The organism is Azonexus sp. (genome assembly GCF_049652925.1).
Taxonomy (GTDB): domain Bacteria; phylum Pseudomonadota; class Gammaproteobacteria; order Burkholderiales; family Rhodocyclaceae; genus Azonexus.
Genome location: NZ_JBASFI010000028.1, coordinates 1 through 56,642 on the forward strand (window position 1 = coordinate 1; position 56,642 = coordinate 56,642).

At 55.2% G+C, this 56,642-nt stretch carries 59 protein-coding genes and 1 tRNA gene (1 of these 60 running past the window's edge); 49 read left to right on the top strand and 11 right to left on the bottom strand.

Going from position 1 to position 56,642, the window contains the following annotated elements:
* On the top strand, positions 1–410 hold a 410-nt coding region (locus WBK19_RS15015; RefSeq protein WP_511291105.1), incomplete at its 5' end, for a YybH family protein.
* A gap of 93 nt (positions 411–503) precedes the next feature.
* Here the strand turns inward: WBK19_RS15015 and WBK19_RS15020 are convergent.
* The gene (locus tag WBK19_RS15020) at positions 504–1,133 is read right to left on the bottom strand and encodes a YbhB/YbcL family Raf kinase inhibitor-like protein (RefSeq protein WP_511291107.1); all 630 of its coding nucleotides are present in this window, start codon (positions 1,131–1,133) and stop codon (positions 504–506) included.
* Between the two features lie 15 nt (positions 1,134–1,148).
* Positions 1,149–2,696 carry a murein biosynthesis integral membrane protein MurJ gene (murJ, locus tag WBK19_RS15025; RefSeq protein ID WP_511291109.1) on the bottom strand — a complete coding sequence of 516 codons (1,548 nt, stop codon included), beginning with the start codon at positions 2,694–2,696 and terminating at the stop codon, positions 1,149–1,151.
* A 158-nt stretch (positions 2,697–2,854) separates the two neighbouring features.
* Here murJ and WBK19_RS15030 point away from each other — a divergent pair.
* Positions 2,855–2,930: transfer RNA gene (locus tag WBK19_RS15030), tRNA-Thr, on the top strand.
* A gap of 50 nt (positions 2,931–2,980) precedes the next feature.
* Here WBK19_RS15030 and WBK19_RS15035 read toward each other — a convergent pair.
* Positions 2,981–3,877: a GGDEF domain-containing protein gene (locus WBK19_RS15035; protein WP_511291306.1), complete on the bottom strand. Its 897-nt coding sequence runs from the start codon at positions 3,875–3,877 to the stop codon at positions 2,981–2,983.
* Here WBK19_RS15035 and WBK19_RS15040 point away from each other — a divergent pair.
* The 12 genes from WBK19_RS15040 (at position 3,834) to WBK19_RS15095 (ending at position 14,041) form a co-directional block, all read left to right on the top strand.
* Positions 3,834–3,962 (top strand): hypothetical protein, encoded by a 129-nt coding sequence (locus WBK19_RS15040; protein ID WP_511291316.1) that lies wholly within the window; start codon positions 3,834–3,836, stop codon positions 3,960–3,962. The genes WBK19_RS15035 and WBK19_RS15040 overlap by 44 nt on opposite strands.
* 153 nt (positions 3,963–4,115) lie before the next feature.
* Positions 4,116–4,883, top strand: coding sequence for a 3-hydroxyacyl-CoA dehydrogenase (locus WBK19_RS15045; RefSeq protein ID WP_511291111.1), 768 nt, complete (start codon positions 4,116–4,118; stop codon positions 4,881–4,883).
* Between the two features lie 55 nt (positions 4,884–4,938).
* Complete coding sequence (locus WBK19_RS15050; RefSeq protein WP_511291113.1) at positions 4,939–7,377, top strand: heavy metal translocating P-type ATPase; 2,439 nt, start codon at positions 4,939–4,941, stop codon at positions 7,375–7,377.
* On the top strand, positions 7,377–7,568 hold the full coding sequence (gene ccoS, locus WBK19_RS15055) for a cbb3-type cytochrome oxidase assembly protein CcoS (RefSeq protein WP_511291115.1): 192 nt from the start codon (positions 7,377–7,379) through the stop codon (positions 7,566–7,568). Before WBK19_RS15050 ends, ccoS begins: the two co-directional genes overlap by 1 nt.
* A 290-nt stretch (positions 7,569–7,858) precedes the next feature.
* Positions 7,859–9,283, top strand: coding sequence for a cytochrome-c oxidase, cbb3-type subunit I (ccoN, locus tag WBK19_RS15060; protein ID WP_511291117.1), 1,425 nt, complete (start codon positions 7,859–7,861; stop codon positions 9,281–9,283).
* Positions 9,284–9,293: 10 nt separating this feature from the next.
* Positions 9,294–9,935 carry a cytochrome-c oxidase, cbb3-type subunit II gene (gene ccoO, locus WBK19_RS15065; RefSeq protein ID WP_511291308.1) on the top strand — a complete coding sequence of 214 codons (642 nt, stop codon included), beginning with the start codon at positions 9,294–9,296 and terminating at the stop codon, positions 9,933–9,935.
* Positions 9,936–9,940: 5 nt separating this feature from the next.
* Entirely contained in the window at positions 9,941–10,117 is a 177-nt protein-coding gene (locus WBK19_RS15070) for a cbb3-type cytochrome oxidase subunit 3 (RefSeq protein ID WP_511291119.1), read from the top strand.
* Positions 10,118–10,132: 15 nt separating this feature from the next.
* Positions 10,133–11,032: a cytochrome-c oxidase, cbb3-type subunit III gene (gene ccoP / locus WBK19_RS15075; protein WP_511291121.1), complete on the top strand. Its 900-nt coding sequence runs from the start codon at positions 10,133–10,135 to the stop codon at positions 11,030–11,032.
* Positions 11,033–11,162: 130 nt separating this feature from the next.
* Positions 11,163–12,584 carry a cytochrome c oxidase accessory protein CcoG gene (ccoG, locus tag WBK19_RS15080; protein WP_511291310.1) on the top strand — a complete coding sequence of 474 codons (1,422 nt, stop codon included), beginning with the start codon at positions 11,163–11,165 and terminating at the stop codon, positions 12,582–12,584.
* Between the two features lie 13 nt (positions 12,585–12,597).
* Entirely contained in the window at positions 12,598–13,107 is a 510-nt protein-coding gene (locus WBK19_RS15085) for a FixH family protein (protein ID WP_494650160.1), read from the top strand.
* Positions 13,108–13,140: 33 nt separating this feature from the next.
* Complete coding sequence (locus WBK19_RS15090) at positions 13,141–13,281, top strand: DUF3149 domain-containing protein (RefSeq protein ID WP_494650159.1); 141 nt, start codon at positions 13,141–13,143, stop codon at positions 13,279–13,281.
* 106 nt (positions 13,282–13,387) lie between these two features.
* Positions 13,388–14,041 (top strand): energy transducer TonB, encoded by a 654-nt coding sequence (locus WBK19_RS15095; protein WP_511291123.1) that lies wholly within the window; start codon positions 13,388–13,390, stop codon positions 14,039–14,041.
* Positions 14,042–14,047: 6 nt separating this feature from the next.
* Here WBK19_RS15095 and WBK19_RS15100 read toward each other — a convergent pair whose 3' ends face one another.
* Positions 14,048–14,581 carry an NUDIX hydrolase gene (locus WBK19_RS15100; RefSeq protein ID WP_511291312.1) on the bottom strand — a complete coding sequence of 178 codons (534 nt, stop codon included), beginning with the start codon at positions 14,579–14,581 and terminating at the stop codon, positions 14,048–14,050.
* Positions 14,582–14,766: 185 nt separating this feature from the next.
* Here WBK19_RS15100 and motA point away from each other — a divergent pair, with 185 nt between their 5' ends.
* From motA to motD, 23 genes are all read left to right on the top strand, one after another.
* Complete coding sequence (gene motA / locus WBK19_RS15105; RefSeq protein WP_494650157.1) at positions 14,767–15,624, top strand: flagellar motor stator protein MotA; 858 nt, start codon at positions 14,767–14,769, stop codon at positions 15,622–15,624.
* Positions 15,625–15,651: 27 nt separating this feature from the next.
* Positions 15,652–16,599, top strand: coding sequence for a flagellar motor protein MotB (gene motB, locus WBK19_RS15110; protein WP_511291125.1), 948 nt, complete (start codon positions 15,652–15,654; stop codon positions 16,597–16,599).
* 338 nt (positions 16,600–16,937) lie between these two features.
* Positions 16,938–17,303 carry a response regulator gene (locus WBK19_RS15115; RefSeq protein ID WP_226497362.1) on the top strand — a complete coding sequence of 122 codons (366 nt, stop codon included), beginning with the start codon at positions 16,938–16,940 and terminating at the stop codon, positions 17,301–17,303.
* A gap of 87 nt (positions 17,304–17,390) precedes the next feature.
* On the top strand, positions 17,391–19,724 hold the full coding sequence (locus tag WBK19_RS15120) for a chemotaxis protein CheW (protein WP_511291127.1): 2,334 nt from the start codon (positions 17,391–17,393) through the stop codon (positions 19,722–19,724).
* Positions 19,725–19,746: 22 nt separating this feature from the next.
* Positions 19,747–20,247, top strand: coding sequence for a chemotaxis protein CheW (locus WBK19_RS15125; RefSeq protein ID WP_511291129.1), 501 nt, complete (start codon positions 19,747–19,749; stop codon positions 20,245–20,247).
* 28 nt (positions 20,248–20,275) lie between these two features.
* Positions 20,276–22,972, top strand: coding sequence for a methyl-accepting chemotaxis protein (locus WBK19_RS15130; RefSeq protein ID WP_511291131.1), 2,697 nt, complete (start codon positions 20,276–20,278; stop codon positions 22,970–22,972).
* 25 nt (positions 22,973–22,997) lie between these two features.
* On the top strand, positions 22,998–25,835 hold the full coding sequence (locus tag WBK19_RS15135; RefSeq protein WP_511291133.1) for a methyl-accepting chemotaxis protein: 2,838 nt from the start codon (positions 22,998–23,000) through the stop codon (positions 25,833–25,835).
* Positions 25,836–25,837: 2 nt separating this feature from the next.
* Positions 25,838–26,740, top strand: a complete 903-nt coding sequence (locus tag WBK19_RS15140) for a CheR family methyltransferase (protein ID WP_511291135.1) — start codon at positions 25,838–25,840, stop codon at positions 26,738–26,740.
* 12 nt (positions 26,741–26,752) lie between these two features.
* A complete protein-coding gene (gene cheD, locus WBK19_RS15145) occupies positions 26,753–27,358 on the top strand; it encodes a chemoreceptor glutamine deamidase CheD (RefSeq protein ID WP_494650150.1) in 606 nt (201 codons plus the stop codon).
* A gap of 47 nt (positions 27,359–27,405) precedes the next feature.
* The gene (locus tag WBK19_RS15150) at positions 27,406–28,452 is read left to right on the top strand and encodes a protein-glutamate methylesterase/protein-glutamine glutaminase (RefSeq protein ID WP_511291137.1); all 1,047 of its coding nucleotides are present in this window, start codon (positions 27,406–27,408) and stop codon (positions 28,450–28,452) included.
* Between the two features lie 76 nt (positions 28,453–28,528).
* Positions 28,529–28,834, top strand: a complete 306-nt coding sequence (locus WBK19_RS15155) for an STAS domain-containing protein (protein ID WP_511291139.1) — start codon at positions 28,529–28,531, stop codon at positions 28,832–28,834.
* Between the two features lie 157 nt (positions 28,835–28,991).
* Positions 28,992–29,960 carry a chemotaxis protein gene (locus WBK19_RS15160; protein WP_511291141.1) on the top strand — a complete coding sequence of 323 codons (969 nt, stop codon included), beginning with the start codon at positions 28,992–28,994 and terminating at the stop codon, positions 29,958–29,960.
* Between the two features lie 17 nt (positions 29,961–29,977).
* Positions 29,978–30,913, top strand: coding sequence for a chemotaxis protein (locus WBK19_RS15165; RefSeq protein WP_511291142.1), 936 nt, complete (start codon positions 29,978–29,980; stop codon positions 30,911–30,913).
* Positions 30,914–30,936: 23 nt separating this feature from the next.
* Positions 30,937–31,332, top strand: coding sequence for a chemotaxis response regulator CheY (cheY, locus tag WBK19_RS15170; RefSeq protein WP_494650145.1), 396 nt, complete (start codon positions 30,937–30,939; stop codon positions 31,330–31,332).
* Positions 31,333–31,341: 9 nt separating this feature from the next.
* Positions 31,342–32,175, top strand: coding sequence for a protein phosphatase CheZ (gene cheZ / locus WBK19_RS15175; protein WP_511291144.1), 834 nt, complete (start codon positions 31,342–31,344; stop codon positions 32,173–32,175).
* Positions 32,176–32,186: 11 nt separating this feature from the next.
* Entirely contained in the window at positions 32,187–34,079 is a 1,893-nt protein-coding gene (locus WBK19_RS15180; protein ID WP_511291146.1) for a chemotaxis protein CheA, read from the top strand.
* A 178-nt stretch (positions 34,080–34,257) separates the two neighbouring features.
* Positions 34,258–35,391: a flagellar biosynthesis protein FlhB gene (gene flhB / locus WBK19_RS15185; RefSeq protein WP_511291148.1), complete on the top strand. Its 1,134-nt coding sequence runs from the start codon at positions 34,258–34,260 to the stop codon at positions 35,389–35,391.
* A complete protein-coding gene (gene flhA, locus WBK19_RS15190; RefSeq protein WP_511291150.1) occupies positions 35,392–37,476 on the top strand; it encodes a flagellar biosynthesis protein FlhA in 2,085 nt (694 codons plus the stop codon).
* Entirely contained in the window at positions 37,473–38,924 is a 1,452-nt protein-coding gene (gene flhF, locus WBK19_RS15195; protein ID WP_511291152.1) for a flagellar biosynthesis GTPase FlhF, read from the top strand. The genes flhA and flhF overlap by 4 nt, the downstream gene beginning before the upstream one ends.
* The gene (locus WBK19_RS15200) at positions 38,917–39,807 is read left to right on the top strand and encodes a MinD/ParA family ATP-binding protein (RefSeq protein WP_511291154.1); all 891 of its coding nucleotides are present in this window, start codon (positions 38,917–38,919) and stop codon (positions 39,805–39,807) included. The genes flhF and WBK19_RS15200 overlap by 8 nt, the downstream gene beginning before the upstream one ends.
* On the top strand, positions 39,807–40,559 hold the full coding sequence (locus tag WBK19_RS15205) for an RNA polymerase sigma factor FliA (RefSeq protein ID WP_511291156.1): 753 nt from the start codon (positions 39,807–39,809) through the stop codon (positions 40,557–40,559). Before WBK19_RS15200 ends, WBK19_RS15205 begins: the two co-directional genes overlap by 1 nt.
* Complete coding sequence (locus WBK19_RS15210; RefSeq protein WP_511291158.1) at positions 40,552–41,292, top strand: flagellar motor protein; 741 nt, start codon at positions 40,552–40,554, stop codon at positions 41,290–41,292. Before WBK19_RS15205 ends, WBK19_RS15210 begins: the two co-directional genes overlap by 8 nt.
* Complete coding sequence (gene motD / locus WBK19_RS15215; RefSeq protein WP_511291160.1) at positions 41,292–42,095, top strand: flagellar motor protein MotD; 804 nt, start codon at positions 41,292–41,294, stop codon at positions 42,093–42,095. The genes WBK19_RS15210 and motD overlap by 1 nt, the downstream gene beginning before the upstream one ends.
* A gap of 18 nt (positions 42,096–42,113) precedes the next feature.
* On the opposite strand, the gene WBK19_RS15220 is transcribed toward motD, so the two are convergent.
* The 3 genes from WBK19_RS15220 to flgA all read right to left on the bottom strand — a co-directional run bounded on the left by WBK19_RS15220 (position 42,114) and on the right by flgA (position 43,586).
* Positions 42,114–42,572, bottom strand: coding sequence for a flagellar protein FlgN (locus WBK19_RS15220; RefSeq protein ID WP_511291162.1), 459 nt, complete (start codon positions 42,570–42,572; stop codon positions 42,114–42,116).
* The gene (gene flgM / locus WBK19_RS15225) at positions 42,572–42,850 is read right to left on the bottom strand and encodes a flagellar biosynthesis anti-sigma factor FlgM (protein WP_511291164.1); all 279 of its coding nucleotides are present in this window, start codon (positions 42,848–42,850) and stop codon (positions 42,572–42,574) included. The genes WBK19_RS15220 and flgM overlap by 1 nt, the downstream gene beginning before the upstream one ends.
* 64 nt (positions 42,851–42,914) lie before the next feature.
* Positions 42,915–43,586 carry a flagellar basal body P-ring formation chaperone FlgA gene (gene flgA, locus WBK19_RS15230; RefSeq protein ID WP_511291166.1) on the bottom strand — a complete coding sequence of 224 codons (672 nt, stop codon included), beginning with the start codon at positions 43,584–43,586 and terminating at the stop codon, positions 42,915–42,917.
* A gap of 100 nt (positions 43,587–43,686) precedes the next feature.
* On the opposite strand from flgA, the gene flgB reads away from it, so the two are divergent.
* From flgB to WBK19_RS15290, 12 genes are read left to right on the top strand one after another with little or no spacing between them, the layout of a single operon-like run.
* On the top strand, positions 43,687–44,097 hold the full coding sequence (gene flgB / locus WBK19_RS15235) for a flagellar basal body rod protein FlgB (protein ID WP_511291168.1): 411 nt from the start codon (positions 43,687–43,689) through the stop codon (positions 44,095–44,097).
* A gap of 11 nt (positions 44,098–44,108) precedes the next feature.
* Positions 44,109–44,519, top strand: a complete 411-nt coding sequence (flgC, locus tag WBK19_RS15240) for a flagellar basal body rod protein FlgC (RefSeq protein WP_511291170.1) — start codon at positions 44,109–44,111, stop codon at positions 44,517–44,519.
* 11 nt (positions 44,520–44,530) lie between these two features.
* Entirely contained in the window at positions 44,531–45,202 is a 672-nt protein-coding gene (locus tag WBK19_RS15245) for a flagellar hook assembly protein FlgD (protein WP_511291172.1), read from the top strand.
* Between the two features lie 21 nt (positions 45,203–45,223).
* On the top strand, positions 45,224–46,447 hold the full coding sequence (flgE, locus tag WBK19_RS15250) for a flagellar hook protein FlgE (RefSeq protein ID WP_511291174.1): 1,224 nt from the start codon (positions 45,224–45,226) through the stop codon (positions 46,445–46,447).
* Positions 46,448–46,478: 31 nt separating this feature from the next.
* A complete protein-coding gene (flgF, locus tag WBK19_RS15255) occupies positions 46,479–47,222 on the top strand; it encodes a flagellar basal-body rod protein FlgF (RefSeq protein ID WP_511291176.1) in 744 nt (247 codons plus the stop codon).
* Positions 47,223–47,234: 12 nt separating this feature from the next.
* Positions 47,235–48,017: a flagellar basal-body rod protein FlgG gene (gene flgG, locus WBK19_RS15260; protein ID WP_511291178.1), complete on the top strand. Its 783-nt coding sequence runs from the start codon at positions 47,235–47,237 to the stop codon at positions 48,015–48,017.
* Between the two features lie 9 nt (positions 48,018–48,026).
* On the top strand, positions 48,027–48,683 hold the full coding sequence (locus WBK19_RS15265; protein ID WP_511291180.1) for a flagellar basal body L-ring protein FlgH: 657 nt from the start codon (positions 48,027–48,029) through the stop codon (positions 48,681–48,683).
* Positions 48,684–48,707: 24 nt separating this feature from the next.
* The gene (locus WBK19_RS15270) at positions 48,708–49,802 is read left to right on the top strand and encodes a flagellar basal body P-ring protein FlgI (protein ID WP_511291182.1); all 1,095 of its coding nucleotides are present in this window, start codon (positions 48,708–48,710) and stop codon (positions 49,800–49,802) included.
* A 15-nt stretch (positions 49,803–49,817) separates the two neighbouring features.
* Positions 49,818–50,774: a flagellar assembly peptidoglycan hydrolase FlgJ gene (gene flgJ, locus WBK19_RS15275; protein WP_511291184.1), complete on the top strand. Its 957-nt coding sequence runs from the start codon at positions 49,818–49,820 to the stop codon at positions 50,772–50,774.
* A gap of 60 nt (positions 50,775–50,834) precedes the next feature.
* Positions 50,835–52,868 (top strand): flagellar hook-associated protein FlgK, encoded by a 2,034-nt coding sequence (flgK, locus tag WBK19_RS15280; protein ID WP_511291186.1) that lies wholly within the window; start codon positions 50,835–50,837, stop codon positions 52,866–52,868.
* Positions 52,869–52,879: 11 nt separating this feature from the next.
* On the top strand, positions 52,880–54,100 hold the full coding sequence (flgL, locus tag WBK19_RS15285; protein WP_511291188.1) for a flagellar hook-associated protein FlgL: 1,221 nt from the start codon (positions 52,880–52,882) through the stop codon (positions 54,098–54,100).
* The gene (locus WBK19_RS15290; protein WP_511291189.1) at positions 54,097–54,555 is read left to right on the top strand and encodes a hypothetical protein; all 459 of its coding nucleotides are present in this window, start codon (positions 54,097–54,099) and stop codon (positions 54,553–54,555) included. The genes flgL and WBK19_RS15290 overlap by 4 nt, the downstream gene beginning before the upstream one ends.
* Here WBK19_RS15290 and fliR read toward each other — a convergent pair.
* The 4 genes in view from fliR to fliO are tightly spaced (at most 2 nt apart) and all read right to left on the bottom strand, a layout consistent with a single transcriptional unit that may run on beyond the window.
* Positions 54,549–55,334: a flagellar biosynthetic protein FliR gene (gene fliR, locus WBK19_RS15295; protein WP_511291191.1), complete on the bottom strand. Its 786-nt coding sequence runs from the start codon at positions 55,332–55,334 to the stop codon at positions 54,549–54,551. The two genes, WBK19_RS15290 and fliR, sit on opposite strands and share 7 nt — an antisense overlap.
* A 2-nt stretch (positions 55,335–55,336) precedes the next feature.
* Positions 55,337–55,606, bottom strand: coding sequence for a flagellar biosynthesis protein FliQ (gene fliQ, locus WBK19_RS15300; protein WP_511291193.1), 270 nt, complete (start codon positions 55,604–55,606; stop codon positions 55,337–55,339).
* Positions 55,603–56,349 carry a flagellar type III secretion system pore protein FliP gene (gene fliP, locus WBK19_RS15305; RefSeq protein ID WP_511291195.1) on the bottom strand — a complete coding sequence of 249 codons (747 nt, stop codon included), beginning with the start codon at positions 56,347–56,349 and terminating at the stop codon, positions 55,603–55,605. Before fliP ends, fliQ begins: the two co-directional genes overlap by 4 nt.
* Positions 56,342–56,642, bottom strand: the 3' portion of a protein-coding gene (gene fliO / locus WBK19_RS15310) for a flagellar biosynthetic protein FliO (protein ID WP_511291197.1). 110 nt of this gene lie beyond the right edge of the window; the window shows 301 of its 411 coding nt (coding positions 111–411); its start codon lies beyond the right edge, outside the window; its stop codon occupies positions 56,342–56,344. The genes fliP and fliO overlap by 8 nt, the downstream gene beginning before the upstream one ends.

Consider the following 56,642-nt stretch of genomic DNA (forward strand, 5'->3'; position numbering starts at 1 on the left):
TTGCCGCCGCACCCGTCGCCCTCGGCCCCGAAGCCGGCATCCAGTCCCAGGTCAAATCCTGGGCAGCCGCCTGGTCAGCCAGAGACTACGCCGCCTACAGCGCCTTCTACGCCCCGACCTTCACCCCCGACGGCGGCCTGACCCGCGAAGACTGGGCGCAACTGCGCCGAGGCCGCATCTCGGCTCGCGGTGACATCAATGTTGATATCCAGGACATGAAAGTTCGGATGGACGGCAACGACCGCGCCTTCGCCGAATTCCGTCAGATCTACCAGTCGAAGGGCTACAACGACACGACGCAGAAGACCCTGGAGATGATCAAGGTGAACGGCAAGTGGCTGATCAACCGGGAGACGTCGATTCCGTGCAACGGCAACACCGTGGGCGGCTGCAAGGGACTGGTGAAGTAAGGCCTGCCTGGCCCGGCCGGCAGAAACCGGCCAGCCTGAAAGGCCAAAGGCCATGCGGATGCATGGCCTTTGGCTTTTGTGGGGGCGTTGAAATCAGGCCAGCAGGCTTGCGTTCAGCGTATACGTTCCGGTCAGGTTTGCTTCGGCCAGAATGTGGCCCTGCATGGCAGCACGGACTTCCGGCCCGCCGAACTTGCCATCGAGCGGCAGCTTTTCTACATCCAGCGCAAACACCGTGAAGATGTAGTGATGGATGATCTCGTCGTTCCACGGCGGGCAGGGGCCGTCGTAGCCGTAGTAATCACCGCTCATGTCGTGGTCGTTGGCGAACCAGTCGGTGTAGTTGTTGATGCCTTGCCGGCTGTCTTGCGCCGCCTGAATGCCAGGTTTGCCGCGCGGCGTGACTTCGCGGCTGAATTCGCCTTCGGCAATCGTGTTGACCGTAGCTGGCAGGTCAATCAGAACCCAGTGGAAGAAATCGACGCGGGGCAGGGCGGCGGGAACGGTTCGACCTTCCTGGTTGACGTCGTCGCCTTGGCTAGGTACATCCGGATCGTGACAAATGACGACGAAGGATTTGGTTTCCGTAGGGGCTTCGCTCCACGCCAGTTGGGGATTGACGTTTTTGCCGAGGCAGACATGATGGGCCGGGTCAGGGGTGCAAAAGGAAAACTCACCCGGAATCGTTTGCCCATCCGAAAAGCTGGTGCTGGTCAGTTTCATCGTTACCTCTTCTGATTACGCCGCCTGGCGTTTGAAGTCACTCAGGCGGAAGCCAAGAATCCATAGTGTGACGAAATAGGTGGCGACACCAAGTGGCACCAGCCAAGACAAATGGATTGTCCGGTCGACGAAGCTCCTTTGCAACCAGCTTGTTTCCTGCCCCATGCCAAACCACAGGGCGGCGCCCATGACGATCAATGCCAGCAGCAACTTGGTGCTGAAAATCAGCCACCCTGCCTGTGGCTGGTAGATTTCCAGGCGGCGCAGGCCGCGATAAAGCATCAGTGCATTCAGGCAGGCTGCCAGACCGATTGACAGGGCCAGGCCAGCATGCGCCAGCCAGCCGACAAAGGCCAGGTTCATGATTTGTGTGGCGGCCAGCGAGATCAGCGCTATGCGTACCGGCGTCCGGATGTTCTGGCGGGCGTAAAAGCCGGGGGCCAGCACCTTGACGAGAATCATGCCGGTTAGCCCGACGGTGTAGGCAACCAGGGCTTCGCGGGTACGGAAGACGTCGTCAGCCGAAAAGGCGCCGTGATAGAACAGGGCCGAGATCAGCGGGACGGCCAGGATGGCCAGCGCCAGGGCAGCCGGGGCGGCAAGCAATAAGGTCAGGCGCAAGCCCCAGTCGAGCAGTCGCGAATACTCAACGGGGTTGTTGCTGGCATGGTAGCGGGACAAAGAGGGGAGCAGGATCGTTCCCAGCGTGGCGCCGAGCATGCCGGAAGGAAATTCCATGAGGCGGTCGGCGTAATAAAGCCAGGACACGCTGCCGGATTGCAGGAACGAGGCAAATATGGTGTTGATGAGCAGACTGATCTGCGACACCGAAACGCCGATCATGGCCGGTGCCATCAGTTTCGTGATCCGGCGAACCCCAGGATCGGCCCATGCAGCCCGCCAGTTCAGGGATGGGCGGGGCAGCATGGCGATTTTTTTCAGGGCGGGAATCTGGATCGCTAATTGCAGCAATCCGCCAAGAAAAACCGCCCAGCCCAGCACCAGCACCGGCGGATCGAAATAGGGCGCGGCAAACAGCGCCATGCCGATAAAGGCAAGGTTGAGCAGAACGGGCGTGAAGGCCGGCAGCGCGAAACGGCTCCAGCTATTGAGAATGCCGCCCGACAGCGCGACGAGCGACATGAAGAAAATGTACGGGAAGGTGATGCGCGTCAGCGTCACTGTCAGCTCGAACTTGCCGGCATCGGCGGAAAAACCGGGCGCCGATACCCAGACCAGTATCGGGGCCGTTGCAATGCCGATGGCTGTGACCGCAAACAGCGCCATCGACAGCAGGCTGGCGACATGGTCGACCAGCGTACGGGTGTCTTCTTCGCTGCCTTTGTTCTTGTATTCACCAAGGATGGGCACGAAGGCCTGGGAGAAGGCACCTTCGGCAAACATCCGGCGGAGCAGATTGGGCAGCTTGAAGGCGACAAAAAAAGCGTCGGTGGCCATCCCTGCGCCGAAAGTGCGGGCAATGACGAAGTCACGCGCGAAGCCGAGAATTCTTGAGAGCAGGGTCATGCCACTGACCGTGGCCAGCGCGCGTAGCAGATTCATTTGATGTGGGTGTCGCTGAAAAGCGTGATTCTACGCTGTGCTGCCATGAAGGCCGTAATAGGCATCCAAGATGGATTTCCAGATGCCAAAGTGGGGGATTCCGAATGCGCCTTGTTGCCCGTATGGATCAGCTACTGTAGAATTCGCGGCCTTGGTTTGCCGCTTTAGCTCAGTTGGTAGAGCAGTTCATTCGTAATGAAAAGGTCGCCAGTTCGATTCCGGCAAGCGGCACCATCTTGATTTAGCCCACCTCGTGTGGGCTTTTTCATTTCCGGTGATGCTATTTACTCGAGACTGAGCGTTACCCGATTGCGGCCGGCATTCTTGGCGGCGTACAGACAGGAATCGGCCGTTTTGACCAATTGATGCGGCGCTTTGTCCGCACTTGGGTGCGTGCTGGCGACGCCGAAGCTGCACGAGACACGGCCATCGATGCCGCGTTCGTGCGGGATGCATAGGTCGCGGGCTGATTGACGCATGCGTTCGGCTACTGCATAGGCACCGGTGGCGTCTGTCCCGGGCAGAATGGCAACGAACTCTTCGCCGCCGTAGCGGGCGACGGTGTCTTCGACACGAAACAGCGATTCGCTGAGCGAACTGGCCACCGCTTTCAGGCAGAAGTCGCCGGCCTGGTGGCCATAGATGTCATTGAACTGCTTGAAGAAGTCGACATCGCTGAGGACGATGCTGAGCGGGGTGTCATTGCGGATGCAGCGCTTCCACTCAACCGCCAGGGTGTCATCGAAGTGGCGTCTATTGGGTATGCCGGTCAGGCCGTCGAGAATGGCAATTTCCTTGAGCTGCCGATGTACCTCGCAGATTTCCTTTTGGCGGGTTGAAATCCGCAACATGGCGCGTACTTTGGCCAGCAGCACGACTTCCGAGACTGGCTTGGACAGGAAATCGTCGCCGCCGGCCAGGATTCCCCGGGCGAGCGTGTCTTCATCGGCGACCGAGGAGAGGAAGACGATCGGCGTCCATGGTGAAATTCCCGTCTCAATTCTGCTTAGTTCCCAGGCGCGGATTTTTCGTGTCAACTCGATGCCGTTGGTGTCTTGCTGGGTGGTGTCGAGCAGCACCAGGCTGGGCCAGGCTTCGCGGAATATCTGCAGCGCTGTTTCGCCGTCACCGGTGGCCATGGTTCGGACCTCCGGCAATTGGCGAAGGCACTCGCAGATCAATGCCCTGTTGCTGGCCGAGGGGTCGATGACGAGTACGGTCGGCCTGTTTCTGTCGGGTGCGATCTGCTCGGACATGATCGGTTAGCCTTGATAGGTCTGGATACTTATTGATCATAGCACTGCGCAATGCCGAGATCGAAAGTGAAGGCATTTTCGATCGTCACATCGAGGAGTAATATGTGCCTTCTTTCCATACGGTACCGTCTGGAAAATGACAAATATTCAGGAGATGGTTGCGATGCAAATTCAGGACAAAGTATTTCTGGTAACCGGCGCGGGTTCCGGGCTGGGCGTGGCGACGGCGTGTGCTTTGGTGGAAGCCGGGGCGAAAGTGGTGTTGGTTGACCTGAATCGTCAGGCGGGCGAAAAGATGGCGGCTGAACTGGGCGCAAACACCTGTTTTGTCGAAACTGATGTGGCCAACGAGACTTCCGCGGTCAACGCGATAAATACGGCGATTTCCAAATTTGGCGCACTGCATGGCCTGGTGAACTGCGCCGGTGTCGCGCCGGCCGAGAAGGTGCTCGGCAAAGAAGGGCCGCATCGGCTGGAGAGTTTTGCCAAGGTCATCAATATCAATCTGGTTGGTACCTTCAACATGATCCGCTTGGCAGCTGATGCAATGATGAAACACGAGCCGGATGGTGGTGGCGAACGCGGCGTGATCATCAATACCGCCTCCGTTGCCGCCTATGAAGGTCAGCTTGGGCAGGCGGCCTACGCGGCCTCGAAGGGTGGCATCGTGGCGCTGACCCTGCCGGTCGCTCGTGAGTTGGCACGCAGCGGCATCCGTTGCATGACCATCGCCCCTGGCATCATGGAAACGCCGATGCTGCTCGGCATGCCGCCCGAGGTGCAGGACTCGCTGAATAAAATGGTGCCGTTCCCGACACGCATGGGCAAACCGGCCGAGTACGCGGCGCTGGTTCGGCACATCGCCGAGAATGCGTACCTGAATGGTGAAGTCATCCGGCTGGATGGCGCCATCCGGATGGGCGTCAAATAAACTATACTTCGGCTCCGTCCTTGACCCAAAAGGCACTTCGGTGCCTTTTTATTTGATGCCCCCCGCTTCCTGCTATCACTGTGGCCTGCCGATTCCCGACGATATTGATCTGTCGGTGAAAATAGACAGCCAGCCGCGGGCCATGTGCTGTTTCGGCTGCCAGGCCGTGGCGCAATCGATTGTCGATAATGGGCTGGCCGACTATTACCGAAGCCGCGATGCGATGCCCGAGTCGCCACGCGAAGCCATGCCGGCGATTCTCGAACAACTGGTCATGTACGATCACGCCGAATTCCAGAAAAGCTTCGTCAAGGAGCTTGGCCAAAACGAGCGCGAGGCGTCGCTGCTGCTTGAGGGCATCACCTGTTCCGCCTGCATCTGGCTGAACGAGCAGCATGTTGGCCGATTGCCAGGCGTGACGGCGGTCAATATCAACTACACGACCCGCCGGGCTCGCGTCCGCTGGGATGAAACCCGTATCAAGCTCTCGGATATCCTCAGCGCCATCGCTGCCATCGGTTATCGCGCCTACCCGTACGATGCGGCCAAAAACGAGGAAATTTCCCGCAAGGAACGGCGTGAAGCCATGTGGCGCCTGTGGGTTGCCGGCTTCGGCATGATGCAGGTAATGATGTATGCCTACCCGGTTTATATTGCCGACGGCGATATGGCGCCGGACATCGAAAGCCTGATGCGCTGGGCCAGCATGCTGCTGACCATGCCGGTCATCTTTTATTCCTCGGCGCCGTTCTTTCGCAACGCCTGGCGCGATATCAAGCTGCGTCGTGTCGGCATGGATGTGCCGGTGGCGCTCGGTGTCGGCGCGGCTTTCATTGCCAGTTGCTGGGCAACATTTACGCAGGTCGGCGAGGTCTACTTCGATTCGGTCACGATGTTCATCTTCTTCCTGCTTGGTGGTCGCTATCTGGAAATGACGGCGCGCCAGAAGGCTGTCAGCGTCACTGAGGCGCTGGCCCGCCTGCTGCCGGCCTTTGCTCAAAAAATGCCGAAATTTCCGGTCGACCGTAACACTGAGCAATGTGTTGTCGCCGATTTGCGCCCGGGCGACTACCTCATGGTTCGGGCCGGAGAAATTGTGCCGGCGGACGGCCGGGTAATCGAAGGCATCAGTTGCGCCAACGAGGCGTTGCTGACAGGTGAAAGCAAACCGGTGCCGAAGTCGCCCGGCGAGGCGGTGACCGGTGGGTCGATCAATGCCGAAAGTCCCCTGGTCGTGCAGGTTGAGCAGGTAGGCGACGGAACGCGCCTGTCAGCAATCATCCAGTTGATGGAGCGGGCGGCAGCGGAAAAACCGAAAATCGTCGTGCTGGCCGACCGCATCGCCAGCTATTTCGTCGCGGTGCTCCTTGCTGTGGCGATTCTGGTCGCCGTCGGCTGGTATATCGTCGATCCATCGAAAGCGTTGTGGATTACCGTTTCGGTGCTCGTCGTCACATGCCCGTGCGCCCTTTCGCTGGCGACACCGATCGCGCTGACGGTGTCGGCCGGGGCACTGGCCAAGGACGGCTTGCTGGTCACGCGTGGGCACGCCATTGAAACGCTGGCTCGGGCAACCCATTTCGTCTTCGATAAAACGGGTACGTTAACGACAGGACGGATGCATCTGGTAGATGTTTTTCCAACCGCCGGCGAGAGCCGGGAAGCGTGTCTTGCCATGGCGGCGGCCCTTGAGCACGCCTCTGAACACCCGGTGGCCACTGCGCTCCGTCTGGCTGCAGGGGATGAGTTGCCTGAAACGTCGGCAGTGTTCAGCGAGCCCGGGCAGGGTATCGAAGCCCTCGTTGCCGGCCGCCGTTGCCGTATCGGCCGCCCTGGTTACGCGCTGGCCCTGAGCGATGGCAAACTGCCGGACGCTGCAGCCGGCTGGCTGGAAAGCGGTGATACGGTTGTCGCTCTCGCTGATCAAACCGGCTGCCTTGCGCTGTTTCGGATCGGTGACGAATTGCGCCTGGAGTCGGCTGCGTTGATTTCCGAACTTCGTGGTGCCGGGAAAAAAGTCATTCTTTTGACGGGGGATGCACCTGCCGTGGCGCATCTGGTTGCCGGCAAGCTAGGTATCACAGACGTTCGTGCCGGTGTTACCCCGCAGGGGAAGCACGATTGTGTCACCGGGCTCCAGGCTGAAGGCGCCATCGTCGCCATGCTTGGCGATGGCGTCAATGACGCGCCGGTGCTGGCTCAGGCGCAGGTGTCGGTCGCCATGGGAGGGGGGGCGCAACTGGCAAGGACTCAGTCTGATTTCATCCTGCTCTCCGAAAATCTGGATCATTTGCGTCACGGCCTGCGGCGTGCCCGGAAAACCCTGCAAGTAATTCACCAGAATCTTTGGTGGTCCTTCGCGTACAATTTTGTTGCCTTGCCATTGGCTATTACCGGGTATGTAACCCCGTGGATCGCCGGCATCGGTATGTCGGCCAGCTCGTTGCTGGTCGTCCTCAATTCACTGCGCATTCAGCGCGTGGAGACAGATTGATGGAAAGTGTGTATCTGCTTATTCCGGTGTCGGTCATCCTTGTCTTCGGGATTGCCATTGCGTTTTGGTGGTCGGTGCGGAGCGGGCAATTCGATGACCTCGAGGGGCCTGGTTTTCGTGTTTTGATGGATGAGGATCAGCCAAAGCCACTCGACGATGCCAAGGAACCCACCAAACGAGACAATGTTTGACCTGTGTCAACGCTAGAGGTGCTAACACTTGGCAAAATATCTGCATTGTGAAGTGGAAGCTTCACTGCGGTTCTCTGTTGGGGTTGGGGTGCGTTACGACGCACCCTTTTTTTGTCCACGCCCGGGGATCCGCTACTGCGCCTAGATATTTCGGACTATCTGCCTTAGATAATAGGTAGGTTGATCTAGGTCAAAACACCGCCCCTGAACTAGAATAACATCGCTTTCCATGTGCCCCCTTGGGTTAAGGGAGGTGGGCATTCCGTTTTTTCTTTACGAGAGGTGGGTTCATGTCTGGAACGAAAACCACATATAACGATAAAGTCGTACGGCAATTCGCTGTCATGACTGTTATTTGGGGCATTGTTGGCATGCTGGTTGGTGTCATCATTGCTGCGCAGTTGGTCTGGCCGGAGCTGAATATTGGCTTCCTGCACTTTGGTCGTTTGCGCCCGTTGCATACCAACGCAGTAATTTTTGCGTTTGGTGGTTGCGCCCTGTTTGCAACGTCTTACTGGTGTGTTCAACGCACGTCACACGCCCGCTTGTGGGGCGGTCCGCTGGTTCCATTTACTTTCTGGGGCTGGCAACTTGTCATTCTGCTCGCTGCTATTTCTTTGCCCTTGGGTTTCACCCAAGGTAAGGAGTATGCCGAGTTGGAGTGGCCGATCGATATCCTGATCACGCTGGTCTGGGTTTCATATGCAATTGTTTTCTTCGGTACCATCGGCAAGCGCACCGTTTCCCATATTTATGTGGCGAACTGGTTCTTCGGTGCGTTCATCATCGCTGTTGCGCTATTGCATCTGGTTAACAGTGCTGCTGTGCCGGTTACGCTGACCAAGTCCTATTCCGCCTATGCTGGTGTTCAGGATGCCATGATCCAGTGGTGGTATGGTCACAATGCTGTGGGCTTCTTCCTGACAGCAGGCTTCCTTGGCATGATGTACTACTTCGTGCCGAAACAAGCTGGTCGCCCGGTTTACTCCTATCGTTTGTCCGTGGTCCACTTCTGGGCGCTGATCTTTACGTACATGTGGGCGGGCCCGCACCATCTGCATTACACCGCGCTGCCTGACTGGACGCAGTCCGTTGGTATGGTCTTCTCGCTCATTCTGCTGGCTCCGTCTTGGGGTGGCATGATCAACGGCATCATGACCCTGTCGGGTGCCTGGCATAAGCTGCGCGACGATCCTATCCTGAAGTTCCTGATCACGTCGCTGTCGTTCTACGGTATGTCCACGTTCGAAGGCCCGATGATGTCGATCAAGACGGTCAATGCGCTGTCGCACTACACGGACTGGACTGTCGGTCACGTCCACTCGGGCGCTCTCGGCTGGGTGGCCATGGTTTCCATCGGTTCAATTTACTACCTGCTGCCGAAGCTTTTTGGCAAGTCCGAGATGTATAGCACCAAGCTGATGACGACCCACTTCTGGATCGCCACCATTGGTACCGTGCTTTACATTGCTTCAACCTGGATCTCAGGTGTGATGCAAGGTTTGATGTGGCGCGCTGTCAATGCCGACGGTACGCTGGCTTACAGCTTCGTTGAGTCCGTCAAGGGGTCCTATCCGTTCTGGGCGATCCGTTGGTTGGGCGGTGTCCTGTTCCTGTCAGGTATGCTGATCATGGCTTACAACATGTTCAAGACCATGGCTGGTGGCAAGACACAGGACATGCCGGTGATCGCTCCGGCCGGTCATCACGCCTGATTAGGGAGAGATAACAATGCTAAAGCATGAGCAAATTGAAAAAAGCGTAGTCCTGCTGATTGTGCTGACGTTGCTTACCGTGATTTGGGGTGGTCTGCTCGAAATCGTTCCGCTGTTCTTCCAGAAGTCGACCACGACTCCGGTTGAGGGTGTCAAGCCTTACGACGCTGTTCGTCTGGCTGGCCGTGACGTTTATCTTCGCGAGGGTTGTTTTCTTTGTCACTCGCAGATGATTCGTCCGTTCCGTGCCGAAACTGAGCGTTATGGTCACTATTCTGTTGCCGGCGAGTACGTTTATGATCACCCGTTCCAGTGGGGCTCCAAACGTACAGGCCCGGATATTCACCGTGTTGGCGGTCGCTACTCTGACGAGTGGCAGCGTGCTCACCTGATGAATCCTCGTGATGTGGTGCCTGAATCCAACATGCCGGCCTTTGCCTTCCTGGCGAACACCAAGGCCAAGGATTCGGTTGGTGCTGACATCGAGAAGAAGATGCAGGTTATGCGTGGATTCGCCAATGTGCGCGGTATCCCCACCTATACGGATGAAGAGATCAAGGGTGCCAAGGCTGCCATCGGTGACAAGACCGAACTTGATGTCCTGATTGCCTACCTGCAGGGCATGGGTACGGCACTGAAGAACGTAAAGTAATAGCCATGGACATCAACGATCTGCGTTCCATAACCACAGTTGTCGGGTTGCTTTGCTTCCTCGGTATTGTGGGGTGGGCCTACGGCAGGGGTAGCAAAAAGGGGTTTGAGGAAGCTGCCAACTTGCCGTTCGCGGAGCATGATGATCAGGGTGCGGCGTCAACGCCGTCGCACCCCCGCTGAAAAAAAGGAAAGCAAATGAGCGATTTCGTTAGCGAATTTTGGAACATGTACGTGATTGTGATTGTGGTGGGTAGTATTCTCGCCTGCGCAATTCTTCTCTACATGCAGGGCAAAGCGACCTTCACGCCAGGCAAGACGATGGGGCACGTTTGGGATGAAACATTGGAGGAGTACAACAATCCGATGCCCAAGTGGTGGAGCTGGATGTTCATCATCACGGTGGTCTTCGCCTTTGTCTATCTTGCGCTGTATCCGGGCCTGGGTAACAACAAGGGTATGCTGGGCTGGACGTCCGGTGGCCAGCATAAGGCCGAAGTAGACAAGATGGATGCGACGGTCAAGCCTTTGTTTGACAAGTTCATGGCCATGGATGTCAAGGCTGTGGCTGGCGACAAGCAAGCCATGGAAATGGGCAAGCGTCTGTACCTGACCTACTGTATGCAGTGTCACGGTGCTGATGCGCGTGGTGCCAAGGGCTTCCCGAATCTGACCGACGCCGACTGGCAATATGGTGGAGAGCCGGAACAGATCAAGGAAACCATTTCCAATGGTCGTATGGGCGTCATGCCTCCGCATGAGCAGTTGGGTGCAGATAGCATCAAGGATCTGGCCAACTACGTCCGTTCGTTGTCTGGTCTGCCGAATGACTCCGTCCGTGCAGCCAAGGGCAAGGAAGCCTTTACCTCCGCCGGTTGCGTTGGTTGTCACGGTATGGAAGCCACAGGTATGGCTGCTGTTGGTGCCCCCAACTTGACCGACAAGATCTGGTTGTATGGTTCTTCTGAAGCGACCATCACCGAAACGATCACCAAGGGTCGTCAGAATCAGATGCCGGCCTGGAAGGAATTCCTGGGCGACGCCAAGGTGCATCTGCTGTCAGCTTACGTGATTAGCCTTAGCCAAGGCGCCAAGTAATTGGCATAAACGGGGCGGCTTGGCCGCCCCGTTTTTATTTCTGCATTTGAAAACCCTGATTTGTATCTAAATTGCGTTGAAAGAGCGCCGAACAATGCGTGTTCAGCGCAATTTAGATACGGATAAGACCATGACGGAACCTTCTAGCAATAGTCCCCACGCCAAATCTGCCGATCCTAAGGTGGAAGTGTCTTTTTACGAGAAGCACAAAAAGGTCTATATCCGTGACGTCAAGGGGTGGTGGAACAACTGGCGCTGGATTCTGGTCGGGGTCACCCAGATACTTTTCTATTGTGTGCCGTGGCTTGAGTGGAATGGTCGTCAGGCCGTGCTGCTCCATTTGGTTGAACGAAAATTCTATTTGTTTGGCTTGGTTTTGTGGCCTCAGGATGTCTTCTACCTTGCGCTGCTACTAATTGTTTCGGCCTATGCCTTGTTCTTGTTTACAGCGATTGCAGGGCGGCTATTCTGTGGATATGCCTGTCCCCAGACCGTGTATACCGAAATATTCATGTGGATCGAAAACAGGATCGAAGGGGATCGTTCGGCCCGCATGAAGTTGGACAAAGGGCCGATGACGGCCAGAAAGTTCCGTCTAAAGGCGGTGAAGCACGCAATTTGGTTGCTGATCTCGCTGTGGACTGGATTTACGCTGGTGGCGTATTTCACCCCTGTGAGTGAACTGCTGGCGGCGCTTCCGTTTGATTTTTCCGGGTGGGAACTTTTCTGGACTTTCTTCTATGGCGGCTTCTGCTATATGCAGGCGGGCTTTCTCCGTGAACAAGTCTGCAAGTACATGTGCCCCTATGCGCGTTTTCAGGGGGTTATGTTTGATCCCGACACGTTGATCATTACGTACGATCCGGAGCGGGGGGAGCCGCGCGGTGCTCGCAAGAAGGCTGTGGATGCCAGCGAGTCAGGCCTTGGCGATTGTGTGGATTGCGGATTGTGCGTGGTGGTTTGCCCGACGGGTATTGATATTCGCAAGGGGCAGCAATACGAATGTATTGGTTGTGGTGCTTGCATCGATGCCTGTGACCCGGTAATGGACAAGCTGGGTTTGCCCCGAGGGCTTATCCGCTATACTACAGAAAATGCACTGGCGAAGCATTTCACCCCCAAGGAGGTGATCGCGCATTTGGTTCGCCCGCGGATCATTCTTTATACGGTGATTTTGACGGCTATCACCATTGCGGCTATTTGGTCCTTGGCTGTTCGTGTGCCGCTGAAGGTTGATGTTATTCGTGACCGCTCTCTATTGGCCAGAGAGGCAGATGATGGACGTATCGAAAACGTCTATAACCTGAAAATCATGAACACCACTGAGGAACCCAAGCGCTACGCGTTGTCCGTCGAGGGTCTGGAAGGGGTGGAAATTGTTGGTGATCGTATTGTTGAGGTTGCCAGTGCAGAGAACCATGAAGTGACCATCGTCGTTCGTGTCCCTCCGGAGTCCGGAAAAAAAGGCGCGAACACCATTTATTTTGATATCCAGGCCCAGAACCACGACAAGATTGCGGTTCACGAAAAAGCCTCATTCCTGATGCCCTGACATGAGTAATTCAATGACATTGAGCAATGACAATCCTCCTTGGTACAAGCAGCGCTGGCCTTGGTTCTTAATGGCTGGGCCGGGTATCGTCATTGTTGCCGGCTTTATTACGCTATGGCTGGCTGTTGTGAGCAACGATGGTCTGGTAACTGATGACTACTACAAGCAAGGGCTTGCAGTGAACCAGAGTCTGCAACGTGACCATCAGGCGGGCAGCCTTGGGTTGCAGGGCGATGTAATGCGTTCAGGGGCTAATTTGCGACTCCTGCTACGCGCCGATAGCGATGCCGGGTTGCCGTCTGAAATTGTTCTGAAACTGGCACATCCAACCCGTGCCGGGCAGGATCAGTTGATTAAGATGACTATGGAAGGACCGGGCTTTTACAGTGGCATGCTTGTCGCGGATATTTCAGGTCGTTGGCTAGTATCGATTGAGGATCCTGCTGCTAAATGGCGCCTTCAGGGCGAGTGGCAGGCTGATTCGTTGGAACCGTTGCGCCTGACGGCGCGAGCGGGAAAGTAGTTGGTTTTTTTAATTGTTACTGGGAGGTGACATATGGCGTGGGAACTTTTGTTTAGCAGCGATTTTGGTCTGATGAGCTTTGCGGTCATCGTCGGCGTTCTGGTCATCGGTGTGGTGATGGGCAAGATGTACGCCAACAAGATGGAAGAAGATACCCGCAAGGCCGGCAAGTAATATTGCTACTGATCCCATCGCTCATTGAGCGGTGAGGCTCCTGAACCCCCGATCGGCTGGCCGATCGGGGGTTTGTTTTTTGCGTGGAGAGCGGTGAAACTGAGGCATGCTGATTCGCGCCTTGCTCATTTCGGTTTTTTTGCATCTTGTGTCCTTGCTTTCGGCAGGTCGCCTCGACGTATTTGCCCTGCCAGCCGCTTCAGGGCGCGCTGTGAGCGCCTTGGAAATGCGTATTGGTTCACGCGATATGCATGAATTGGCTTCTCCCAAAATGTCGATACAGGGAGTTCCCAAGGTGAAGCCTGAAATGACCGTTAGGAAATCCGGGGTAGCGTCCGAAGTTAAAACGGCGGATTTGAATATTGGCCGTTTTTTCCGGTCGACCGTGGAAGGAGCAAATTCGGGAAACGCTGAATTTGATCGCGCACATGGCATCGAATCCTCAAAGCCGCAGTCGACCACAGTTGAGGAACTCGGGCAATATCGCTTGAATGTTGCCCGTAGCGCTCGCCAATTCAAGGTTTATCCATCGCTGGCCCGGGACAATGGATGGGAGGGCGTCGTCCATGTCTCTGTTGTCATGGCGATTGGCATGGGGAATCCGACTGTCTCGTTAGATCGCTCATCGGGCCATGGAGTTCTGGATCAGCAGGCGCTTGAAATGGTTGAGCAGGCGGTGAGTCTGGCAGTCATGCCGGAAGGCATGCGTGGCAGGAATCTGAGTATTTCCCTGCCGGTGGAGTATCGACTTGCCGATTGAAGACGCTTAAGCTGCGGGAAGCTCCGTCTCATGAAAGCCGTAGGTCCCCGTCGCGCGGTCGGCGAGGTAGTGCTCAAGACATAAGCTGACGCTACGAAAGGCCAACTCACTCCAGGGTATCTGTTCTGGATGGCACAGGCAGACCTCAAGGCTCTCCTCGCCAGCGGCAAAATGCGGGTCGGTCATGCGGCCGCGATAGAACAAATGGACCTGATTGATATGTGCGATGCTGATCATGGCGAACGGTGCATCGATCAATATTCTTGCACCTGCCTCCTCATGGGTTTCACGAACTGCTGCCTGCGAGGTGGTTTCGCCATTTTCCATAAAGCCGGCCGGAAGCGTCCAAAATCCGTGTCGCGGCTCGATGGCTCGGCGACACAGAAGGATTCGATCCTCCCATTCAGCGACGCAACCGACCACCAGGCGGGGATTTTCATAGTGGATGTGGCCGCACGCATTGCAGACGTGTCGCGGTAGCGAGTCTCCCGGCGGAACGGTAAAAGTCACATTCGCGCCACAATGGTTACAGTATTGGATCATGGGGCGTGGGTCAGCTTGGCAATGTGCCTGAGTTTACCACTGGGTCTTCTCGTAAAGCCGAAGATCGACTTGGGTCGGCCCTCTCTTTCTTTGCACTCGGGCAATTCAAGTGGCTACAATAGCGAAAACCAATTACTGGGCGGATCTGCGCTGGTTCTAGCTGGCGCGACAGGGGGCTTTGCATGTTTCTGATTGTTGGTTACGTCATCATTCTGGCTTCGGCGCTGGGAACGTATGCACTGCATGGGAGTCTCCTCGCCCTTTGGGTGCCGACTGAATATGTGGCGATTATCGGCTTGACGATCGGGTATTTCGTCGCAGCAAACGATATCAAGATCATCAAGGCGACGGTCGGCGCCGTCCCTGGCATTCTCAAGGGATCAAAATACAACAAGGCGTTTTATGTCGATGCCTTGGCCATGCTTTTTGAGATTCTAGGCAAAGTGCGCAAGGAGGGCTTGATGTCCATCGAAGGTGACATCGAAAATCCCGAAGCCAGCCCGATCTTCAGCAAATATCCGAATCTGGTGCACGACCATCACGTGATGGAGTTTACCTGCGACTACCTACGGATGATGGTTGGCGGTAACCTGAATACCGTCGAAATCGAGAGCTTGATGGACGTCGAGCTGGAAACGCATCACCACGAGGCTGCTGAGCCGGGTCATGTCGTGTCAAGCATCGCCGGTGCCGTGCCTGCCTTCGGTATCGTAGTGGCCGTGATGGGCGTCGTGAATGTGATGGGCTCGGTCGGTAGCCCCCCGGCTGTTCTCGGCAAGATGATCGGTGGAGCGCTGGTCGGAACCTTCCTTGGTATCCTTATTTCCTACGGTTTCGTTGAGCCGGTAGCCAAGCTTCTGGAACAAAAAGCCAATGAAGGAGCCACTATCTACAAGACCATCAAAATGGTTCTTTTGGCTTCCATGTCCGGTTATGCACCACAGGTAGCCATCGAGTTCGGGCGGAAGACATTGGGGTCGCACGAGCGTCCCAGTTTCACGGAGCTTGAGGAAGAACTGAAGGCTCGCAAAGGTAAATAGCCTGTCGCCAGGCATTAATTAAATACGATGAGCGACGATTCCACACGCCCCATAATCATCAAGCGCAAGAAGGTTGTTGCGGGGGGCGCGCACGGCGGTGCCTGGAAGATCGCCTATGCCGACTTCGTAACGGCGATGATGGCCTTCTTCCTTTTGATGTGGTTGCTTGGTTCCACTGCCAAGGGAGATCTACAGGGCATTGCCGATTTTTTTCAGAACCCGCTGAAGGTCTCCAGCCAGGGGGGCAGTGGTTCGGGCGATGCCACCAGTGTGCTTCAGGGGGGCGGCAAGGATTTGACGCGTCAATCCGGGCAGGTCAAGCGCGGTGATGTCGAGGCCAAAAAATCAACCTCCTTTTCCAAAGAGGCTCAGGCGGAGTTTCGTCGAAAGGAGCAGGAGCGCCTGGAGAGCTTAAAGGCTGACATCGAAAAAATGATTGAGCAAAGCCCGCAGTTGGCGCAATTCAAGAAACAGATGCTCCTTGATATAACGTCAGAGGGTTTGCGCATCCAGATTGTAGATGAGCAAAACCGCCCGATGTTTGATTCCAGTAGCGCCGACCTCAAACCCTATACCCGGGATATTCTGCGCCAGATTGGCAAGGCACTGAATGGTGTTACGAACCGGATCAGTCTGGCTGGGCATACTGATGCATCTCAATTTTCAGGTGGTGAAAAGGGTTTCTCAAACTGGGAACTGTCTGCAAACCGGGCGAATGCATCGCGGCGCGAGTTGGTTATCGGCGGTATGGACGATAGCAAGGTCTTGCGTGTCGTTGGACTCTCTTCGACTGTCCTTTTCGACAAGAATGATCCTCTGAACTCGGTTAACCGGAGAATCAGCATCGTTGTCCTGAACCGCAAAACGGAAATGGCTATTTTGCAGGAAGAAGGGCCTGAGTCTGAGGCGGGGGGGGAGGAGCTGCTTCCAGAAGGATTAAAGCTGCCAATGGGCGGGAAAGGTACCTCTGGATGACATGCAACTCCGTCGTGCCAAGTGGTTGGCATGAATGTGCTGTCGCGGAAAGCTCCGTTTGAGCTGGCTGGAGTGGTCGTCTCCAGTATGAGCGATGTGGTCAAGAAGCGAACAGAGCGACAGGCGAAGGTGTGGACAACAAGAAACAGATGATTTTTTGCAAAACAGCGCGATCTCAGGGAAAGCATTGGTGCTTCTTTTTGGGATTATTGGTTGGTGTTTTGGGCATATTTCGCAAAAAATCAGTGCTGCTTCGCAAAAAGTGGGCAATAATCAGCTAGTCAAACAGGCTCCGTCAGTAAGGAGCTTGAGTTGTTCAGACTTATATCGAGGAAAAAATGGCAAAAACCATTCTTGCAGTTGACGATTCCGCATCCATCCGTCAGATGGTGTCCTTTACCCTGAAGAGTGCTGGTTACGACGTGGTCGAAGCTGTCGATGGGCAGGATGGCCTCGACAAAGCCAAGACCAAGAGCATCAATCTGGTGCTGACTGACCAGAATATGCCGCGCATGGATGGGCTGACGTTGATCAAGAGTCTTCGGGGAATGCCCCAGTATGCGTCGACCCCCATTTTGATGCTGACAACCGAGTCGTCGGATGCGATGAAATCGCAAGGCCGCGCAGCCGGCGCTACCGGTTGGCTGGTCAAGCCTTTCGACCCCCAAAAACTGATCGAAGTCGTACGCAAGGTGATCGGCTAAGTGAAGCCGGCGGACCTGTAACAGGGCGGGTCTTTTGCAGTCAATTTTCGGTCTCCGGCATACGGGGTGCCGAGATCAGGGGGTGGCATGACTATCGACATGAGTCAGTTCTACCAGGTTTTTTTTGAGGAATCGGCAGAGCATTTGGCAGCGATGGAAGGGCTGTTGCTTGAACTGGATATTGAAAATCCGGATTCAGAGCAACTTAATGCGATTTTTCGCGCCGCACACTCCATCAAGGGGAGCGCAGGCACCTTCGGTTTCACCGATCTTGCCGAAACCACACATATCCTGGAGAACCTGCTGGACCGTATTCGCAAGCATGAGCTGGGATTGCGAGCTGATATGGTCGATGCCTTTCTGGAATCTGGTGACCTCCTGCGCGAAATGCTTGAAGTCCATCAGGGGCGAGGTGAGGTCGATCCAACCTCGGTTGCATCGATATGCGCTCGTCTGCGCCAGTTGTCTGCTGACACGCCTGCTGCCGCGCCGCAGTCGGCAACGGGGCGCGCTGGTGCGGCCATAACGCAAGAAAAACCTGTTGGTACGCGTGCTTTCGATATCCAGTTTGTGCCGACGGAAGTCTCGGCCAAGGGTGATGGTGTCGCCAATTTACTCGAAGCGCTACGCTCCCTGGGGACTTTGGAAATACTGAGTCAGCCAGCCTCGGATATGAACAATGTCGGATATTGGCAACTTCGGTTTCTAACTGAAGCGGGGCAGGATGACTTTTCGGATCAGATTGACTTTATTGCGGAAAATGGTGCGTGGCGGGTAGTAGAGGAGTCTGTCGTTGATGATCACGATGGGGCTTTCGGTTTTTTCGGCAATTCTCCGGGGGCGCCAGATGAGGACCAGAGCTATGGTTTTTTTGAGCCGCTCGATAGTGCACCATCCGTCGCATCAGGCAGGCCTGTTGTTGAGGACGAGGATGACTCATATGGGTTTTTCGATCCGCTTCCCTCGGCTGGAGAGAGTCTGTCTGTTGTCGAAACCGGAGTAAGTGACGATGGCGATGGCTACGGGTTTTTCACCCCGCTACCGAATCAAGTGGCGGTACAGCCGGTAGCTGAGGTGGGCGACGGGTTTGGCTTCTTCGAACCCCTTACTCCCGTTCTTGCCTCCCCTTCACCGGTATCGTCCTCCACGGTACCAAACCCTGTTGCGCAGAAACCGGCAGAGAAGAAGGCTGACGAATTGCATGGCCGGACTGCCAAGCTGGCCCCCGCTGCTACTGCTAGTGACTCTTCCATTCGTGTCAGCATCGAAAAAGTGGATCAGTTGATCAATCTGGTTGGCGAACTGGTTATCACGCAGGCAATGTTGCTGCAGACGACGGCACAGATGCAGGAAAGTGCCCCAGAGCGCCTGGTAAATGGATTGGCGCAACTGGAGCGAAATACCCGTGATTTACAGGAATCAGTGATGTCCATCCGGATGATGCAGATATCCTTCGTTTTTTCACGGTTTCCTCGTGTTGTCCGTGACCTTTCCGCCAAGCTGGGCAAGCAGGTCGAGTTGAAGACGTCCGGTGAAACAACTGAGCTCGACAAGGGGCTGATTGAGCGAATTGCCGATCCTTTGACTCATCTCATTCGAAATAGCCTAGATCACGGCATCGAATTACCCGATACGCGGATTGCTGCTGGTAAGAGTCCGGTTGGGACAATCACCTTGAAGGCATATCACCAGGGGGGCAACATCGTCATTGAGGTGGGTGACGATGGCGCTGGGTTGCCTCGCAACAAGATATTGGCCAAGGCCCGTGAGCGCGGATTGCCTGTTTCCGATCAGATGACGGATCAGGAGGTTTTCCTTCTGATTTTCGAGGCTGGTTTTTCGACGGCCGATCAGGTCACCGATGTGTCCGGGCGAGGGGTGGGTATGGATGTCGTCCGCCGCAATATTCAGTCGATGGGCGGGCGTGTCGAGATCGAATCCATGTTGGGAGTGGGGACGCGGATGACGGTTCGTTTGCCGCTGACGCTGGCCATTCTTGATGGAATGTCGATTGCCGTCGGAGACCAGACCTACATTTTGCCGCTTTCCTATGTGGTGGAGTCGTTCCAGCCACAAGCCGGCGATATCAAGACGTTATCCAATCAGGCTCGGGTGATTCAGGTTCGCGGTGAGTATTTGCCCGTGGTAGTACTGCACGAGTTATTCAATATCAAGTCGTGCTCGAATAACTTCACGCAAGGCATCATGGTCGTTGTTGATGCGGATGGAATCAAGGCGGCATTGTTTGTCGATGCCTTGGTGGGCCAGCATCAGGTTGTCATCAAGAGTCTGGAGGCGAACTATCGCCGCGTGCAGGGGATTTCCGGTGCGACCATCATGGGCGATGGCCATGTGGCGCTCATTCTTGATGTGTCGGCCATCGCCGGAATGGCGAAGACAAGCCTGCAAAAAGTCGGCTGACGGTTGAATTGAGGAGCAAGAGATGGAAGCGATGACCCATGGCGGTGGCACGGCAAGCGATGAGGATCTGGTGCCAAGTGAATACCTGACCTTCACTTTGGGCAGTGAAGAGTATGCAATCGATATCCTCAAGGTGCAGGAGATTCGCGGCTACGAGCCACCAACGCTGATTGCCAATGCCCCTCCATTTATAAAGGGAGTGATCAACCTGCGGGGCATCATCGTTCCAATCGTTGATCTGCGTATCAAATTCAATCTTGGCAAAATCGAATACACGCCCTTTACCGTGGTGATCATTCTCAATATCGCGGGGCGTGTGATCGGTGCTGTGGTCGACAGCGTTTCTGATGTGTTTTCGCTGACGCGTTCGCAGATTCGCCAGGCACCGGATTTTTCCGGGACTTTCGACACCAAATACATTCTAGGCCTGGCAACGATCGATAACCGCATGATGATCGTCACGGATATCGAGCGCCTGATGACCAGCGCGGATATGGCGCTCATCGATTCGGCCAGCGAATAGCGTACAGCCCTCAACCAGGAGCCGTAGTATGTTGAATTTACGAAATTACAAGATCGGCACTCGCTTGATCTTGACGACTGTTGGTGCACTGGCGCTGATGATCGCGTTTGTTGCGATTGCTTGGTTTAGCCTGAATTCGATTAGCGACAAGGTTGATCACATCGCTAATAACAACATCAAGAAGACTGAGTTGGCGGTCGACATGCGTACGCGGAACCTGTTGATCAGCAGGCACGTGCTTACCGCCATGATCTACGAGGAGACAGAGAAGCAGCTAGGTGAGGAGAAGAAGGTCAATGCCAATCTCCAGGCTTACGTGGTGTCAGAAAACCAGATTGGTGAAACGCTGGGCTCGGCGCGCGGGAAGGAAATACACGAGCGTATCGTGTTGGCCAGAAAAGCTGCAGAGATATCTATTTCCCGGATGTTCGCGCTAATAAAGGCAGGGAACCGACCGGAGCTTGAAGATCATTTTTTCAATGGTTTTCGCCCAAAAATGCAGGCCTGGTTCGATGCGGTTGATGAAATCCTGCTGCTCCAAAAGGAGAATAATCTTCGCGATTTGGCTGAAATTGACACAGTCAAGTCGGGCGTCCAGACCACTATGTTATTCATGATTGGATTGGCTCTGATCATCATGGTGCCGGCCGGCCTGTGGGTGACGCGCCAGATCACCGGCCGGCTGGGCGAGGCTGTTGGCGTCGCTGATGCGGTCGCTACGGGCAAACTTGATAACAGCATTGATGTTAGCGGTAACGACGAACCTGCGCAGTTAATGAATGCGCTCAGTCGCATGCAGACTGATCTCAAGGCGCGTACCGAGGCAGAGCGCAAGGTGGCCAATGAGGCGCTTCGCATCAAGGTGGCTCTGGATGTGACATCAAACAGCGTGATGGTTGCCGATCCGGACGGCGTGATTGTCTATTGCAATGCTGCCGTGCTGGAAATGATGCGGGTGGCCGAGGCAGATATTCGCAAAGACCTGCCATCGTTCACGGCTAATTCGATCCAAGGTTCGAATTTTGATATTTACCACAAGAACACGGCGCATCAGCGCAATCTTCTGTCTGAGCTGAAAGGCATGCATCGCACCCAAATCATGGTGGGCGGTCGTACCTTCAGATTGGTTGCCAGCCCGATTGTCAATGAACGGAATGAGCGCCTCGGAACGGTTGTCGAATGGACGGATCGAACCGCTGAAGTGGCAGTTGAGGAGGAGGTCGGCAGCATTATTGCCGCCGCCGCTTCAGGCGATTTCTCGCGCCGTATTGATGCCAGTGAGATGAGTGGTTTCTTCCGGCAGATTTCTACCGGCATCAATGATCTTCTCGAAGTGAATAGCCAGGCGCTGGGTGATGTTGGGGCCATGCTGACGCGACTTTCACAAGGGGATCTGACGCGCAAGATTGATACTGAATATCAAGGTGTGCTTGGCCGGTTGAAGGATGACGCTAATGTTACGGTCGACAACCTTCAGGAGATTATTTTCTCGATCAAGAGCGCGACCGACGCCATCAATACGGCTGCGCAGGAAATCGCCAGCGGTAACCAGGATTTGTCAGGGCGTACCGAGCAGCAGGCATCAAGCCTGGAGGAAACCGCGTCAAGCATGGAACAGCTGACCAGCACGGTCAAACAGAATGCCGACAACGCTCGCCAAGCCAACGAACTGGCGGGTAGTGCGCAGCGAGTTGCTGAAAAAGGTGGCTTGGTGGTTGGGCAGGTAGTGGAAACCATGGGGGCGATTCACCAAGCTTCGAACAGAATATCGGACATCATCAGTGTTATCGACGGTATCGCCTTCCAGACAAATATCCTGGCCCTCAATGCGGCGGTCGAAGCGGCGCGTGCAGGTGAGCAGGGTCGTGGTTTTGCCGTGGTGGCAACTGAAGTCCGAAATCTCGCCCAACGCAGCGCCGCTGCAGCCAAGGAAATAAAGACACTGATTTCCGATTCTGTCGATAAGGTGCAAACCGGTGGGCGTTTGGTCGATCAGGCAGGGCAAACGATGGGCGAGGTGGTGGCAAGCATTCAGCGTGTTGCCAAGATCATGTCCGATATTTCTTACGCCAGCCGCGAACAGACTGCTGGTATTGAGCAGGTTGGTCTGGCGGTAAGCCAGATGGACGAAATGACGCAGCAGAATGCCGCGTTGGTTGAACAGGCTGCAGCGGCAGCCGAAAGTCTGGAAGAGCAGGCGCGCAATTTGGCAGAGTCGGTAGCGGTATTCCGTCTTTCGGGCGGTTTGATCGTTCAAGGGCAGTCTGAACTTGCGGGCCTAGACTTTGATGGTGCGATAGCTGCGCACGGAAAATGGAAGCAACGCCTGCTCGATTACGTTGCTGGTGGGGGCGAAAAACTTGACCCCGCTATCGTGGGGCGTGACGACCAGTGTGCTCTCGGCTGCTGGATCCATGGCGACGGCCGTGCGTTGCGTGGCAATTCCAAATATACCGAGCTCAAGGGTGAGCATGCGGGATTCCATCGCTGTGCGGCGGATGTCATACGAACCCACTTGGCTGGCAACACGGATGGCGCGCGGGCGCAAATATCGGGCGAATTTACCAATCGATCCGGACGCGTTATCGGATTGCTGGAAAACATGCGCGGTGGCGGAAACAATACGCCTCCCAAGCAGTTGACCGCAGCGGTTCCCCGGACTATTTCCTCAGTCAAGATGCCGGCGCTCGTTGAGCCGGATGATGACGAGTGGGAAGAGTTCTAAGAAGACAGGTTCATAGAGAAAAAAGATGCGAAATAATCAGCCTGTGACCAATGTGGAAGTCGAACTGGATGAGCATACGCTTATCGCGTCCAAGACCGATGTCAAGGGCCTGATTACCTATGTAAACAAAGAGTTCATTGATGTCAGCGGGTACTCTGAATCCGAATTGATCGGCCAGCCGCACAACATTGTGCGTCATCCGGATATGCCAGCAGAGGCCTTCGACGATATGTGGCGGGATCTCAAGGATGTCCGCCCATGGACTGGCTTGGTGAAAAATCGCTGCAAGAACGGGAACTATTATTGGGTGCTTGCTACAGCGACTCCAGTGTACGACGGTGGGCAGTTGGCTGGCTACATGTCAGTTCGCCGCAAGCCGACGCGGCAGCAGATCGATGCAGCGGAAAGCGCATATCGGCTGTTTCGAGAAAAAAAAGCGGGTGGTTTGCAGATTCGTCACGGCGAAGTGGTCAAAGGGGGCGAAGGCTTTCTCGTCGGATGGTCGTTGAAGAACAGGCTGGTGGCTGGTTTCGGGATGCTTTTAGCGGCCATGGTAGTCGTCGCAGGGCTGGGCATCTGGGGTATGGCGAATACCAATAGCGCGGTTGGCGGTCTTTACAATAATCGCTTGCAGCCGACCCAGGCACTGGCCACCATCGGCAAGCTAATGGCCGATAATCGGTCGCAGATTCTGTTGTCCTTGCAACATGACCCGGTTGGTCAGCATGCCAAGCTGCATGATCATCCACTGGATTTTCACATCAAGCAGATCGATTCCAATGTTGCCGAGATTGGAGGGCAGTGGGAAGGCTACAAGAAGACGCTGGACTCTGATGAGCACCGCCAGCTGGCAGATGCTTTCGAGCAAGCTGGCAAGCGTTACGTTGCCGAAGGACTCTTGCCAGCCAAGGAGGCCCTGCTTGCTGGGCGTTTCGAGGAGGCAAACCTGATCCTGCTCACGCAGATCAATCCGAACTACACTGCTGCAGCAAAAAAGGCTTCTGAACTATTCAAGTTTCAGGTTGAGCAAGGGCAGGCTCAATTGACTGAAAGCGAGCAAGCGTTCGCCAGCGAACGACTCTGGATTATTTTGCTTGTTCTTTCGGCGCTTGCTGTTGGTGCGGCGATTGCGGTGGCGATGATTCGCTCGATAACCCGTCCGATCGACTCGATTCTCGATACCTTCCGGGCCTTGGCGAATGGTGACTTTACGCGCAATGTCAATCTGTCGCGCAATGATGAACTGGGCAAGGTTCTTCAGGGCCTGCAGTCCATGCAGATTCAACAGGGGTTCAATGTTGCCGAGACGCAGCGGATTGCCAACGATAATCTCCGTATCCGCATTGCGCTCGATTGCGTTTCGGCCAACCTGCGGATTGCCGATGACGATGGGACGGTGATCTATGCCAACAAGGGGCTCTTGAGCACTTTGCGCCAGATCGAGCCAGGCCTCCGAGAGCAGCAGCCAAATTTCACTGTTGACGGGTTTGTTGGCAGCAGTATCGGGGCGTTTTATCAGGATCCCGCTGCGGCGCTCAAAGGCCTGCGCGAGTTGCAGGGTACTCGCCAGACTGAGCTCGATATCGGTCGCCGGATTTATAGCATCATTACCAATCCGATCATCAACGAGCGCGGCCAGCGGCTTGGCACGGTGGGCGAATGGGTCGATCGTACGGCCGAGTTGAACGCGCAGCGATCAGTAGCTGATCTCGTGTCGCGTGCTTCTGCCGGAGATCTTGAGGCACGCCTCGATCCTTCTTCGCTGGAAGGCTTTTACAAGGAGCTTGGCACTGGCATCAATAGCCTGGTTGAAACCAGCGGTGCGGCGATCGGCGAGATTGCCGACCTGTTGTCCAGAGTGGCCGATGGCGACCTGACTCAGACGCTGACCAGCACCTATCAGGGGACCTTTGGTCGCCTGCGCGATGATGCCAACCAGACTGTCACGAAGTTGCGCAATCTGGTTGGTGAGATTCAAGTGTCTGCGCAGACGATCAATACGGCGGCCAAGGAAATTGCATCGGGCAACCAGGATCTGTCGGGGCGGACGGAAGAGCAGGCGAGCAGTCTTGAAGAGACGGCTTCGAGCATGGAGCAGCTGACCAGCACGGTGAAACAGAATGCCGATAATGCGCGCCAAGCGAACGAGCTGGCTGGCGCGGCACAGCGGGTTGCCGACAAGGGGGGCGAAGTGGTTGGCCAAGTGGTCAACACTATGAGCGCGATCCATCAGTCGAGCAGCAAGATTGCCGACATCATCGGGGTGATCGATGGCATCGCCTTCCAGACCAACATTCTCGCGCTCAACGCGGCAGTCGAGGCTGCGCGGGCGGGAGAGCAAGGCCGCGGCTTTGCCGTGGTAGCTACCGAAGTGCGCAATTTGGCCCAGCGCAGTGCTGCTGCGGCGAGGGAAATCAAGGGGCTGATCTCTGACTCGGTCGAAAAGGTCGAAACTGGCAACAAATTGGTTGATCAGGCGGGACGGACGATGGAGGAGGTCGTCTCGAGCATCAAGCGCGTGGCCAAGATCATGGGTGATATTTCCGACGCGAGTGCAGAGCAAAGCGCCGGTATTGAGCAAGTTGGTTTGGCGGTAAGCCAAATGGATGAGGTGACGCAGCAGAATGCAGCACTCGTCGAGCAGGCTGCGGCGGCTGCCGAGAGCCTGGAAGAGCAGGCGCATCAACTGGCGCAGACCGTTTCGGTATTCCGGATCGGCGACAGCAAAGTCACTTCACGTCTCGCTTCGCCGCCGCCTCGAATCGAGCGTAAGGCTGAGTCTGCAATGAAAAATGAGCCACCTAGGGCCTCAAAGGCACAGGTGCAACATGTCAGTCTTGATGATGAGTGGGAAGAGTTCTAACCATGGTCGATATTCGAAATCCTGCTCCGCCTGTTTCTGCGATCCGGTCATCGCTGTCAGCCACTCTGCCTGCTCGCGATGGCAACGTACGAGAGTTTACGTTTTCGACGACCGATTTTGAGCGCGTTCGCAAATTGATCTATCAGCACGCGGGCATTTCATTGTCGCCAGTTAAACAGGACATGGTGTATTCGCGTCTGGCGAGACGTCTGCGCGCCACGGGCATGCGGTCTTTCGCGGAGTATCTTGACGGGTTGGAGCGAAATGGCGGCGATGAGTGGGAGCGCTTCGTCAATTCGCTGACGACAAATCTGACCTCATTTTTTCGCGAGCCTCATCACTTTCCGATATTTGCTGATCATATTCGCAAGATCGGCGCGAAACGTCCCATCCGGGTATGGTGCTCGGCCGCGTCGACGGGTGAGGAGCCCTACTCGATCGCGATAACCGTGGCCGAAACCTTTGGTGCCAATGTTTCGCACATCTCGATCATCGCCTCGGATCTCGATACAAATGTGTTGGCGACTGCAGCCAAAGGAGTGTATCCAGTCGAACGGGTTGAAAAGTTGTCGCCGGAGCGCTTGCGTAAATTCTTTCTGCGCGGCACTGGCAGTCAGGAAGGATTTGTCTCGGTTCGTCCGGAACTGAAGCAGATGGTCAGCTTTCAGCGGATCAACCTGCTGGACGCGAGCTATGCAGTCAAGGGTCCGCTCGATGTGATTTTTTGCCGAAATGTCATGATCTATTTCGACAAGCCGACGCAGTACAAGATTCTGTCGCGCTTTGCTCCAATCATGCAGCCTGACGGGTTAATGTTCGCCGGCCACTCGGAGAGTTTTTTGCATGCGGCCGATCTTTTCAAGTCCCAGGGCAAGACAGTCTATGCCCCGGTACAGGCTCGATAGGGAAGGGGCCGGGTGCAACATTCCTACGACGAGCAGCTAGCGACCAATCGATACTTCGACCGAAAATTCGGTCTTGAAGCTGCCAAGATATTGCCGGGCGAATATTTTGTTTCCAGCAAGGAAGCATTGCTGGTGACGGTGCTCGGCTCCTGTGTCGCGGCTTGTATTCGTGACGCCGACTCCGGAATCGGCGGGATGAATCATTTCATGTTGCCCGACGACGGTGGGCGGAGCCCGCTTGCGATGTCGACCCGCTATGGTACGTACGCCATGGAGGTGCTGATCAATCATCTGTTGAAACTTGGCGCCCGGCGCAACCGACTTGAAGCCAAGGTTTTTGGTGGCGGGGCTGTCATGGCGAGTCTGGCGAGCAGTAACGTCGGCGCCAAAAACGCGGAATTCGTTCTGGATTTCCTGAAGACGGAAAAGGTCCCCGTTATCGCCAAGGACCTGCTGGATTCATATCCCCGGAAAGTCTATTATTTTCCGCATACAGGGCGTGTTTTGGTCAAGAAGCTGCACCGGGTTCATAACGAAACGTTGTTCAGCCGCGAAAACGATTACAAGGTGCGCCTGACCGGTTCCACCATTGAAGGCGATGTTGAATTGTTCGTTTAACACGGTCAACCGGAAAAAAACGCCATTTTTGAAATCCTTCCCAATAGATGCCCATGAAAATTCGAGTCCTGATCGTTGATGATTCGGCATTAATGCGTGGTCTGTTGAGCAAGTTGATCAGCATGGCGCCCGATATGGAGGTGGTGGGGGCTGCTCCTGATGCCCAAACTGCGCGTGAAATGATCAAGGCGCTGAATCCGGACGTCATGACCCTGGATGTCCATATGCCAAAAATGGGAGGCCTTGAGTTTCTCGAGCGCTTGATGCGCTTGCGGCCTATGCCCGTGGTCATGGTCTCGTCTTTCACCGAATCGGGCTCTGAGACCACGCTGAAAGCCCTTGAACTGGGTGCAATTGATTTTATTGGCAAGCCACGGGCCGATAGTGGCAGGAGCATGGAGAACTATGCAGAGGAACTGGTCGAAAAAATCCGTGCAGCCAAAGGTGCGCGTCTGCGTGGGGCAATGAGTTTGCCAGCCGCTTCGCCTCCGTTAGCGACGCCAACCAGACCCGGCTTGGCCGCGAGCGGAAAAATCATCTTTGTTGGCGCCTCAACCGGAGGAACTGAGGCAATCAAGGAATTTCTCCTTGGGATTCCCGCTGATTGCCCGCCCATTCTCATCGTTCAGCATATGCCGGAATCGTTTACGGCCTCATTCGCCCGGCGCCTCGACTCTCTCTGTGCGCCGCGCGTCATCGAGGCGCAGGGAAATGAAAAGATCGAGCCGGGTACCGTCTATATCGCGCCGGGACATTCTCATTTGCTTATTCGGCGGGGCAATTCAGGTTTCCTAACCGAGTTGGCTCCGACTCCCCCGGTTAATCGCCATCGCCCATCGGTCGATGTGCTATTTGATTCGGCTGCCGCCTTGGTTGGGCGCAAGGCAGTTGGCGTTATCCTTACCGGAATGGGCAAGGACGGTGCTCAGGGACTGTTGCGTCTGCGCCAATCAGGGGCGAGAACCTTTGGTCAGGATGAGGCGAGCTGTGTCGTGTACGGAATGCCGCGCGAAGCCTTTCTGATTGGTGCGGTGGAAGAACAGTGTTCGCTGGAAGATATTGCGCGGCGGGTAATTGCCGCGATTTGCGTCTAACCCGCCAATCGGGGTTGTTGCCGATGGCCAAAGGATTAAACTAGGATTCAGTTCGTTTTTGTGGATAGGAAAACAAATGCAGGCAAGTATTCTCAATGAATCCGGCAAGGTCACCATCAAACTTGCTGGTCGTTTTGATTTTAATACCCACCGTGAGTTTCGTGCTGCCTATGAACCCTTGGTTGCCGATTCCGCCGTTCGGTCAGTAGCAGTGGATTTCGCTGGAGTCGATTATCTTGATAGCTCGGCCTTAGGTATGTTGTTGATGTTGCGCGATAAATTGGGTGGGGCAAACAAAGAGGTGGCACTGACCGGCGTTCGGGGTAACGTAAAACAGGTGCTAGATATTGCTAATTTTGGTAAATTGTTTCAAATTTCCTAAATGTTCGGTGCTGTAGACCGTTAAAGGAAAATGGGGTTGGCACCCAAATGGTGCTGGTAGCAGGTTCGTCGCTGGGTGACGACGGGGTTGGAAGAGACAATTCTTGGGCTTCTAGCTTCCGAAAGCGGCCAGATACGCAACATGCGAGAGGATGACAATGTCTGAATTATTAAAGAATATCGACGCGCGAACAAAATTGGCGGGCACCAACAAGCTCGAGATTCTTTTGTTCTTTCTCGGCGTGGATCAACGTACCGGGCGTCGCGAAACCTATGGCATCAATGTCTTCAAGGTGCGTGAAGTGATGCGCACGCCGGTGATCACTGCTGCCCCCGATATGCCTGCCTCCGTTGAGGGCATGGTCAGTCTGCGCGGGGCATTGGTGCCGGTGATTGACCTCGCCAAATATTCGGGCATATCTCCTGAAACGCCACGCGAAATAATGATCGTTACCGAGTATAACGGCCACACACAGGGATTTCTGGTCGAAGGGGTCGACACCATCCTTCGTCTCGACTGGAGCAAGATGCGTGTTCCGCCGGAGATGCTCACTTCGCAGACTGGCGGGTTGGTGACGGCGGTAACTGAGTTGGAGGACAACCGTCTGGTGATGATGATGGATGTCGAAAAGGTGCTTTCAGAAACCACGAGTATCGACAACGAAATCATGTACCGCGGGGTCGTTGTGATCGACAAGCCGGATAGCACGGTTTTTTATTGTGATGACTCAAGTGTGGCCCGCAAACAGATCGAACGTACTCTTTCAGCCATGGGCGTTAGGGGCATCTCGGCAGTTAATGGCCGCCAGATGTGGGAAGAAATGGAGAAGGTGGCCACCTATGCACAGTCGGTTGGCAAACCCGCATCGTCAATGATCAGTCTGGTGCTGACTGACATTGAAATGCCTGAAATGGATGGCTATATCCTGACCAAGAAAATCAAGTCAGATCCACGATTCAACGGGATTCCCGTGATCATGCATTCGTCATTGTCTGGAATGTCCAACCAGAAGCTGGGAGCATCGGTCGGGGTTGACGAATATGTGCCAAAGTTCGAGCCCTTGCGTCTGTCTGAAACACTGGCGCGGCGACTCGGTGTGGATACTATGCCGGTTCGTGCGGCCTGAGATAGCGGGAGTTGGCGATGGAACTCGTTGAGAACAAAAACCTGCTTGATAGCGTCGATGCGCGGACGCGACTGGCGGGATCCAACAAAATGGAAATTCTGCTGTTCTCGCTCGGAACGCGCGAGATTTTCGGCATCAATGTATTCAAGGTCCGCGAAGTTGGCAGAACGCCGCACATTACCAAAACCCCCAATATGCCACGTGGTGTCGAGGGGTTGATTTCCTTGCGGGGAAATGTCATTCCGGTCCTTTCCTTGGCGCCATTCATGCATCTGGACGCGCCAGCGGGACTCGGCAAGACAATGATGGTGGCTGAGTATTCAAAGCGCACGCTTGGCTTTCTGGTTCACGACGTTGACCGCATCATCCGGGTCGATTGGGAGCGAGTGAAGGCACCGGAAAGTGTGCTGGCGACGAATCAGGGATTGATCACAGCCGTCATCGAACTGGAAAGCGGCGGGTTGGTTTCGATTCTCGATGTCGAGCAGATTCTCGCCAATGCTTTCGGTGAGGCAATGATTGTCGATATCACCCCGGCACGGGTAGATCCGGACACAAGCGTGTTTTTCGTCGATGACTCGATCGTTGCTCGGCGGAAAATTGCAGAGGTGCTTGACAAGCTTGGCGTACGTCACAAATATGCCACCAATGGCATGGAGGCTTGGACGCGCCTCCAGGGGATTGCTGCTCATGCCACGCAAATGGGGCAAAGTATCCGTCAAGATGTTCGCCTGATTCTGGTCGACGCTGAAATGCCCGAAATGGACGGTTATGTCCTGACCAAGAACATTAAATCGGATCCGCGTTTTGAAGGCGTGCCGGTGGTCATGCACTCTTCGCTCTCGTCCGAGGCCAATCGGGCCATGGGGAAATCGGTTGGTGTTGATGCCTATGTCGCAAAATTCGATGCCGAAGCGCTGGCCGATACCTTGCGCCCGCTGATTGAACGATAAAAACTTAGTTTCTGGAGTACTGCATGGCAGCTGATCCCAAAATGAGATTTCTGGTGGTGGACGATTTTTCCACCATGCGTCGAATTGTCCGAAACCTTTTGAAAGAACTTGGCTTCACGAATGTCGATGAGGCCGAGGACGGCGCTATCGCATTGCAAAAGCTTCAGGGGGGCGGTTTTGAGTTTGTGGTTACTGACTGGAATATGCCGAATATGGATGGGCTTACCCTGTTGCAATCCATTCGGGCGACGCCGAATCTGAAGCATCTGCCTGTCCTGATGATTACGGCTGAGGCCAAGAAGGAAAATATTATCGCTGCCGCGCAGTCAGGTGCCAGTGGCTACATCGTCAAACCATTTACTGCGGGAACGCTTTCGGAAAAGCTGAACAAGATTTTCGAAAAAATGGGTCAGGCATAGGGGGAAATCATGTCTGCCAATAACGATTCCGACGATCTTGAAGCGCTCTTTGACTCAATTGCAGCGAGCAGCGTGGTGGTGCCAGAGCCCCCCAAGACAGCAGCGCCTGCATCATCTGATGCTGATAGCGATGATTTGCAGGCCCTGTTCGATAGCGTTGCCGCAAAGGCCGAAGTTGCGCAGGTCAGCCAGGATTCTACGGAGCACGAGGGTGGCTCAGGAGAGGGCTGGTCTCAACAGGAGGCGGTCTTCAATCGAATTGGACACATGGCGCGTGCGCTTCATGACACTCTGGGGCTGCTTGGCTACGACAAGTTGCTCGAGAAGACGGTCTCTGCGCTCCCTGACGCAAAGGATCGCCTGGCATACGTTGCCAATCTGACAGAGCAGGCCGCGTGTCGCGTTCTTAATGCAACCGATATAGCCAATCCGCTGGTCGATGAAATGGAAAGTGGCGCCAAGGCGCTGGGTGAACGGTGGGACCTGGTTTTTGCTAACAAAATGGGGCCTGCCGAGTTCAAGCAGTTGGCAACAGAAACGCGCCTTTTTCTGAATGAGCAGCTACCCGCTAAAACTCGCGGGACGCATGCCCAGTTGACGGAAATCATGATGGCCCAGGATTTCCAGGACCTGACGGGACAGGTCATCAAGAAAATCGTCGCCCTTGCCCACGAGTTGGAGTCGGGCTTGATGAGTGTCCTTATTGAGGTGTTGCCGGAAACCAAGCGCACCGAGGAAGTGGCTAGTCTGATGAATGGTCCGGTAATCAATGCCGAAGGGCGTACCGATGTTGTAGTTAACCAGGAGCAGGTTGATGACCTGCTGGACAGCCTCGGTTTCTGAGGAAGATAAATATGAGCGACTTTGGCGGAATGGAAGATCTGCTGCAGGATTTCCTGCAGGAGGCCAATGACCTGTTGTCCGATGTCGACAACAAGCTGGTTGATCTGGAAAAAATGCCCGATGACCGTGCATTGCTCAACGACATTTTTCGAGGGTTCCACACAGTCAAGGGTGGGGCGGGGTTTCTCAATGCCACCGAGCTGGTGACGCTTTGTCATCTCACGGAAAATCTCTTCGATCGATTGCGCAATGGTGAAATTGAGCTGACTGCCGAATTGATGGATGTCATCATGGATGCCACCAAGGGTGTCCGCGAAATGTTCGGCGAACTGGGGCAGATGGTTCAGCCTCAGCCTGCCGATCCTGCGGTAATCGCTGCATTAAAGGGCGTCTTGAGCGTGGGGCATGTGGCGGAGGCTCCTCCTCCGGCGGCAGAGATTCCCCCATTGCCTGTTTCTGAGTCTGATGAGCCTGACTGGAACCAGTTGCATGCTGCGGTGACTGGTGAGTCAGGATCTGCGCCTCCTCAGAGCGAAGTAATTACCAAGGCCGAAACAGCAGTGGCTGAATCAGTCGTAACGCCAACAGCGGTGGTGGCTCAGTCAACAGCAGCTGCCTCACCATTTGGGCGGCGAGCGACAGATAAACCGGGCGGGCAACCTGCTTCTGCTCGGCGGGCCGAAGAGCGTGGTCGTGAAAATACAATTCGCGTCGATACTTCTCGCCTTGATCAGGTCTTGAATCTATCCGGCGAAATAGGATTGACCAAAAACCGGTTGACTAGTTTGCGGGCGGACATTCTGGCAGGAAAGAATGATTCCGAGACCCTGCATGCACTGGACCAGGCAGTAAGCCAACTCGATCTGCTCGTGTCGGATTTGCAGAATTCGGTCATGAAGACACGGATGCAGCCGATTGGCAGGCTCTTCCAGAAGTATCCACGGATTGCCCGCGACCTTGCCAGGCAACTGGGTAAGGATGTCGAACTGGTTCTTGCTGGTGAAGAAACTGAAGTCGATAAAACCATGATCGAGGATCTAGCTGATCCCTTGATTCACCTGATTCGGAATGCAGTGGACCACGGTGTCGAGATGCCAGAGGAACGGCAGGCTGCAGGGAAGCCACCCAAAAGCCTTGTCCGCCTTGAGGCGCGGCAGGAGGGCGATCACATCGTCCTGATAATCGCTGACGATGGCAAGGGTATGAACGCGGAGCGCATCCGTGCAAAGGCGACGGAAAAGGGCTTGATCTCCGAGGAGGAGGCTAACACGCTGGATGAACGCCAAAGTCTCAACCTAATCTTCATGCCGGGCTTCTCGACCAAAACACAAATTTCTGACGTGTCAGGGCGGGGCGTGGGTATGGATGTGGTCAAGACCAACATCCAGAAGCTGAATGGCTCGATCGAAATACGTTCGGAACCTGGCAAGGGCTCGGTTTTCATCATCTCGCTGCCGCTGACGCTGGCGATTTTGCCGGTACTGTTGGTGTTGCTTGGCGACCAGCCATTCGCATTGCCGCTATCGCTCGTGCGCGAAATATTGCCTATCGAGCAAAGCCGGATTCAGGAGGTTGGTGGAAAGGAAACCTTGGTAGTCAGAGGGGAAGTTCTGCCTGTAATCACACTGGCTCGTCTCCTCGGCTGGCCGCTTGAGCGATACCCCGAGTACGGGGTGTTCATGCAGACAGCGGAGCGCAGTTTCATTTTGGCGGTCGATAGCTTTGCGGGGCGTGACGACGCGGTGATTAAATCACTTGAAGACTTCCGGCCAAAGGGGGTCGCCGGGGTTACGACCCTTTCCAACGGGCAGATTGTGTTGATTTTGGATATGAAGGAGTTGTTGTCCGATCTCGGTCAGCATTCCGATTTCGGTTCTGCGGTACGGGCGCTCGATTTCGCCTGATTCCTGTTTTTAGTCAACGAGTTGAGAGGGAGCTATGCTCCCTCTTTTCTTTTTGGGGTTTACTCTGTTGTCATGGGGTTGCAAATGGCACCTGAGAAACTGAATAAATAAACACACGTACCTATATAATTTTTCTCGTTTTTTCCTATAATAGCCATAACATAAACCAAAGATGGCTATGGCCGAAGATAGCGACCTCGAGAAAACTGAAGAGCCTACAAGTAGGCGAATCGAGCAAGCCCGGGAGAAGGGGCAGGTCCCGCATTCCCGTGAGTTGGGCACTTTTCTTGTTCTGATTGTTGCAGGCGCTACTTTTTGGATGATGGGTGGCTGGTTTATGCAGCGCTCCATGGCGATTGTCAAAAAAGGCTTCACCGTTGAGTCCGAGGTTATGCGTGAGCCGGCATTGATGCTGCCTCGCTTGGCTGAAATTTCAGGGGATGCGTTATTTGCTTTTTCCCCACTTCTTGGCCTGATCTTGCTGGCTGCAGTTCTGCCACCGTTTTTCCTGAATGCATGGGTATTTTCGCCGCAGGCACTTGTGCCCGATTTCAATCGACTAAACCCGCTCACCGGTTTTGGCCGGATGTTTTCCTGGAATAGCCTGATGGAGCTGGGTAAGGCAGTTTTGAAAGCAGGATTACTTGGCGGGGTTGCTGTTGCATTGGTTTGGAAACAGCGTGACGAAATATTCGGATTGCTGAGCGAGCCACTGGATGCTGGGCTCGTGCATGCCGGAAATCTGGTTTCATTCTCTTTTTTGATCATGGCTGCAACGCTGGTGCTGGTTGTGGCTGCTGATGTCCCCTTCCAGCTCTGGCAATACTTCGATAAGTTGAAGATGACCAAGGAAGAGGTCAAGCAGGAAATGAAGGAAATGATGGGGGATCCCCACGTTAAGGGGCGTATCCGCAGCCTGCAGATGCAGGCTGCCCGTAAGCGCATGATGGCGGCGGTTCCTACGGCCAATGTTGTAGTAACAAATCCGACCCATTTTGCAGTGGCTCTGGCCTACCAAACTGGCATGGCCGCACCTAAGGTGGTGGCGAAGGGGGCGGGGGCGATAGCCCAGAGGATACGAGAGTTGGCTCATGAGAACGCGGTGCCGATCATGGAGGCGCCGCCATTGGCGCGGGCCCTTTATAAGCATGCTGGCCTTGATTCAGAAATCCCCTCCGCCCTGTACAGCGCAGTCGCGGAGGTTCTTGCTTATATCTACCAGCTCGCCAACTGGCGGCAGGTAGGTGGCACCTACCCGGTGCCGCCGCGTGACCTGCCGGTGCCTCCTGAGCTAGTTCCGGAGGCTGCGTAAATGGCTGCCTCGTCATTCGGCTTGCAAAACTTCATTGGGCGGATGAACGCCTCTCAATTGGCCGCGCCGATCTTGATTTTGATGATTCTGGCGATGATGGTGTTGCCACTTCCGGCTTTTGCGCTGGATGTGTTCTTTACTTTTAACATCGCAATATCGGTGTTGGTCTTGCTTGTTGCGGTCAACACGCAAAAAACACTGGAATTTTCTGTCTTCCCGACGGTGCTGCTGGTCACGACACTGCTTCGCCTGTCGTTGAATGTTGCGTCGACCCGGGTAGTTATGCTCGAGGGGCATACCGGGCCCGATGCGGCCGGGAAGGTGATCGAGGCATTTGGACACTTCATGGTGGGGGGGAACTTTGCCGTTGGTATCCTCGTGTTCATGATCCTTGTGGTTATTAATTTTGTTGTAATCACCAAGGGTGCCGGCCGGGTCGCTGAAGTGTCGGCGCGCTTCACGCTCGACGCGATGCCGGGTAAGCAAATGGCCATCGACGCTGACCTCAACGCCGGGTTGATTGGTGAAGAGGATGCCCGTAGGCGTCGTTTAGAGATATCCCGCGAGGCCGAATTTTTTGGTTCGATGGATGGTGCGTCAAAGTTTGTGCGTGGCGACGCCGTGGCGGGCATCATCATCATGCTACTCAATGTCGTGGGCGGGCTGATTGTTGGCGTGCTGCAGCACGACATGGAACTGGCTCAGGCAGCAAAAAATTACACCCTCTTGACCATTGGTGATGGCCTAGTGGCCCAGATTCCCGGGTTGATCATTTCTATTGCGGCCGGCATGGTTGTTACGCGGGTGTCGGATGATCGCGACATTGGTCAGCAGGTTATGGGGCAGATGTTCAGGAATGCCAAGGCGATTGGTATTACTGCCGCGATTGTTGGGATACTCGGACTTATTCCGGGTATGCCTAATCTGGTATTCCTGATGTTGGCCTCTGGTATGGGCTGGATGTCCTGGCGGATGATGGAGAAAGAGAAACGCATCGTTGAAGCGCCGGTAAAAGTCGCGCCGGCGCCGGTTCAGGATGCATTGGAGGCAACTTGGGGGGATGTAGCTCCGCTGGATGTACTTGGGCTGGAGGTTGGCTATCGACTGATCCCCTTGGTTGACAAGTCTCAGGATGGGGAATTGCTGCGTCGGATTCGTGGGATTCGGAAGAAATTTGCGCAGGAAGTCGGTTTTCTTGTTTCCCCAGTACATATTCGGGACAATCTCGAATTGAAGCCAAATGCCTATCGGATACTTTTGAAAGGCGTAGAGGTCGGGCAGGGTGAGGCCTATGCTGGCCAGCTTATGGCAATCAATCCTGGCCGTGTGGCGGGGACGCTGAATGGTGCTGTTACCAAGGATCCCGCATTCGGCCTTCCCGCGGTCTGGATTGATTCAGGGCAACGAGAGCAGGCGCAGGCCTACGGTTATACCGTGGTAGATGCTTCGACCGTGGTTGCCACGCATCTCAATCATCTGATTCTGACACATGCTGGTGAACTGCTTGGTCGTCAGGAGGTTCAGCAACTACTTGACCATCTCGCCAAGGAAATCCCGAAACTGGTAGAAGATCTTGTCCCCAAAGTTCTGCCGCTTGGTACCCTGCAAAAAGTCTTGCAGGCAATGCTCGAAGAGGGGGTTCATATCCGCGATATGCGGACCATCATCGAAACCGTTGCAGACCACGCAACACGCACCCAAAATGCGGACGATCTCTCAAGCCAGGTTCGCATCGCCCTTGGTCGCGCAATTGCTCAGCAGCTTTTCCCTGGCAACAGCGAAATGCAGGTTATGTCGCTCGACCCGACCTTGGAGCGCCTCTTGTCTCAGGCGGTGGCCGGCGGTTCCGAAAATACCAGCTTTGAACCAGGGCTCGCCGATACGCTTCTACGCGAGACAGCCTTGGCCGCCGGGCGCCAGGAAGGCCTTGGATTGCCGGCTGTGTTGCTTGTGCCGGCCAGCCTCCGCCTGCTCTTGTCCAGATTCCTGCGGCGTACCGTTCCGCAGTTAAAGGTGTTGTCTCACAACGAAGTTCCTGAAACAAGAATTATCAAGGTGACCTCGATCATCGGAGGTAGAACATGAACGTCAGAAAATTCATCGCCGCCAATGCAAGGGATGCCTTGCGGAAGGTTAAGGAGACGCTAGGCAACGATGCGATCATACTTTCCAATCGCGGCGTTCCTGGCGGTGTCGAGATCATGGCAGTAGCCGCACGCGATATGGCGATGATTATTCCAACTCCGGTTGGAGAAAGCGTTGTGTCCGACCGGCATCTTCCGGATAGTCATCCGGAAGATGACTATCGCGTGGTGCTCAGTTCGGCGCGAGCGAGGATTTCTCAGCCGCCTCAGCCGACTGTGGTTCCACCTCCTTCTGCATCATCACAGCGTCAGTCCCATACTCAAAAACCGGCATCAGCGTCAGTCAATGCCGGAATACCTAGAACCGGGGCGTTGCGACAGATGGAAAACAGCCGCCCAGGTCCGTCGACCGCAGCACCAATGAGAACGGCGCCGATCGCCCCGTCGGCGCACTCGGCGGCAATTCCTGCAACCCCTTCCCGCCGTGCAGAAGCGGAAGTGGTTTCAATGGAGGTAATGGACGAAATCCGTTCGCTACGCAAAATTGTTGAACAGCACCTCGCAGGCTTTGCTTGGGGCGAAGCTGCACGCTCTGAGCCGGTAAAGACAGAGATTTTGCGCCAGATGCTTGATGCAGGATTTTCACCGCAGTTTTCTCGTGAATTGCTGGTCGATCTGCCACGCGAAATGAATGGCCAGGAAGCAATGGCCTGGGTAAAGGGGGCGGCTGATCGCTCGCTCCTGACCATCGGCAATGAAAACGATATCGTTGATCGAGGCGGCGTTTACGCGCTAGTCGGTCCGACCGGAGTTGGGAAGACGACAACCACTGCGAAGCTGGCGGCGCGTTGTGTGTTACGCCATGGGCCAAGCAAGGTGGCACTGGTTACCACCGATGGTTATCGGATTGGCGCCCATGAACAATTGCGGATCTACGGTCGCATCCTTGGTGTATCTGTTCACTTGGTCAAGGATGCCAATGAGCTGCGACAGACATTGATGGAACTGCAGCACAAGCACATGGTGCTGATCGATACGATGGGGATGAGCCAGAGGGATAAACTGGTGCCAGAGTTGACGGACATGCTCGCCGGATGTGATGTCCAGCGCTTGCTATTACTGAACTCGACTTCACGTGGAGATACTCTTGATGACGTTGTTCGCGCCTATGCAGGTGAGACGCTAGCTGGATGCATCCTGACGAAAATTGACGAGGCAGCCAGTCTGGCGACAGTTCTGGATGTCATCATGCGCCATGGACTGAAGCTTCAATATGTTTCCAACGGGCAACGTGTGCCAGAGGATTTGCATCTGCCTAATCGTAGCTATCTCCTGCATCGTGCCTTCAAGGATGTTCCAGAAAGTTCTCCTCACAAATTCGATGGTCTCGAACCCGGACTAATGATGGCAAGCGCCGGCATGGTTGCAGTTGGAGGCCGACGTGGCTGACTTTCGTGTCGATCAGGCGGCTGGATTGCGCCGCCTACTAGGAGGTGGGCAGCAATTGCAAGTCATTACATTTGTTGCTGGATGTGATGGCGTTGGACGCAGTGTTGCCGTGGCTAATATTGGTGTGGCGCTGGCGCGCCTTGGAAAAGAGGTTCTGATCATCGACGAGCACGTCCCGGGTGACGATATTGCGTCCACTTTCGGCCTGGTTGCTCGGAATGATCTTTTAAATGTAGTCCAGCGTGAAATGCAGCTTTCACAAGTCTTGCTTCAGCCCATGCTCGGATTGCGGGTTCTGCCGGCAGCTCGGGCGGCAAGAAAACTGGGGCGTATGTCGTTGCCTCAGCAGCAGACCTTGCTTGATGCCATGTCTGGTCTGGAGAGGCCGATCGATGTAATCCTAGTTGATGCGAGCATGGCACACCCAAATGGCTTTTCGCCATTTGGTCTGGTATCTCAGGAGGCCGTTGTGGTCTTGTCGGGGAGCAGCTCTTCAATAACTGAAGCATATTCGCTAATTAAAAAAGTGAGTCATGCCTTTTCGCGGAAGCATTTTCGAATTTTGGTGAACAAGGTTCGCAGTCATGCCGACGCCCGCTCAATATTTGAGAACATCGCCCAAGTAGCCGCACAGCGGGGGGTGGCCCGCCTGGATTTTGCTGGTGCTATTCCTCTCGATGACGCACTGCGCCAGTCAGCTCAGCTATGTCGTTCGGTCTTGGTTCAGGCCCCAAATTCGCTGTCGGCTGCGGCGTTCCGAGACATTGCCTCGGATATGCTGTACTGGCAACGCAGCGAATGCGAGGCTGCTGGGGTCGGTCAGTTCATGCAGCAGCTGTTACACTTGAGCCAACGTATAACCCCAAACGTACTACGAGCCTGATGTATACCGCTGCCGGGCAGCCAGATAGGGATCAGCTGGTTCAGCGCTTCGCACCGCTGGTGAAGCGTATCGCCTATCATCTGATGGCTCGCCTGCCGCCCAGTGTGCAATTTGATGATCTCGTCCAGAACGGGATGCTTGGGTTGCTTGACGCGATGGATCGGTATCAGGAAGGTTTTGGGGCGCAGTTCGAGACCTATGCAACACAACGAATCCGCGGCGCAATGCTGGATGGCCTTCGGGAAAATGATTGGTTGCCACGGAATTTGCGTCGGGAGTTACGGCGAATCGAAACGACCATCAATCAGCTTGAGCACGAACATGGTCGCGCCCCCTCGGAAAAGGAGTTAGCTGACGCTCTAGGTCTGTCCTTGAGCGATTACCAGAGGACCCTTCAGGATGCGCGTGGCCATCAGATTGTCTATTACGAGGATTTTTCCGGTTCAGACGACGAGGATTTTCTCGAACGGCATTTTACGGATAACGACGCTGACCCAGTGAGCATCCTCGAAGATAGAGGTGTTAGGGAGCAACTCGTGCTGGCTATTGGTCTGTTGCCGGAGCGTGAAAAGTTGATGATGGCTTTGTACTATGAGCAGGATTTGAATTTGAGGGAAATCGGCGAGATTATGGGAGTCACCGAGTCCCGGGTTTGTCAGTTGCATACTCAGGCTGTAGCACGGCTACGTAGCCGTATTGTTGGTGAAGTTCCCGCCGCCGCGAAACGTCGCAAGGAGAAGGCTGGTGGATAAGATCAGCCTCGCAGGCCTCGCAATAAGTATTGTTGCGATCATTGGTGGCCAGTATCTTGAGGGGGGGAGTGTTGGCTCCCTCGTCCAGCCAACAGCCTTGCTGATCGTGCTGGGTGGTACCTTGGGAGCTGTATTGTTGCAGAGTCCGATCCACATCTTCAAGCGAGGAATGAAGATGGCAAAGTGGGTTTGGATCCCCCCTGTCATTGAGCAGAAGCGCCTGATAGAACAGATACTTAACTGGAGCCAGATGTCGCGGCGTGAAGGCCTGCTTGCTTTGGAAAATTATATTCCGGGCATAAAAGACGAGTTCGCTCGCAAGGGGCTGCAACTCCTTGTTGATGGTGCAGATCCAGAGAGAATCAGGGAGTTGCTGGAAGTCGAAATTGGCACCTTTGAAGATGAGTGGCGCCAGTCGGCAAAGATATGGGATGCGGCTGGAGGCTACTCCCCTACGATAGGCATTCTGGGGGCTGTGATGGGGCTGATTCATGTCATGGAAAACCTGTCAGACCCAACCAAGCTCGGCGGAGGAATCGCGGTAGCGTTTGTCGCAACGATTTATGGCGTTGGATTGGCCAACCTCGTCTACCTTCCTATTGCAGCCAAGCTTAAGTATTACGTGATGCGCATGGTGTCATCGCGTGAAATGCTTGTTGATGGTCTTGTCGGTATCGCGGTCGGTGACAATCCCCGAATTATCGAAGGGCGGCTGAAAGGCTATCTTCACTGATGGCCCGCAAGCGTCGAGAGGAGGAGCCTGAAAACCACGAGCGTTGGTTAGTCTCCTACGCTGATTTCATTACCCTGCTGTTTGCATTTTTCGTGGTTATGTATGCGGTGTCGTCCGTAAACGAAGGGAAATACAAGGTACTGTCCAACTCACTGACCAATGCCTTCAATAACAAAACAGGCGAGCCGGGTGGGCAGCCTGTAGCGGTCATTCAGGGGGCGCTCCCCATGTTGCCGCGGCCGGTCATCAAAGTTGACAAGGCGCCGGAGACGGTCAAGGTTGAGGCCAAAAAGGCCGAGCAACGGCAAAAAATGAAGAATGTGGCAGGCAGCATCATGGAGGCGCTGCAGCCGCTTGTCGCAGCAGGCAAGGTTCGCCTCTTGGAGACGAGTCGTGGCGTCACTATCGAGATAAATGACAGCGTTCTGTTTTCAGCAGGGCAGGCGCGTCTGCAGCCAGCATCAATTAGCGCCATGGGTGTTATCGCGCAGGTGCTCGCCGATACGGATTATCCGATCACAATTGAGGGGCATACTGATAATGTGCCGATAGCTACGCCTCAATTCCCATCCAATTGGGAATTGTCAGCCATGCGAGCTACAACGGTGCTCCGGCTGTTTAACGATGGGGGGGTGGGTGCCGAGCGACTTACGGCAATTGGCTATGGTGATACTAGGCCAGTCGAGACCAATACGACTCCGGAAGGACGGGCCAGAAATCGCCGTGTCAGCGTCATGATTGACTCAAATCGCCCGGAAGAGCCTACTGAGATTAACGAAGCGCCAAAGGCAATTGGTCGCTGATCTGCTTTAATTTAGAGCTCAAGCTGAGTCGATGATTCGACTACCTGTACTCATAGCGGCCTGGCCGCTGCTGCTATACAAAGACTGGTCTGCTTGGGTGTGTGTCAGGATGGAGAGCGCTTCGCCGGTTTTCTGCTGCAGAACACTAATCAGCTTCCCATTTAGCTCGTTTATCCCACGGGCTTCCCGCGCAATTTTCAGCATGCCCTCCCAAAGTGCAGCCGATTCTTTTTCCAGAGGGTGCGCAGAAAGCCATGCTTGCATGTCGATTATGGGCGCGCTACCGGATGAAAGGGTGCGCGCACGTTCGGCGCCTGCTTGGTTAAGGTGTTCGACCAGCGACAGCTTTTCGATATTTACTTCAGCCAAACCATCTGAGCTTCCGGAGCGCAGAATATCCTGCTCGCGGAGGAGCGTGTCGCGGAAACGGGCGACCAGATCGGTTTCCCGCTTTAACAGAGCGGCGACGGCGCTCATCAAGCCTTGCGCTGAGAGTCGAGCAGGTCGCGGGTGGATTGGATTAGTCCATCTGCTATTGCTTCCGGATTAATCTTGAAGCGGCCTTGGGAGATGGCTTCCTTGATTTCCTGAATGCGCGCTGCATTAACCGGCGGTTTCTCGGCGCCTTGCAAGGCGCCTGCGAGCTGGCTCAGACTCACAGACTCCGCCGTTGATGCGGTCTCTTGCGGTGAGCGTGTGACTGGACGTGGTGTGACCGGCGTCGCGCCAAGGTTGTATTTGCTGTCAATTTTCATGATGTGGCTCGCAATGCTTTTTGATCTTAAACGGTATATCGGCCGCCAATGGTGAAACTTTAGCTCAAAATTCGATTTCTACGGAGCTGTCTGCTCGGGCAGTGCCTGTTATTGTCTGGCCTGAGTTCATGCGAATCTGCGCGGGCTGGCCAATGGCCGCGTTGTTGATTGCTTTGCCTTCAGCGCTGACAGAGAAACCACTGCCTTTCGAAATTACCCGTACGGTTTGGCCTTGGCGGATGACTATCGGGGCTACTAACTGGTCGAAGCGTATTGTCTGGCCTGCACCGAGTGAGTTGCGGACGGTCTTTCCGATTACGCCAGAGGGGTCGCTGGCGACGCCAGCGGGTAAATGGGAGACATCTCCACTGAGTGTGACCAAATCGGACTCCTTGATCACTTGACCGGCAATTAGTGGTCGGCTGGTCGTGACATAGTTGCCGGCCACGGCAATTTGAGCCGGCACTAGAACCGTCCAGCTATTTGGCGACAAGCAACGGACACCAACGTGTGTTCGTCCAATGATTTTGCTGCCTTGTGGTGTAAATGCCTCGAGCGCAGAGCAGGGCGAGAGTCTGCTGGCATCAAATTGTCCCATTGTGATAGTGGTTTTGCCGGCCAGATTTTTCGTTTGCAGGCGAATATGCTGTTCCGCAGTGTCTAGAATCGTTGCAGAGTCTGCTGCAAGGGCGACCAGGCATTGGGCTAGCAAACAAGGCAGGGCAAGAAGACGCATATGCATGTGCACATTTTGCCTTATTGAGACAGCTACGGCCTGTTAATTTTGCTGTGGCACAAAGTGTGCTTTTGTTAGCCAACGATTGTTGGAGTTGACGATGTCGAATATAGCCCAAAACTTTTCGGTTCTTAGCAAAGCGCTTGACTTGCGCACCCAGCGCCATCAGGTGCTGGCATCGAACATTGCCAATGCGGATACACCGAATTTCAAGGCTCGCGATATTGATTTCAAGTCAGCCATGCAGAACGCATTGGCTGGTCGTGCCGACGTTGGGGCATTGAGCATGGCAGTGACTTCCCGTGCGCATCAGCAGGGAAGTGGTATGAGCGGCTCTGGAACATTGCAATATCGCACAGAGACACAGTCGGCTGTTGATGGCAACACGGTCGATATGGATGTCGAGCGCGCCCAGATTACAGACAACGCCCTCCAGTATCAGATTCTTACCCAGATGATCAGCAACAAGTTCCAAGGGCTGCGTAGTGCAATGGCGTCCAGTCAAGGCTAAGGAGAGGCTGAATGAGTTTGTTTAATGTTTTTCAGGTGTCGTCAAGCGCCATGACGGCGCAGTCGATGCGCCTCAACGCGGTTGCCTCCAATCTGGCTAATGCGGACAGCATTGTGTCGTCGGACGGGCTGCCCTACAGAGCCAAGCAGGTGGTGTTTGAGGCCACGCCAATAGGTGGCGCCGGAGATATTTCGAAGGGGGTACGCGTACGTCAAGTCGTTGATGATGCATCGCCGCCGCGCGTGGTGTACGACCCCAAAAATCCAGCCGCCGATGAAAAGGGTTATGTCGCTTTCCCGAACGTTAATGTCGTTGAGGAAATGACCAACATGATTTCCGCCTCGCGCTCCTATCAGACGAATGTCGAGGTTATGAATACCGCAAAAACCATGATGCTGCGCACGCTGCAGATCGGTCAATAAGGAGATGAGTCATGAGTAGCGTTACTAGTAGTTCCACGGTCAACTCGGTTTTACAGCAACTTTCCGAAAGTTCGACCTCGACGACCAGCGCGGCGGATCAGTTGAGCGACCGGTTTATGACACTGCTGGTGACCCAGATGCAGAATCAGGATCCATTGAACCCGATGGATAACGCTGAACTGACTAGCCAACTGGCTCAAATCAATACAGTCAAAGGAATCGATAGTCTTAACACTACGCTGGAAAAGCTTTTGACTTCATATAGCGAGACGTTGGCCATGCAATCTTCGTCCATGGTCGGCAAAAATGTCCTTGCCGCCGGCAATTCTCTCCCGTTGGGTGATAACGGTGCGCTGGGCGGGGTCAAACTGGATGGCGATGCGGACAAGGTCAGCATCATTATTAGCGACGCTAATGGCGTGAAGGTGGCTCAGGAGGATCTTGGTGCCCAAAAGGCAGGCGTAATTGACTTTATTTGGGACGGCAACAATGCCGATGGAACACGCTTGGCGAATGGAACTTACCAGTTCTCCGTGCAGGCCACCCAAGGGGCAAACAAGGTGACGGCGACGGCGCTGGAGGTTGGCACGGTATCTGCTCTTGTAAGGGGACAGAACGGCTTTCAGCTGGAAATTCCCGGAACGGGGCTAGTCGATTTCAGTTCCGTCGAACAGATTTACTAAGATTGAGTCAAGGAGTACATCATGGCATTCCAACAAGGTTTGAGCGGTCTGGCTTCCTCTTCCAAGGCGCTGGACGTTGCCGGTAACAACATTGCCAACGCATCGACTGTAGGCTTCAAGTCCTCGGCTACCCACTTTGCCGACGTATATGGTGCTTCCTTGCAAGGGGGCGGTGGTTCGCAAATTGGTATTGGTAGCACGTTGAGTGGGGTCCTGCAGCAATATACGCAGGGCAACATTACCGCGACTAACAACCCTCTGGATATTGCCATCAACGGAACTGGTTTTTTTGGACTGACCCAGAACGGCTCGGTAAGTTATTCGCGTAATGGTCAGTTCCATCTGGATAAGGATGGCTTCATCATCAATGACCAGAACCGCAAGCTACTTGGTGTGCTCGCCGACTCGACCGGCAGCATTCCGCAGCAACCGCCGACCGATCAACTCAAAGTTGATTTCGTCACTGGCACACCGAATCCGACCAGTACTGCCGCTGTGACAGCCAATCTGGATTCTCGTCAGACGGTTCCGGCTCAGACGCCGTTCGATCCGACTGATCCGGATACCTACAATAGTTCAACGGCAATGACGGTGTATGACTCGCTGGGTAATCCGCATACCTTGTCCTACTATTTCCTCAAGACAGCAACACCAAACGAGTGGACGTTGTACACCCGTATGGACGGTGTGGCGCCAACTGCAGCAGAGGCGGCGGGTACGGTAACTTTTAACTCGTCAGGTGTTCTGACTTCGTCGGGTACTCTTACCAAGAGCTATGCCGTAACTACTGGTGCGGTTTCGCCCTTGTCGTTTGATGTTAACGTCTCGAACATGACCCAGTTCGGCAGCCCGTTCGCAGTCAACGACCTGACGCAGAACGGCTTTGCTCCGGGCAATCTGGCCGGGGTCAGTGTTTCGAAGGACGGTATCGTCCAGGCTCGTTACGATAACGGGCAGACGCGCGACATTGGTCAGGTGGCTCTGTTCAACTTCCGCAATCCGAATGGCCTTTCCTCAATCGGTAACAACCAGTGGTCGGAAACAGCCGATTCCGGTCAGCCGACGCCGGGGAATCCGAATACCGGTATTTTCGGAGTGCTGCAAGCATCGGCTGTCGAAGAATCGAACGTCGACCTGACTGCGGAACTGGTCAACCTGATCGTTCAGCAGCGCAATTATCAGGCGAGTGCGCAGTCGATCAAGACGCAGGACCAGATTCTCCAGACGCTCGTGAATATCCGCTAATTTCGATTTTTGACTTTTTTTCGAGTTCACCGTGGATCGCCTGATTTATACCGCCATGACCGGCGCCAAGCATGTCTTCATGCAGCAGGCCGGCACTGCCAACAACCTCGCCAATGCCAGCACCGTTGGCTTCAAGGCGCAGGAGCACCGCTTTCGGGCGGTGCCGATTCTGAGCGATGCCATGCCGACGCGGGCGTTCGTGGTCGACGCATCCGTGAGCGACGTGTTCAGCGAAGGCCCGGTGATGTTTACCGGCCGCAATCTGGATGTTTCGGTTCAGGGGCGTGGCTGGCTTGCCGTACAGCTGCCGGATGGCAGCGAGGCCTATACCCGCGCCGGTAGTCTGGATGTCGATGTGGCTGGGCTGCTGCAGACCAAGAGTGGTTACCCGGTGGTCGGCGATGGTGGTCCGATCAACGTGCCGCCCGACAACAATATTGAAATTGCCCCCGATGGAACGGTTTCCGTTGTGCCCAGTTTTGGTACGCCGAACAATGCCAACGCAATCGGACGTTTGAAGCTGGTTAATCCTCCTGAGGCTGATCTTGTGCGTGGTGCCGACGGCCTGTTTCGTCTGCGCAGCGGCCAGCCTGCGGAAGCAGATGCAACGGTTCGTGTTGCCTCGGGCGCGCTGGAGGGCAGCAACGTCAATGTGACAGATGCAATGGTCAACTTGATCAGCCTCTCACGCCAGTTCGAAATGCAGATCAAGATGCTGCAAACCGCTGATACCAACGCCCAGCGTGCCGACCAGTTGCTTTCGTTGAATTCCTGATAGGACTTAGTCATGATCCGTTCCCTTTGGATTGCCCGAACCGGACTCGATGCTCAGCAAACCCAGCTCGATGTTATTGCCAACAATCTGGCCAACGTCGGAACGAATGGCTTCAAGCGATCCCGTGCGGTCTTCGAGGATCTGCTGTATCAGAATCTGCGTCAGCCTGGCGCACAATCGTCACAGCAATCGCAGATTCCAACCGGACTGCAATTGGGGGCAGGGGCTCGACCGGTGGCAACGGCGCGCCTATACACCCAAGGCAATCTCCAGAAAACGGACAACACGCTGGATGTGGCGGTTCAAGGCAGCGGCTTCTTCCAGATTCTTCTGCCGGATGGAACGACCGGCTATACGAGAGACGGTTCACTCCAGAAAGACAATCAGGGCCAGATCGTTACTGCCGACGGTTACCCGTTGCAACCTAACATCACGATTCCTGCGAATGCGCTCTCAGTCTCGATCGGTACTGATGGGACGGTGACCGTCACGCAGCCCGGAACGGCAGCTGCGACGCAGATCGGCTCGATTCAATTGGCGACTTTCGTCAACAATGGCGGCTTGCAGGCGATCGGCCAGAACCTGTTCCTGGAGACTGCGGCAAGCGGAACGCCAACGCCCAATACGCCGGGAACCAATGGCGCCGGGGTGACCAATCAGGGGTACGTAGAAACCTCCAACGTCAACGTTGCCGAAGAGCTTGTCACGATGATCCAGACCCAACGCGCCTACGAACTGAATTCGAAGGTGGTCTCGGTCTCCGATGCAATGCTGGGACGTCTGACCCAGTTATGAGGTGAAATCATGAAACGTCTGTCATTGCTGGCTGTTGTATTCACAAGTGCTTGCGCGACAACGCCGCCGACCAATGTGCACCAACCGATGTCGGCTCGCCCGGCGCCGCGCATGGAGTCTCCGGCTACAAACGGTGCGATCTATCAGGCAGCCTACAGTCGTCCGTTGTTTGAAGATCGTCGGGCGCGCTATGTTGGCGATACGATCACGATCAAGATTTCCGAAAGTACAACAGCATCGGCTGCCAACGCGAACAAGCTGGACAAGTCGAACACGCAAAAGGCTTCGGTCAGTGCGCTTTCCGGTTTGCCGGGCAAGGGCTTGCTGGGCATGGACTTGGGGGCCACGAGCTCTACAGCGTTTAGCGGCAAAGGCTCTGCTGCGAACAACAATGTGTTTAACGGCAATATTACAGTCACTGTTATTGATGTCATGCCAAACGGTAACCTGCTGGTTTCAGGGGAAAAACAACTGGCGATCGGAGAGGAGCAGGAGTTTGTCCGTATTTCCGGTGTGATTAATCCGAGCTTCGTTGATTTTTCCAATACGATCGAATCCTCCAAAGTGGCTGATGCGCGAATTGAGTACAAATCAGCCGGCCAGATCAGTGATGGTCAGATCATGGGTTGGATGGCACGATTCTTCCTTAATGTTCTGCCATTCTAGGGAATATTCAGGTGGAGACAGATCATGAAGACACTTTGCGGCAATTGGTACCGGCAGGCGGCAATAGTGGCCGCTTGTCTTCTGCCGCTTTGCGGCCAGCCAGCCTTCGCCGAGCGCATCAAGGATCTTGCATCGATTCAAGGAGTGCGCAATAACCAATTGATTGGCTATGGCATCGTCGTCGGGCTGGACAATACCGGTGACCAAACAACACAAACACCGTTTACGACCCAGGCAATCGGCAACATGCTGTCCCAGCTTGGCGTCAATCTGACGACAGAACAGGCGACCAAGCTCCAGTTGAAAAACGTTGCCGCTGTCATGGTTACAGCGGTTATGCCGCCATTCTCCAAGCCCGGACAGGCGATCGATATCACCGTCTCATCGATTGGCAACGCGAAAAGCCTGCGTGGCGGCACCCTGCTGATGACCCAGCTGAAAGGGGGCGATGGACAGGTCTACGCCGTCGCTCAGGGCAACGTTCTGGTTGGCGGTGTCGGAGCTTCGTCGGGTGGATCGAAGATTGCGGTCAACCACCTTTCGGCGGGAAGAGTACCGGCTGGCGCGACGATTGAGCGAGATGTCCCGACATCGGTAGGCCAGGGCGGCTTCATCTATTACGAACTGGGAAGCTCCGATTTCGGAACCGTACAAAATATGGTTGAAGCAATCAACCGGGCGATTTCGCCGGGGACGGCTCGTGCTGTTGATGGGCGGCGAATTGCCGTGCGCGCTCCGGACGATATCGATCAACGCGTTGCCTTCCTGGGGCGCCTTGAGGATTTGGATGTTAAGCCGGCTATCGGGAGTGCGCTGGTGGTCATCAATCCACGGACGGGCTCAGTAGTTATGAATCAGAAAGTTACACTTGACCCGTGTGCTGTGGCGCATGGCAGTCTTTCGGTGGTCGTAGATGCTGGCAACCAGGCGACCGGGCAGCCGGCCGACATTCAGGTCAAGCAGGCAAACGGCAGTCTGGTTAACGTCAAGGCGGGGGCTAATCTGGCTGAAGTGGTCAGAGCGCTCAATGCCCTCGGCGCCAATCCACTTGATCTTCTTGCTATCCTTCAGGCCATGAAGGCAGCTGGAGCTTTGCGCGCTGAACTCGAAGTTATCTAGTCGACGACCGGCTCGATGAAAATCCAGAATACGCCTAACCGCGCAGCCTTCGATGTCCAAGGCTCGCAAGATTTGCGCAGCCAGTTTCAGAAGGATCCGAAGCAAGGTCTGAAGGCTGCAGCGCAGCAGTTCGAGGCGCTCTTCCTGCAAATGGTCATGAAGAGCATGCGCGATGCGACACCGCAGGATGGGCTGCTCAATAGCGATCAGTCGCGTTTCTATACCGGTATGCTGGATCAACAGATGGCGCAGAACATGGCGTCGAGCCGTGGTGGTGTCGGGTTTGCCCGGCTGATCGAACAGCAGTTGGGGCAGCACCTGGCAACCCCCAAGGGGCAGGAGGAGTTGATGGCACCGGCAACTGCTGCCGCCAAGGATTTGCCGCTTGCCGTTTCCGATGTCAGTCACCTGCAACACAGACCCGTAATGAGTGGCCTGCCAACCTCTGCTTCGTATGGCGCGCATGACTCGGTGACACCAACAGTCAGCCAGGAGGCGCCAGCTTCGTCGCGCGAGTTCGTCAATCGTGTCTGGCCGCATGCGGTTGAAGCGTCACGGTCAACCGGAATTCCGCCCGTTTTTTTAATTGGCCATTCAGCGCTCGAGAGCGGTTGGGGGCGGGGCGAAATTCGAAAAGCGGACGGGAGCAATAGTTTCAACCTGTTTGGCATCAAGGCTGGAAAAGGCTGGACGGGCGATACCGTAGAAGCTGCTACGACCGAGTATGTCGATGGCCAGCCCACCAAGGTAACCGAACGTTTCCGCGCCTACGCATCCTACGAAGAATGCTTTCGTGACTATGCCAATTTGCTTCGCAATAGCCCGCGCTATACCGGCGTGATTGGGTCTCAGGATGGCACAGAGTTTGCTCGACGTTTACAACAAGCAGGGTATGCCACTGATCCGATGTACGCCGACAAGCTTTCGCGCATCATCAATGGCCCGACACTGCGCCAAGCACTTATCGGTTGATCCGCCCTCAATATTCCGGGATCGGGGCCGTTAACAAAGCAGTAGAGTAAAGGAATTGCCATGAGCAGCGGAATGCTATCAATCGGGATTACCGGGATCCATGCGGCGCAACTGGGGCTGGAGGCGACTCAGCACAACATCGCCAATGCCAATACCCCTGGCTACAGCCGTCAATATATCCAGCAATCTGCCGGCATCCCGCGGCTGACGGGGTCTGGTTACTTTGGTAGCGGTACTACTGTTGATACCGTTCGTCGCTCCTACGATAAATATCTGACTGCTCAGACGTTTGCTTCCCAGGCTGCGGCGTCGGAATCGGCGACCCAGTTAGCCAAACTGAGCCAGATTGACAATATGCTGGGTGACCCGAGTTCCGGTTTGGCGCCTGCCATGCAGGAATTCTTTACCGGTGTGCAACAAGTGGCAGCCAACCCGTCACTCGTCTCGGCACGCCAGAGCATGCTGTCATCGGCAGAGGCCTTGGCTGGACGATTCAACTCAATGTCTACCCGTCTAGGCGAGCTTTACGATAGCGTCAATGGTGAAATCAGCGGTGAAATAGAGCTGATTAATGTTTATGCTCAACAGCTTGCCGATGTGAATGATCAGATCACCCGTGCAGAAGCGGCGACCAACCAGTCGCCCAATGATTTGCTCGATCTGCGTGATCAACTGGTTGCGGACCTGAACAAACATGTTCGTGTGACAACCGTTGAGGACTCGATTGGTAACTTCAACGTTTTTGTCGGGAACGGCCAGCAACTGGTGGTTGGTTCCGTCGTCAACAAGCTGGTCCCCATAACTTCAAGCTCCGATCCCGAACGGATCGTCGTTGGCTTGCGGGGCCAGTCGGGGGCTATCCAGGAGTTGTCGGAATCCCTGATTGAAGGCGGTGCCCTCGGTGGCTTGATGAAGTTCCGCAACAATTCGCTGGATGATGCGACAAATACGCTTGGGCAGATTGCTGCTTCAATGGCATTGACCTTTAATGCCCAGCACGCATTGGGGCAGGATCTGGATGGTCTGAACCAAACCTCTGCAACCGCAGGCTTTCAGGCGAATTTCTTTGAACTCTCGCAGCCCAAAGTGCTTGCCAGTGCAAGTGGTGCAAGTTCCGTAACCGCCAGTTTTCTGGCCCCAACCGGTGATCCGGCGACCGGGAACTTCAAAACCAGTCTGACTGGTAGCGACTATGTGCTCACCGCTACTTCGGCGACCAGCATGACGCTAACGCGACTGTCCGATGGCGTGGTGTTCCCCGCTACCGGGGCCGCAGCGAGTGTAGCTGATTTGAATGTCCTGATTGCTGGCGAGGGTTTTTCGATTGGCGGGAGTGCGCCGACGGTTGGCGTCGATTACCGGATCGAGCCAACTCGCGACGCGGCGAGAAACTTTCAGGTGAATTCGGCGATAGCCGCCGATGTAAAGCGGATTGCTGCCGCAGCGCCAAGCGTGACTATGCTGGGGTCCGGAAATACGGGCTCGTTGCAGGTCAGCCAGGGAACTGTCAGTCCGGGGTACTCGTTGGCAAACCTCCCTGCCGGGTTCACATACAGTCAGGGTAGCGGGGCATTTACCTTCGGGTTACCTGCAACTGGAACTGTGAGCGCGACTTATGCTGACGGAACCACATTGGCCATTGCTGTTGGTTCGATCAACCGATTGAATGCCGGATCGGAACTGGCGCGTGTTACCTACAATGGGATTTCGGTCGATATTTCCGGAACTCCGGCTAACGGTGACACCTTTAGCATCAATACGAATGCCAGCGGCGTCTCCGATAGTCGAAATGCCGTCAAACTGGCCGCGTTGCAGACACAAAATACGATGGAAGGTGGCCGAGCGACATATCAGGGAAGTTACTCAAGCCTGGTCAGTGGCGTGGGTTCGGTGACTCGCCAGGTTAAGGTTAGCGGAGAGGCGCAGCAGGCCCTCCTCAAGCAGAACGAGTTGGCTCGCTCGGCGGTATCCGGCGTTAACCTTGACGAGGAAGCTGCCAACCTTATTCGCTATCAGCAGGCCTATCAAGCCTCGGCCAGATCGCTCGATATTGCTTCGAAGCTGTTTGATACGCTTCTCGGCATCTCCAACTAAGGAATCGCATCATGCGTATAAGCACCTCGATGATGTTTGATACTGGCACCCAGAACATGCTGCAACTGCAGACGAATTTGTACAAACTGCAAAATCAGATGTCGACCGGGCGTCGTATCCTGACTCCCTCTGATGATCCAGTTGCAGCCGCGCAGGCGCTGGAGGTCAGTCAGCGACAGTCAATCAATTCCCAGTTTATGGACAATCAGGGAAATGCAGCCAGTCAATTGACGAGTCTGGAAAGCACACTCAGAAGTGCCAGCGATCTAATCTCGAACGTGATGGTCAGGGCCGCTGAGGCGGACAATCCGGATATCAGCGACACTTCACGTCAGGCAATTGCATTTGATATCAGCGAGAACTTCAGTGAATTGCTGGGCCTGGCAAATAGCACGGATGGGCTGGGACAGTATCTTTTCTCCGGATTCCGCGGCGAGACAGAGGCATTCGGGGTCTCCGGGGCTCCGGGAAGCAGAATCACAACCTATCATGGCGATGACGGGAATCGTCAATTGCAGGTTGAAACAGGGCGTTTGATGGATGTTTCCGCATCTGGAAGCGATGTGTTTGTGCGCATTCCCCAGGGGAACGGTCAGTTCATGGCTAGTGCAGGAGTTGCCAATACAGGAACTGGCGTTCTTGGGGCATCTTCAACTATTTCCGGCTATGACGGTGGCACCTATCAACTTACTTTTACAGCACCTGGTGTGTATGACGTATACGCCAATGGGTCAGCTATACCGTATCTGACCGGCCAGGCTTACACCGCAGGTTCGGATATTTTGGTTGGTCCGGTGGCACAGCAGATCAAAATCAATATTTCTGGCACTCCGGCTGCAGGAGACACCTTTACGGCTCAGCCGGCCAGCAATCAGGATATTTTTACGACCTTGGACAGCATGATCAAGGCGCTGAATGCTAACGTGGGCAGTACTCCTGCGACCAAGGCAGCGTTCAAGAATCAGATCACTCTGATTCGCCAAAATCTTGAGCAGGCGCATAGTCATCTACTCACAGAGCAGGCCTCTGTTGGTGCCCGGCAGCTTGAGCTGGAAAATTTGAGTAACGCCGGTGCTGATCGTGATCTGCAATATCAGACTGACCTGAAGAACCTCCAGGAGCTTGATTACACTAAGGCCATTTCCGACTTGGCCAATCAGAAAATGGTTCTTGAAGCAGCTCAGCTCTCCTTCAAGCAGGTCAGCCAGATGTCGCTGTTCAACTACCTATGAAAAAAATTGGCGCCGCACTGATTGCCTCCGCTTGTCTGGCCGGTTGCGGGGGGACGCCCCTGATTCCGAATGAGACCATTCAGCTCACGGCCAAGACGGGAATTAGTCTGTCGTCGCTGGCCACGGCTGCCGTGGTCGGCGCGGCGATCTATCTGGTCTATGATCCGCTGGCACCCAACTGGGAGATTGAGGAGTCCAGGCTGTCGCCGGATGTCTACCGCTTCTCCATGAAGATGAAGCGCTACCATACAGGTGGGGCCGGCGAATCGGTGCAGATACTCAAGCGGCGCGCCAGCCAGTTGCAGTACGAAAATGGTTTTTCCAGCTATCAGATTCTCGAATACACCGAGGGTATCGACTCCCAAACCATTGGCGCACGGCGCATGGCGGAGGGAACGGTGCGCCTAGTGCAGCGTCAGGATGCTGATTCGTACAAAATGAATGAGCGCTACTGATTGGCGGGAACGGCGAAACCCAAGGTTGCACTGAGTGCGTATTCGTAGAGCGCCTGCAACGGGGTGGCCAGATAGTTCATGCTGACGGCCAGCGCGATGAAGCCGCCGATCATGGTGAGCGGGAAGCCCAGCGCAAAAATATTCAACTGAGGTGCGGCCCGGGTGAGGACTGCCAGCGCAATGTTGGTGATCATCAGTGCGACAACCACGGGGAGCGAGAGCAAGACCCCGACCGAAAACATTTTTGACCCGAGTTCGACCAGATTAAGCCAGCTTGCCGCTGCTATCGGCGTCGCGCTGACCGGTATGGCATAAAAGCTTTGCGCCAGGGTGGCGACATACATCAGATGGCCGTTTAGTGAGAGAAACAGCAGGAAACTGATGAGGCCAATAAACTCGCCGATCACTGGCGTTTGCGAGGAGCTCAAAGGGTCGTAGGCAGTTGCGAAGCCAAGGCCCATCTGGGCGCCAATGAATTCGCCGGCTACATCAACGGCAGCGAAGACAATGCGGGCAGCGAAGCCCATACCGATACCAATCAGCATTTGCTGCGCCAGTATCCAGAGGCCAGCCAGCGAGCCGGGGGCGACTGTTGGCATCGCCGGCAGGGCCGGGGCGATGGCTATGGCGATACCAAGGCCGAGAATGAGTCGTGTCCGTCGGGGAATCCCTGCCGATCCCCAGAGCGGAGAGGTGGCGATAAACGCCAGAATGCGGGTCAGTGGATAGGCAAAGGCAACAATCCAGGCGTCGAGTTGTGCCGTGGTTATGCTGAGCATGGTCAGCCGATCAGCTGCGGAATGCTCTCGAACAGACGCTGGATATAGTCAATCATGTATTCCAGCATCCAGGGACCGACGAGGATCAGGACCATGAACATGACGACCAGTTTCGGAACGAACTGCAGAGTCGCTTCGTTGAGCTGGGTCGCTGCTTGAAAGATGCTGACGATCAAACCGACAATCAAGGCCGAAAGCAACATCGGCGCCGCCATGACCAGCGTGACTTCAATGGCCTGGCGGCCGATTTCCATGACGACGCCCGGGGTCATGGGTTGAAGCTTTTGACCAGCGAGCCGATGACCAGATGCCAGCCATCGACCAGGACGAAGAGCATCAGCTTGAAGGGCAGGGCAACCATGACTGGTGACATCATCATCATGCCCATTGACATCAGCAGGCTGGCCACCACCATGTCGATGATCAAGAAGGGGATGAATATGATGAAGCCGATCTGGAACGCTGTTTTCAACTCGCTGATGACGAAGGCAGGAATCAGGACGCGCAGGGGGATGTCGTCAGGCTTTTCGATTTTATCTACCTTGGCGACACTCGCCAGCATGGCGATGTCGGCTTCCCGGGTCTGGCGCAGCATGAAGCTGCGCATCGGAACTGCCGCCCGTTCGCCGGCCTGGGCGATGTTGATCTTGTTCTCCGAGAGCGGCAGATAGGCGTCGGTATAGACCTGGTCGAGGGTCGGCGACATGATGAAAAAGGTCAGGAACAGCGCCAGGCCGACCAGAATCTGGTTGGGGGGCGAGGTTTGCGTGCCCATGGCATGGCGGAGCAGGGAAAGCACAATGATGATGCGGGTAAAACTCGTCATCATCAGGATGGCGGCGGGCAGGAAAGTCAGCGCCGTGAGGAAGAGCAGCGTCTGAATGGTCAGGCTGTAGGTGGTGCCTCCACCGCCGGTTGGCGTGCTGGTGACTGATGGGAGTCCGCCAGCAGTCTGGGCCAGGGCCATGATCGGGGGGAGCAGCAGGCCGAACCCGAGTATGAGTCGCCTAAGCATTGTTCTGGCGTTCCTTGATCGACTTGAGCCACTGGACAAAAGGCGCTTCAGCCGGGCCGGCGGAGGCCTCGGCGTCCATGCTGCTTCCCTTGGGAAGTTGATGCAGCGTACGAATCTGTCCGGGGACGATGCCGATGACCAGCCAGCTGTCACCGACCTCGACCAGCACAATGCGCTCACGCGGACCCAGCGCAACGCCACCGATAATTTTCATGCCGCCCAGGCCAAAACCTTTGCCTCCGGACAGCTTGCGGGCCAGCCAGGCAGTGCCGAAAAGCAGTCCGAGGATGAGG

Excerpts from the sequence above, each read along its gene's own strand:
- WBK19_RS15135 (WP_511291133.1), top strand. The coding sequence starts at position 22,998 with ATGCGAAATAATCAGCCTGTGACCAATGTGGAAGTCGAACTGGATGAG.
- WBK19_RS15160 (WP_511291141.1), top strand. The coding sequence starts at position 28,992 with ATGTCTGAATTATTAAAGAATATCGACGCGCGAACAAAATTGGCGGGC.
- flgK (WP_511291186.1), top strand. The coding sequence starts at position 50,835 with ATGAGCAGCGGAATGCTATCAATCGGGATTACCGGGATCCATGCGGCG.
- murJ (WP_511291109.1), bottom strand. The coding sequence starts at position 2,696 with ATGAATCTGCTACGCGCGCTGGCCACGGTCAGTGGCATGACCCTGCTC.
- motD (WP_511291160.1), top strand. The coding sequence starts at position 41,292 with ATGGCCCGCAAGCGTCGAGAGGAGGAGCCTGAAAACCACGAGCGTTGG.
- WBK19_RS15155 (WP_511291139.1), top strand. The coding sequence starts at position 28,529 with ATGCAGGCAAGTATTCTCAATGAATCCGGCAAGGTCACCATCAAACTT.
- motB (WP_511291125.1), top strand. The coding sequence starts at position 15,652 with ATGAGCGACGATTCCACACGCCCCATAATCATCAAGCGCAAGAAGGTT.
- WBK19_RS15090 (WP_494650159.1), top strand. The coding sequence starts at position 13,141 with ATGGCGTGGGAACTTTTGTTTAGCAGCGATTTTGGTCTGATGAGCTTT.
- WBK19_RS15140 (WP_511291135.1), top strand. The coding sequence starts at position 25,838 with ATGGTCGATATTCGAAATCCTGCTCCGCCTGTTTCTGCGATCCGGTCA.
- WBK19_RS15205 (WP_511291156.1), top strand. The coding sequence starts at position 39,807 with ATGTATACCGCTGCCGGGCAGCCAGATAGGGATCAGCTGGTTCAGCGC.
- ccoS (WP_511291115.1), top strand. The coding sequence starts at position 7,377 with ATGGAAAGTGTGTATCTGCTTATTCCGGTGTCGGTCATCCTTGTCTTC.
- WBK19_RS15265 (WP_511291180.1), top strand. The coding sequence starts at position 48,027 with ATGAAACGTCTGTCATTGCTGGCTGTTGTATTCACAAGTGCTTGCGCG.
- WBK19_RS15040 (WP_511291316.1), top strand. The coding sequence starts at position 3,834 with ATGGTTCGGACCTCCGGCAATTGGCGAAGGCACTCGCAGATCAATGCC.
- ccoG (WP_511291310.1), top strand. The coding sequence starts at position 11,163 with ATGACGGAACCTTCTAGCAATAGTCCCCACGCCAAATCTGCCGATCCT.
- ccoP (WP_511291121.1), top strand. The coding sequence starts at position 10,133 with ATGAGCGATTTCGTTAGCGAATTTTGGAACATGTACGTGATTGTGATT.
- flhB (WP_511291148.1), top strand. The coding sequence starts at position 34,258 with ATGGCCGAAGATAGCGACCTCGAGAAAACTGAAGAGCCTACAAGTAGG.
- WBK19_RS15120 (WP_511291127.1), top strand. The coding sequence starts at position 17,391 with ATGACTATCGACATGAGTCAGTTCTACCAGGTTTTTTTTGAGGAATCG.
- WBK19_RS15050 (WP_511291113.1), top strand. The coding sequence starts at position 4,939 with ATGCCCCCCGCTTCCTGCTATCACTGTGGCCTGCCGATTCCCGACGAT.
- fliQ (WP_511291193.1), bottom strand. The coding sequence starts at position 55,606 with ATGACCCCGGGCGTCGTCATGGAAATCGGCCGCCAGGCCATTGAAGTC.
- WBK19_RS15290 (WP_511291189.1), top strand. The coding sequence starts at position 54,097 with ATGAAAAAAATTGGCGCCGCACTGATTGCCTCCGCTTGTCTGGCCGGT.
- flgB (WP_511291168.1), top strand. The coding sequence starts at position 43,687 with ATGTCGAATATAGCCCAAAACTTTTCGGTTCTTAGCAAAGCGCTTGAC.
- WBK19_RS15125 (WP_511291129.1), top strand. The coding sequence starts at position 19,747 with ATGGAAGCGATGACCCATGGCGGTGGCACGGCAAGCGATGAGGATCTG.
- WBK19_RS15165 (WP_511291142.1), top strand. The coding sequence starts at position 29,978 with ATGGAACTCGTTGAGAACAAAAACCTGCTTGATAGCGTCGATGCGCGG.
- flhF (WP_511291152.1), top strand. The coding sequence starts at position 37,473 with ATGAACGTCAGAAAATTCATCGCCGCCAATGCAAGGGATGCCTTGCGG.
- flgE (WP_511291174.1), top strand. The coding sequence starts at position 45,224 with ATGGCATTCCAACAAGGTTTGAGCGGTCTGGCTTCCTCTTCCAAGGCG.
- WBK19_RS15020 (WP_511291107.1), bottom strand. The coding sequence starts at position 1,133 with ATGAAACTGACCAGCACCAGCTTTTCGGATGGGCAAACGATTCCGGGT.
- WBK19_RS15220 (WP_511291162.1), bottom strand. The coding sequence starts at position 42,572 with ATGAGCGCCGTCGCCGCTCTGTTAAAGCGGGAAACCGATCTGGTCGCC.
- motA (WP_494650157.1), top strand. The coding sequence starts at position 14,767 with ATGTTTCTGATTGTTGGTTACGTCATCATTCTGGCTTCGGCGCTGGGA.
- cheZ (WP_511291144.1), top strand. The coding sequence starts at position 31,342 with ATGTCTGCCAATAACGATTCCGACGATCTTGAAGCGCTCTTTGACTCA.
- flgG (WP_511291178.1), top strand. The coding sequence starts at position 47,235 with ATGATCCGTTCCCTTTGGATTGCCCGAACCGGACTCGATGCTCAGCAA.
- WBK19_RS15085 (WP_494650160.1), top strand. The coding sequence starts at position 12,598 with ATGACATTGAGCAATGACAATCCTCCTTGGTACAAGCAGCGCTGGCCT.
- WBK19_RS15130 (WP_511291131.1), top strand. The coding sequence starts at position 20,276 with ATGTTGAATTTACGAAATTACAAGATCGGCACTCGCTTGATCTTGACG.
- WBK19_RS15070 (WP_511291119.1), top strand. The coding sequence starts at position 9,941 with ATGGACATCAACGATCTGCGTTCCATAACCACAGTTGTCGGGTTGCTT.
- WBK19_RS15150 (WP_511291137.1), top strand. The coding sequence starts at position 27,406 with ATGCCCATGAAAATTCGAGTCCTGATCGTTGATGATTCGGCATTAATG.
- cheY (WP_494650145.1), top strand. The coding sequence starts at position 30,937 with ATGGCAGCTGATCCCAAAATGAGATTTCTGGTGGTGGACGATTTTTCC.
- fliR (WP_511291191.1), bottom strand. The coding sequence starts at position 55,334 with ATGCTCAGCATAACCACGGCACAACTCGACGCCTGGATTGTTGCCTTT.
- WBK19_RS15270 (WP_511291182.1), top strand. The coding sequence starts at position 48,708 with ATGAAGACACTTTGCGGCAATTGGTACCGGCAGGCGGCAATAGTGGCC.
- fliP (WP_511291195.1), bottom strand. The coding sequence starts at position 56,349 with ATGCTTAGGCGACTCATACTCGGGTTCGGCCTGCTGCTCCCCCCGATC.
- WBK19_RS15180 (WP_511291146.1), top strand. The coding sequence starts at position 32,187 with ATGAGCGACTTTGGCGGAATGGAAGATCTGCTGCAGGATTTCCTGCAG.
- flgL (WP_511291188.1), top strand. The coding sequence starts at position 52,880 with ATGCGTATAAGCACCTCGATGATGTTTGATACTGGCACCCAGAACATG.
- flgC (WP_511291170.1), top strand. The coding sequence starts at position 44,109 with ATGAGTTTGTTTAATGTTTTTCAGGTGTCGTCAAGCGCCATGACGGCG.
- WBK19_RS15045 (WP_511291111.1), top strand. The coding sequence starts at position 4,116 with ATGCAAATTCAGGACAAAGTATTTCTGGTAACCGGCGCGGGTTCCGGG.
- flhA (WP_511291150.1), top strand. The coding sequence starts at position 35,392 with ATGGCTGCCTCGTCATTCGGCTTGCAAAACTTCATTGGGCGGATGAAC.
- WBK19_RS15245 (WP_511291172.1), top strand. The coding sequence starts at position 44,531 with ATGAGTAGCGTTACTAGTAGTTCCACGGTCAACTCGGTTTTACAGCAA.
- WBK19_RS15115 (WP_226497362.1), top strand. The coding sequence starts at position 16,938 with ATGGCAAAAACCATTCTTGCAGTTGACGATTCCGCATCCATCCGTCAG.
- ccoN (WP_511291117.1), top strand. The coding sequence starts at position 7,859 with ATGTCTGGAACGAAAACCACATATAACGATAAAGTCGTACGGCAATTC.
- flgM (WP_511291164.1), bottom strand. The coding sequence starts at position 42,850 with ATGAAAATTGACAGCAAATACAACCTTGGCGCGACGCCGGTCACACCA.
- WBK19_RS15095 (WP_511291123.1), top strand. The coding sequence starts at position 13,388 with ATGCTGATTCGCGCCTTGCTCATTTCGGTTTTTTTGCATCTTGTGTCC.
- flgA (WP_511291166.1), bottom strand. The coding sequence starts at position 43,586 with ATGCGTCTTCTTGCCCTGCCTTGTTTGCTAGCCCAATGCCTGGTCGCC.
- flgJ (WP_511291184.1), top strand. The coding sequence starts at position 49,818 with ATGAAAATCCAGAATACGCCTAACCGCGCAGCCTTCGATGTCCAAGGC.